This is a genomic window from Snodgrassella alvi (assembly GCF_002777745.1).
GTDB lineage: Bacteria > Pseudomonadota > Gammaproteobacteria > Burkholderiales > Neisseriaceae > Snodgrassella > Snodgrassella alvi_D.
Map to the genome: position 1 here is coordinate 57,672 of NZ_MEIO01000025.1, position 57,671 is coordinate 115,342.

A 57,671-nucleotide genomic window follows, 5' to 3' on the forward strand; every position below is an offset into this window, starting at 1 on the left:
ATTTGCCGGATTGCCTTTTACCAGAGCCAGATGGGTTTCACCTGATAATTGATCTACGTATACATGCTGGGTGAAATCACCCCAGGTTGTGTGGATATTATTAACACCCAGTTCTTCGATCAGGCTTTCATGACGGCTGCGGTATTCAATCAAATCGGCAATGGTACCGATTTTTATGTTGTGTTTTTCTGCAAAAACCATTAGTTCAGGCATACGAGCCATTGTGCCATCATCATTAATAATTTCACAGATAACTGCCGCTGGAATTAAGCCAGCCATTTTGGCCAAGTCAACACTTGCTTCTGTATGTCCAGTACGTACCAGAACTCCGCCTTTTTGTGCCCGTAAGGGAAAAATATGACCCGGCTGAACGATATCTTCTGCTCTGGCAGTAGGGGAAACTGCTGCCTGTACGGTATGGGCACGGTCTGCTGCGGAGATACCAGTAGTTATTCCTTGTGCGGCTTCAATGGAAACAGTAAAGTTAGTACCATACTGGGCGCCATTATTTTGAGTCATCAGGGGTAAACGCAGCCGATCAACAATCTCTTCTTCCAGAGGCAAACACACCAGTCCGCGGGCGTGTTTAATCATGAAATTTATTGCTTCTGGTGTGACAAACTGTGCGGCCATAGTTAAATCGCCTTCGTTTTCACGGTTTTCCGCATCTGTAAGAATAACCATTTTGCCGGCTTTTATATCGGCAATGATTTCTGGAATAGTGGCAATACTCATGATAGTAAACACCGATCTCTTGGCAAAATGAGGACTATTTTACTCTCGATTAGCGGCTGTAGCTAATTTTTATCCTCGTATTTTATCAATGCTTGCCATAAGACCATTCTGTTTTGTTTACTATTTATAGGATTGAAATGAAATCCATGGATTTGGGTGCTGAAACTTTTAAGCATAGCTATCATTAAATTGGGTTATCAACTTCATCTAATATGTTGAACGGTATAAGGCGAAGTTGTCTCAAGATTAGCTAGGTAGTGGCCAGTTTATTAAATTAGGTTTGTTGTGAGAAATGTATTAATTGGATAGGGAAAGCTATTCAACTTATATCAGGCTTTTATTTTCAGGATAATGCGTGGCTTTGGATGCATTGGATAATCTCCTCCGCCTTTAAGATACCAATGTGTGAGATATACTGCCAGAATTGCTGCTGGTAATATCAGAAAGCCGCCGCCGATAAATAGTATCAGGGATATGATTGTATTGGGGATGCCGCAAATGCAGCCAATTATAACCAGTATTTTTAGAAACAAATTAGATGAAATATTAAAAATCCAACCTGTTATCATAATTAAAAGTATTAATATGGCAAAAAAAGCCATTATGAATATAATATCATTTATATTAAGTGTTATATTATCGGTAAATACTTTAACCAGCTTTAAAATTGGCATTTTTCCGCCGTCGGCAAAGAGTGCCAGCAACATAGGCCATGCACTGATGATTAAAGTGGACAAAGAGCATATTACGCGCCGTAAGAATGCTGCGCCAGTATATTCTTTTACCATGCTTATTCTCTCTTAATTATAGATATATCTAATCAAAATCTGATGATTCAGTAATCAAAAAAGTAAGATTTAACATTGTGTTTAATATCACAAGTTTTTTTTATTATAATTAAGTTTTCTTAAAATTACAAAAATTAATATTTTATATGTAGTAATATAAATTTGGTAGACAACTAAATGCTTATAAATCATGGTACACAGTTAATTGCTGACAGTTTGATGTTGCTATATATATCGCTATAGATAAAAGGTAATTTTTGCAATATGTGTCTGATATAATTGTTATTTGGTTGTTTAAGTTTAATTTTTACTGTTTAGAAGTATTAATTTTTTAATGATAAAATTATACTAAAATTGATATTGATAATTTTAATTAACATAAATATAATATGTTATACAATGTAAAATTGTGTATATAACTGAAAATTTATGGGGTGATGTGAGTTATTTTAAATCACAAGATTTTTTCTCTCGTTTAGGTTTTTCATTCGGTGCGTTAATTATTCCTGTAGCACCGTTTTGGATTAGTTTGTATTTTATTTTCCTCTGTATCCCATTTGGTGGGTATAAATCCACAGAATATGAATACTATATTATGTTGGTTTTAATCGTCACAGCCTGTTTTATCTTGGTTGTGCTTATATTAATGATTCTTGGATGGATCTTGAACTGTAAATCAAATTCTGTAATTAACACTATAGTGGTTACCGCGACATTTTGTGCCATTCCTCACGTGATAATTAGTTTTGTTCTTATGGCTGGTATTTTTATTTTGCCTTTGTATATATTAGCTGGTTATTTGGTTTACTGGTATTTAAAAGGAGGAGCAAAATATCAACCTAAAGTTAAACCTACATTGAAAATGAAGATTAAGTTAAGCTAATTAGACTTTGTAATTGATGCAGATAAAGCTTATATTTGAAGTTATTACTTTTTTAAATTCTAAAAGTCTTTAATAGTATGAGGTGTAACTAGAATTATTTTATATAAAAGTTATCTGAAGCTATGTTTAGTTTATGTATTATCTTTGATAAACGGTTCTTTAAGTTAACATAGATACTGGAATAAATATGGAAAAAGAATATACCGGTGCCACATTTGTAAAACGTTTTTTGATATCTCTAGGTTCCTTGATTATCGGTTCGCCATGTTTCTTTATCGGGATTGTAGGCGATGGAAAAGCTTTTCCAATTTTACGTTTTTTGCGCATTCTTCCGATGCCTGAATACATGGATGGTAGAGATATTTTTAATTTTACACTGGGTGTAATGGCTTTCTTTGCAACAGTAATATTATTAATCATGATGTTTGGGTGGGTATTTAATATTTCTTCTAATCGCTTTCTAAAAGTTCTTGTTGTTATTGGTTGTTGCTGTGGTTTACCTAATGCTTTTGTATGCCTGACAATTGGCAGTATGCTTATGGGAGTTGGTTTATTAATTTTGCCGGCAACTTGGTTAGCTTGTCATCTGACTACCTGGTATTTTGGGGACAGTCCTGGTGAAGCAATCAATCTTGATAGGTAGTTAATTAGTTTGTCTTTGCATGAAAATACTATTGAAAGTGTAAGTTAAAATATACATACAGAATTTCAATAAATAAAAATATTATTTTCTTGATGTGAAAAATATAAACTATTGAAAATAATGGGAGGCATGATGAAATACTTTATATCGTCAACATTTTTTTCTCGTTTAGCTATTTCAATTAGCGCAATGGTTAGCACCGCTGCTCCGATTTGGATTGTTTTCTATTTTAGTGGGTTGAATCTTATTTCTGATAAGACAAAGATTTCCCGTTTATTATGGTGTTGGTCAGGATATCTTGCTTCAATCATTATTGTTTTAATGATAATTGGGTGGGTAATTAATATTAAACCAAATTTATTTGTTAAAGGCATTGTTGTTATAGGAACATGTTGTGCAATTCCTCATGTTGTGTACAGTTTTATTATTTTAGCTGGATTTGTAATTTTACCTCTGGATATATTAGCTTGTTATTTAGTATATTGGTATATGAAAGGCTGGCAGACAGAACAATCTAAACCGAAGCCAGCTTTGAAAATGAAGATTAAGCTTAGTTAGTTCGAATTGCCACTTGGAGCGAGCAGATATTCCGTTGTAAAATGATAAATATTTAAATAATAAAAAGTTTTAATAATTAAGAGATGTAATTTTTATTATTGGGTTAATAAGAAAATATTTGAGGCCGTATTAGATTTGAAAATTTTATCGATATACAGGATTTTGAATTAATATAAATGTATAAAGGGAATAGGCATGGAAAAAGAATATACCGCAGAGGCATTTATATGGCGTTTTTTGTTCTCTTTAAATGCTTTTTTTATAGGTTTTCCTTGTTTTGTTATAGGAATTGTAGGTGTAGATAATAACGGGAGTTTTCCTATTCTCAGATTGCTCCATGTTCTGCCTATGCCACAAAACATGGATTCCGATGCTGCTATTTGTTTTTCACTCGGAGTAATGGCTTTTGTTGCAACAATAATATTTTTGATCATGATTTATGGGTGGCTTTTTAATGTATGTTCAAGTAAGTATCTAAAAATCTTGGTTGTTATTGGCTGTTGCTGTGGTATACCTAATGCTGTTTTATGTTTGTCGGTTGGAACTATGAGCTTTGGCATAGGAATGTTAATTTTGCCAGCTGTGATATTGTCTGTATATCTGACTATCTGGTATTTTAAAAACAGGTCTGGTGATGGGATGAGTCAGTCTTGATAGGTGGTACATATTTTGCAATAAATCCTACTTTTATTTTTTGCAATTTGCAAGATGACTGTAAGAAATTAATTTATGTAACGTTTTCTGAGCTTAAATATATTATGTTAATTACATTATCTAAAGATGGATTAGTCTTTAGTATTACAACTAACACTCGTGTACACTATATATTTTCCAGATACATATGAGCTGGTCAAGGATATACTTCTAGAGCAAATTTTTTTATTTTATGATTGTAGAAATGTGATTTATTTGTAAAATATAATTTTTACCACGGTAATATTTACCGTGGTAAACGTGTCACTGATATTAATAAATATTTGATTTATCTGCATACTGCTGCATGTATTTTTGCACAGTATCAACTATTGCTTGTGTTTGTGCGTCTATTTCCAGATTAATGCAATCATTTATCTGACAGGTTCCAAACAGTGTTCGGTTCATGGTTTCAGGAATCAGGTGTACATTAAATTCTGTTTCGGTTACATCTCCGATAGTAAGACTGCAACCGTTTAGGCCAATAAAGCCTTTGGTAAGAATATAGGGTGTGGCATTGTTTGGCAGTTTAAACCAGACAGTGCGATTATGCATGGTATCTTCAATTCTGGTGATGGTGGTGGTGGTGTAAATATGGCCGCTCATGATATGACCGCCAATTTCATCACCATAACGTGCCGCACGTTCAATGTTGATTTTATCTCCTACTCGTAGTTGCCCCAGATTGGTTCTTGCCAGACTTTCTGCCATAACATCGAAGCATACTTCGTCGCCGTTGATGGCGGTGATAGTAAGGCAACAACCATTATTGGCGATGGATGCGCCAATAGACAGGTTGTCATTGGTTCCTTGAGGCAGGCGTACCTGTAGGGTTCGTAGCTGGTGGTGTTCATGAATGGCGGTAACAATACCTAAACCTTGAACGATGCCTGTAAACATTTATTTAAACTTTCAATAATAATCAGATGTGTTGTTTATGTTTGGTTTGCGCAGCTTTTAAGCGTGCTTCTTTGCGAATGACACCCTCCTGAAAGCGGCGTGCCTGTTCTTCACTGCCAATACATAGTGGTGGTACTACATAGGCTTGCTGTTTTTATCAACAGCTACCATGCTGAAATCGCAGCTATTGGTATGGCGGGCACTGCGGTTCTGGATGTCCTCTGCTTCTACTCGGATTCCTACTTCCATGGAGGTATGTCCTACATGATTGACTGAGGCATAAAAAGTAACGAGTTCACCCACGTGAATGGGTTCTTTGAATATTACCTGATCTACAGATAATGTTACTACGTATTCGCCGGAATAACGACTGGCACAAGCATAGGCTACCTGATCCAACAGCTTGAGTAAATCGCCGCCGTGTACGTTACCATGAAAGTTTGCTAGTGCCGGAGTCATCAGTACGGACATGGAGAGTTGATGCTGTGTGCCTTGCGGTGGTAATGGTGTTGGTATCATGGAGTTACCTTTGATATGTGTTTATATGTTAATTATTGTATTTATGTGAAAAATTTTTTTATTATAGAGGTCATCAAAGGTTATAACCAGTGGCGTCTATGAAAATATGTTAACAGGGTAATGATGATGGTGACCATGAGGCCAAGTACTACGTAATAACTATAGTGCCAGTGCAGTTCAGGCATGTTGTCAAAGTTCATACCATATATGCCGGTCAGGACATTCAGTGGCATTACGATAATGGTAAATACGGTGAGCATGCGCATTTGTTCATTAAGGTGATTGGACTGATAGGATAAATGTACGTCCATCATGCCCATTACGGTATCGCGCGCGCTGTCAAGAGTTTCCATTAGTTGCTGGGTATGGTCGTAAACATCGAGTAAATAGACATGGATGTCTTTGCTGAACAGGGAGAATTCATTATGTACGATACGGCCAACAATATCTCGGATAGGCGATAGGGTACGCCGGAGGTTGATTGCATCGCGTTTTAGTTGGTGAATGGAAACCAGCAGGTTTTTATTGTTGTTACTAAATAGCTGTTTGTCTAATCCTTCAACGCGATTATCAAACTCATCTACTGTAACGAAGTAATCATCGACAATTCGATCCAGTAATGAATAAGCAAGAAAATCAATGCCTTTTTTATAGATATCTCTGTAATTGTGCTGGATGTATTCACGAATCACTTCCAGCAACCCCAGCGGTTCAAACTGAAAGGTGATGATGTAATTTTGTCCGATGATGATGTAAATCTGATTATATTGCAGTTTCAGTTTTTTGTAGGTAAAAACACGTGCAGCCACAAACAGGTAATGTCCGTAATTTTCGATTTTCGGGCGTTGTTTGCGACTCAGTATGTCTTCCATGGCCAATTCGTGGATGTTGAATGTTTCTAATAAGTGATGTAACTGTTCATTATCGGTGATTCCGATCAGATGAATCCAGGTAAGGCTGTCTTTTGAGGGAGTTGGTATGTTTTCAGTGCGTATATTGGTGCCGGTATAGCAGTGGTTATACAGTTCTCTGGATTTGATCTGGATGATAGTGAGTGACTGTGCCGGCATTTTGCTGACATTACTGCGATGTGCCAAACTGGGAAGGTTATGTATCTGAGGCAGTTTGTTACTGGAAACAGGTGGCGGTGTACTCATGGGGCATCCTTGATTAATCTGGGAATCAGATAGCCTTGATTTCTAGCTGTAACCCAATTTTGTGCCATAAAGTGGATTCTTGCAATAAGGCACTTGCGGTAAGCGGATTGTGTTTTAACCATTCTGCACCGATGTTAATAACCAGTTGTTTGGCGCTCTTGTGGTAGTGGATGTCACAATGGTTTACCGGTATCTGAATATCCTGCCGTGCCCGGCAGAATAATGCAGCTAGCCGGAGTGAAAGTATCCCTAGCCACAGCATTTCCTGTTGGCTGAATTCTACAATTTTACGCAGATCTCCACGTTGCCCCAGAACCATGGCGGCCAGAATGTGCTGTTCTTTGCGGGAAAAACCGGGCATATCTGCCTGATCAAGAATGTAGGCAGCGTGCTTGTGAAAGCCGGTATGGGAAATGTCTAGACCGATTTCGTGTAGTAAGGCTGCCCAGTGTACGTATTGTTGCCACTGTTCTGGATGATCTGGGGTAATGGATGCGGTTAGATGGCTGAATATCATTTGTGTCTGACTGGCCACTCTTTCTGCCTGAATGACATCAACATGATAGCGCTTTTGAAAGTCGGCAATAGTTTGATTGCGCATGTCGTCACCCAGTTGCCTTCCGATCATGTCGTAAAATACGCCATCGCGTAATGCCGCATCGGTTACAGTCATTTCGCTGATGTTCAGCTCGGCAAAAGCAGCAATCATGACAGCTAGTCCTCCGGCAAAAACTTCCATCCGATCTGATTTTAATCCTTCCAGTTTGGCTTTTTTAGTACTTCCTGCAGTGATAATGCGGTTGGCAATTTTATGCATTTGTGCGGCGGTGATGGCATCAATGGATTCGTCGCCAGCAGCAATAACATCGCGAATGGAACGTGCTGAGCCAGATGTGCCGATGGCGTAATTCCAGCCAATGCTTTTTAGTGCTACTGAAATACGCTGGATTTCGGCACGGGCATTGTTGACGGCAGCCTGAAAATTCTTGCTATTTATTTTACCGCGTGGAAAGAAACGCATACTGTAGGAAACGCAGCCGAGGCTGAGGCTTTCGGTAATAGCCGGCTGTAATTGATGTCCGATAACAAATTCAGTTGAGCCGCCACCAATATCGATAACCAGCATATTTTCACCTTTGGGCGGCAGGGTATGGACGACGCCAGTATAAATCAGACGTGCTTCTTCTCGTCCGGCAATAATATTGATGGGAAAGCCCAGTTTTGCTTCAGCCTGCGGTATAAACTGGCTGATATTTTTGGCCACGCGGAAGGTATTGGTGGCGACAGCTCGTACCTGATCCGGGTCAAAACCACGCAGCCGCTCTCCGAATCTGGCCAGACAGTTTAATGCGCGTTGCTGGGAGGCCTGATCAAGGTTTTTTTGTTCATCCAGACCGGCGGCCAGTCGTACCATTTCTTTTATGGAATCTACTACTTGCAGATTGCCGTTCTGGTTGTGACAAATCTGGAGACGAAAGCTATTGGAACCAAGGTCTACGGTGGCGAGCATGTCTTGCGCGGTCATAATGAAAATGTTTTAGCTTCAGATAAGTATAATGTTACCGTATAGCTGTCATCACTGCTATTAATGGCTGTGCTGCAATATGCTGATAGTAAAAATGATGCATAATTAACAGATTGTTTTTAATATGGTATGTGTTATTGTTGTGTTAAGAAGAAAGTGCCAGAACCGGGGAAATATGATTTTTCTGTATACCCGTGCTGAAAGATTTTAGCCGAAGGTAAGTTGTTTCAAGTTTATTTCACTGGTTACTAAGTAAGCAAATATGAATAAGACCGTTACACTTGCAGGATAATTGTGCTGCTTTGACTTTTATCCTGAAATGAACGGTCTGATGAATTAAGGCTGATAATATATCTGATTACAGGCTGTAATACATTTCAAATTCAAGCGGGTGTGGTGCCATGCGGATGCATTTTACATCTTCGCTCTTGAATGCGATGTAGCTGTCAATCCAGTCCTGACTGAATACTCCGCCACGGGTAAGGAATTCGTGGTCAGCCTTCAGGGCTTCCAGTGCTTCTTCCAGTGATGCACATACGGTTGGTACTAATGCATCTTCTTCTGGTGGCAGGTCGTACAGGTTTTTATCTGATGGATCACCTGGGTGAATTTTGTTTTGAATACCATCCAGACCAGCCATTAATAGTGCGGCAAAGGCTAAATAAGGGTTAGCGGTAGGATCCGGGAAGCGTGCTTCGATACGACGTGCTTTGGCACTGGCTACATACGGAATGCGGATAGAAGCTGAACGGTTTTTGGCAGAGTAGGCCAGTTTGGTTGGTGCTTCAAAATGTGGTACCAGACGTTTGTAGGAGTTGGTTGACGGATTGGTTAATGCATTCAGTGCTTTGGCATGTTTAATGATGCCGCCGATATAATACAATGCTAAGTCAGACAGACCGGCATAGCCATCACCGGAAAACAGGTTTTGACCATCTTTCCAGATAGACTGGTGTACGTGCATACCGGAACCATTGTCTCCCAGAATCGGTTTGGGCATAAAGGTGGCAGTTTTGCCAAAGTTGTGCGCAACATTCTGAATCACATATTTCATGTCTTGTGTCCAGTCTGCACGACGAACTAGGGTATTAAAACGGGTACCGATTTCCATCTGGCCAGCAGTAGCTACTTCGTGGTGATGTACTTCAACTGGGATACCAATAGCTTCCAGAGTCTGGGTGCAGGCTGAACGTAAATCCTGACCAGAATCTACTGGCGCAACCGGGAAATAGCCGCCTTTAACGCCCGGGCGGTGACCGGTATTTTGGCCATCATAAGATTCGCCGCTAGACCATGCTGCTTCTTCTGAATGAATTTTGTAGCGGGTGCCGCTCATATCGGTTTGCCATTCTACTCCATCAAACACGAAGAATTCTGGTTCTGGACCAAAGAAAGCGGTATCACCGATGCCGGTGGATTTCAGATAAGCTTCAGCACGTTTGGCGATGGAGCGTGGATCGCGATCATATCCCTGTCCATTGGCTGGATCGATTACATCACAGGTTAAAACCACGGTGGTGTCATCGTAAAATGGGTCAATAAATGCTGTAGATGCATCTGGTTTCAGAGTCATATCGGAAGCCTGAATGCCTTTCCAGCCAGCAATGGATGAACCATCAAAAGCCTGTCCGTTTTCAAACCATTCTTCCGGATCTTCCAGTACAATTCGGGCTGGTACGGATACGTGCTGCTGTTTGCCTTTTGTATCGGTAAAACGTAAATCAATGAACTTGGCTTCGCTTTCTTCAATCAGGCTAACTACTTCTTTTATTGACATTTTAAAGCTCCCATTAAGGTCTGGAGAGTGACGCACTCTCTTATAAGTTAGTCTGATTCTGCCACAATCGCTTTGTAAAAAAAATGCGCTGATGTAAAAAAACGCCGGCTTTGCAATGGTGGTTAATTTTATTCTTTTAAAAACATTGTGTTGTGGATATTCACTCTGGTTTATATCAGAATTTGAGAACTATGTGCCAATGTTGTCAGAAAGATGGTTCTGTGCCAATTCCAATTATGAGGCTAAGTATTTTTAAATGATTGGGTTTCTAGAGTGAATCTGGATCTGATGCGAGCTGTTGCTGTTGTTCAGTAGACCTAGGTTTTGCCGTTTAACGGGTAAAAATAATTTATGTTATTAATAGGCTGACTATTAATAATATCAGGAAAGTAAAGTGATTGCCTGATGTTTACCGGAGAGTTGTACCTAGGCCGTTGCTGTGCATTAAGCTGAAATTATCCAGTCAGTAGACAATGGTGGATTCTATAACTACCATCTAAATTATACTGGCCAGCAAAAACGGCTTGTCTCTGGATAAGATTGTGGTTATGCCGGTGTGGGCAATAGGGAAATCTAAACCGCTATAATTATCTGGCGTGGTGCTGTAGCCGCCATCAATATCATAGACTTCAGTGGGTGACCTTGTTTTTGCTGGTAACACCTGTTAATGCAATGTTTGATTAGTATACTTGTCTATTTATAGTTTTATTGTTAGGTCGACTTTGTAATTATAGTTATAACAGTTGTTTGAAATCGCTGGTAGTGTAGGATTGTTGCTCTTTTTTTGCTTGTAAGGCTGCAAGTAATGCCTGATAGCGGCTGCGGGTTAAGGGGTAGCCAATGGCAAAAAGTGCTGCCAGCAATCCTACCAGAGCATGAATCGAGGTATTTAGCTCCAGAATGGCGTGCAGGGCTTGTGGTGGCTGGGTGATAGTTTGCTGCCCGCTGGAAGAAATATAACCATGTCTGTCCATATAAAAACCGATAAACCAGATGGCTAGTGCGCTACCAAATTTTTGTAGAAACGACATTAAGGCAGTAATGGCACCTTCCCGCCGCTTGTCGTTGATAAAATCATCCAGTTCACATATGTCATACATCATTGAATAATAGACTGTCCAGAAATAGCTGTTGCCAAGCTGTAGTAATATTAAATACATAATCAGCATGTTTCTGTTTGGGAAACCATAAAAGTAGAATAACCCTGTGCCTATCGAACTGATGAACATAGAAAGATAATAGACGGTTTTCTTATCAAATTTTTGTGCGGTGTAATTCACTATAGGTAGCCAGACCAGAGCCAGCAGGCTATAAATTAAAAAGTTAAGTGCCGCATCTTGTTCACTATAGGCCATATTATTCAGGAATAAATAATAAAGTGCTCCGGTACTGAGGGTGTAGGCTGCTGACCAGAAAAAAACCGAAGCACCAAGAAATTTACTGGATGAAAGATGGCCAATTTCGAACATGTTGCTTAAAACTTCACCGATAAAAGCCACAGGGTGGTATTTGCCATCTACTCTGGGCTTTCTTTCACGGATAGGCAGTTCATAACCTCGGGTCAGATACCAGCAGGTAAGACCGCTTATCAGGGTTAAAATGGCAAATATTAAACTGACGCCGCGCCAGCTGCTGCTCACACTAAAGCCGGCATCAACAATCCATTTAACAATTAATGGCGGAGCGGAAGATGAAACAAGTACGGCCAAATTCAGGGCATAACCAGCCCATACACGAAGAGAAGTTCGTTCATCAAAGTTATTAGTCATTTCTGCGCCAAGGCTGTAGAAAGGAATCACATAGATTTTGTAAGCAGACCAGAACAGAATGGCCAGTATGGTGAAATATACAGTTTGTTGATTTACATTAAATGTTGAGATGTTTGTATATAAAAGCAGCATTAACAGGGCGTATGGCAGGATAGCTGCCAGCATCAGAGGTCTGCGTCGTCCCCAGTGTGAATTGATAGTGTCGGAAAACTGACCTACCAGCGGGTCTGCAATTGCATCCCAGATAACAGCAATCAGGACAATTGTGCCCGCCCGCCCAGCAGGAATACTGGCAACATTAGTCAGAAAAAACAGATAAAAAACATAAAAGAGATTATAAGCCAGCGAGTCTGCCATCTGTCCAATGGCATATCCCAGTTTAACATGTAATGGTAATTTATCTGATGCTTGAAGAATGGCAATCTGGTGAGTATGCATGATTCATCCCGAATAAATACTATATCAATTGTTTTGCACAGTGTTTGCGCAGAAACTAATAAATTTGCAGTTCAGATGCTGGCCAGTTATCAGATTGTTTTTTGAACTAGTGAGTTGATTAAAGCCAGCTGATTGATAAGTAGTTATGTGTTTACCTGGATGTAATCAGGCTGTAATTAGAATTAGTAGATAATACAAAAGTAAAATAGTTAATAATTTATAGATGATATAGTAAATTGAGGTTAATTATAAAGATTTTTTTTAATTGTTGCTAATTTGGTTCTTTATACGGGATAAATGCCAGTAGGTTATGGTCTGTAGAATATGGTTAGATTTTTGATGCAGAGTAAATTCTTGGTTGATGTGTTAGTTTGTGATTAGTAAATACATTAAATAATAGGATTTTTCGGGTAGTGCTGGTGCTGACATTAAGAAGGCAAATAGGGCAATATATTGTTTCCTGAATGTGGTTACCGTTTTGCTATTCATGCGTATAGTCTGGATAATAGTGACAATTATTTACACAGTAGAGTTGAGGTAAAGGGTGTGTTTGCAGTTTTTGGTAATCCAATAGCACATAGCCGTTCTCCGCAAATACATCAGGCTTTTGCAGCTCAGGAGAGGCGTAAGTTAATCTATGAACGACATTTGGTTTTAATTGATGATTTTGCGAGAGCTGCAAGGGAGTTTTTTGCTACAGGTGGGGTAGGAGCTAATGTTACTGTACCTTTTAAATACGAGGCTTTTAGACTGGCTGATGTGTTAACTGAGAGGGCAAAGGCAGCAAAAGCAGTCAATACCTTGTTCTGGCGCGATGGTTATTTGCTGGGGGACAATACTGATGGTATTGGGCTGGTGCACGCAATTGAGGAATTACTGTCTTTTTCATTGCATAACAGTCATATATTATTACTGGGCGCAGGTGGCGCCGCCTGTGGTGTGATTCAACCTCTTTTGCAGCAACAGCCGGCTTCATTAACGATTGCCAATCGCACTGTAGAAAAAGCACGAGTATTAGCACGGGAACATGCGGTGAACTGGTGTGAGCTAATTCAGATTGAACCGCATTATGATGTAATCATCAATGCGACTTCTGGCAGTCTGCATGGGCAGGAAGTACCTGTGGCGCCAATTGTGCTGGCACGGGCACAACTGGTATACGATATGATGTATGCGCGGGAGTTGACTCCTTTTTTGCTTCAGGCGCAGGCGGCTGGATGCACAAAATTGGCAGATGGTCTCAGTATGCTGGTGGCTCAAGCTGCGGCATCGTATGAAATATGGCATGGATTCAGGCCGGATATTAGGTCAGTAACCAGACAAATGCGCGAGGAAATGGAACAGTCATGAATATAGTGCGCAATTTGTTAATCGTTTTGGTGACAATATTTTTGTTGTTTAATGCTTATGTATATGGCAGCCTGTTAACATATCGGGCTGTAGCACCACACCGTACCATGTTTATGCTATTGCGTATGCATGAGCTAGCTACAACTCATCCTGATATCCAGTTAAATTATAAATGGATAGCTTACAACCGGATCTCGCCCAATCTGAAAAAAGCCCTGATTGCTTCGGAAGATGCCCGCTTTACTGAACATGACGGTTTTGACTGGAATGGTATTCGTACGGCAATTAAAAGAAATGAACATCAGGGCAAAATAGAGGCGGGTGGTTCAACTATCAGCCAACAATTGGCCAAAAATCTGTTTTTGTCTGAAAGTCGCCACTACTGGCGCAAGGCTGAAGAAGCGGTGATTACTTCTTTGCTCGAAGCAACTACCAATAAAGACCGGATCTTTACTTTATATCTGAATGTAATTGAATGGGGCTATGGTGTATTCGGGGCGGAAGCGGCAAGTGAAACAATATATGGGCGTACAGCGATGCAGTTGTCTGCGCAACAGGCAGCGAAGCTGGCTGCACGTGTACCCAGACCCCTTTATTACATCGACCATCCGCACGATAAAGAAATCCGCCGTAAAGCCAACGTGATTTTACGGCGCATGGGTTCGGCACAATTGCCGGATAACGACCAGTAACGGTGCAGGGTAATTAATAATAATTTAAACCACACTAGCTGCGCCGGCGCAGCTCTTCTACCTCATCAAGTAATTGCAAAATAAGAGCTGTTGCACTGGCACTGGCATCGAAATCGCGATGTATGCGCCATGCACGGCGGGCTATAGCCATGTGATAACCGGTATAACGCGCCAATTGTGGTTCCTGTTCAATGGGAATAACGCTTTCGGCAATTAAACTTAATATCCAGTTACTTTGATTGCCGCAGGCGCGAACTAGATCATCAAAGCTTAATTCTACATCTTGTTGATTATTATTCATTTTGCGCTCCTGCTGTCAAATATCAAATGTGGTTCTGAGGCTGAAAAGCGGCATAATGCGAGGCAAGTGCTTGCCATGCGGCACGATCGGTTTCGGTATTGGTTTGAGGCAACACAATATTGATTAACAGATATAAATCGCCAGCCTCTTTTGCGGGTATACCCTTACCTTTCAAACGCATTTTCTGACCGTTGTGACTATTGGCCGGAATATTGACACTTAATAATCCGGCTGGGGTGATGATATCGGTTTTACCACCTAATGCGGCTGTCCATGGCGCAACATTGATGCGTTGGTAAACATCTTTGCGATTTTGAACATACAGATTTTCCTGATTACGGAAGCTGATTTTTAAGTATAAATCTCCAGCTGCGCCACCATTAAAGCCCGGTAATCCCTGACCACTAAGCCGAATCTGTTGCCCTTCGGTAATACCTGCTGGAATTTTTACATTCAGAGTTTTCCGTTCGTATGTCATTTGTCTCTGAGTATTCAGGGTGGGCATATTTAATGACAGGTTGCGCTGAGCACCCTGATAGGCAGCGGAAATGTCAATCACTAACTCGGCATGCTGATCTTCACCACCCATCGGGCCAGTGCGATTCTGTTGAAAGCCATGCTGGCCACTGCTGCCAAAAGCAGAGAAGAAATCATCAAAGCGAAAGTCGCCGCTACCAAAAGCTCCGTTCTGACCAAAATGGCTGGGGTCAAACTCATATTGCTGATAGTTATAGCCATGATGGCTGCCATCATTTTGCTGACCGCCATGTCGGAAAGGGTTGTCCAACATTTCATCGTACTCGGCGCGTTTTTCCTTGTTGTGCAGAGTTTCGTAGGCGATGTTGATTTCACTGGTTTTGGCTACTGCATCAGGGTCTTTGCTGATATCTGGATGATATTTGCGTACCAATTTGCGATAGGCTTTTTTTATATCGTCTTCGCTGGCTTTGCGGTCTACACCCAGAATTTCATAAAAATTGCGTTCAGCCATGTTCTGTCCTTTGCGGGAATTTCTTTAGATTTTTCAAATTACTATTGTATTTTAATTGAGGGCGTACGGCTAAATTTTAAAGAGGGTAAGTTATATCGGTAGAAGATGTTTTATGTATTTTGAGTTGATATCTATTAATATTTGTTAATATATAACTGAATTTATTGACTAATACTTTTAGAGATTATTCATCGCAGTACATTCTGATTGAATCTGAATAAAATAAAATCAGTATGTTATGAAAAAAGTAGTAAGCTATACACGTACACCAAAGTAAAAGTTAAATTTTCAGCATTGGGCTAATCAAAAGCAAAATGATAAATTTTTGAGTAAATAAATAGGGGTGTTGTGAAAACATGATTTGAAAACGATACTATATGAATAGTTAAGTATTTACAGTTTAAGTTTTTATTATTAAAAATATAAAAATTATTTTGTCGGAATCATGCAGCTTGCAATTTTTGCAATTTCTGCGGTGAACAAGCTTGGTTATCCATAGCTAAAATGTCTGTATAGATAATGTTTATTTACGGTTATTGCATGTGAATCATTGTATTGATGTTCAGAACAGATTTTTTTTCTGGGAAATATCAAAATAAATAGAAAACGTTAATGATAAATGCATATTATTAAGATTATAATTGATTCTATTTACTTTTATTTTATTTAATTACCTAAAATTGTTATTTGGAAGGATAGTTAAATGTCTGAATTATATTAATTTGTGATGATTCGTTTGTTTGTTTTAAATCAGAAAATTGGTGTAAAAAGACATTGCTGTTTATGCATTACACTGGTACGATTTGGGCGAAAATACAGTATGTTGCACCACAATAATATATGCTTTTCTGAATTCAGATTATGCAGATTTATTGTAAGTTGTTTGAATTTATATGTATTTTTTTAATCAGTTTGGTAAAGAAATTGGTTAAAAAAAGAAAATAATAGATGAAATAGCAACAACATAAAGTGTTTTGTTCATGACTCAATCCCATATGAAAGAGGATATTGCTATGTCTGCTGACTTCCATGATCAAGATATCGATCCGATTGAAACCCAGGAATGGCTGGATTCGTTAAGTTCGGTGCTGAAAGAAGAGGGACCCGAACGCGCTCATTATTTGATGGAAAGCTTGGTGCGCTATATTCGCCGCCGAGGCATCTATATGCCATTCAGTGCCACTACAGCCTATCTGAATACTATTCCTGTTGGTAAAGAAAAAAAATCACCGGGTAATCATGAATTAGAGCATCGCATTCGTTCATTGGTGCGCTGGAATGCAGCAGCACTGGTGTTAAATGCAAGCAAGAAGAATCTTGAGCTTGGTGGCCATATTGCCAGCTTTCAGTCATGCGCCACTTTATACGATGTTGGCTTTAATCATTTCTGGCACGGTAAAACAGAAAATCAGGAAGGCGATTTAATATTCTTCCAAGGACATAGTGCGCCTGGTTTCTATGCCCGTGCTTTCGTTGAAGGTCGTCTGACTGAAGAACAGATGCGTAATTTCCGTCAGGAAGTGGATGGTAATGGTCTGTCTTCCTACCCTCATCCGTGGCTGATGCCTGATTTTTGGCAGTTCCCGACCGTATCTATGGGGCTGGGCGCAATACAGGGCATTTATCAGGCACGCTTGCTGAAATATCTAGAATCTCGAGGTCTGGCCAAGACTCAGGGTCGTAAGGTATGGGTATTCTGTGGCGACGGTGAAATGGACGAACCGGAAAGTCAGGGTGCTATTGCGCTGGCTGCCCGTGATGGTCTGGACAATTTGATTTTTGTTGTGAACTGTAATTTGCAGCGTCTAGATGGTCCGGTACGTGGTAACGGAAAAATCATTCAGGAATTGGAAGGTAACTTCCGTGGTGCGGGCTGGAATGTACTGAAAGTAATCTGGGGCAGCAAATGGGATGCACTGCTGGCACAAGATAAAGATAATCTACTGAAAAAACGCATGGAAGAGTGTGTTGACGGTGATTATCAGATGTATAAATCACAAAATGGTGCCTATGTCCGTGAACACTTCTTCAATACGCCTGAACTAAAAGCCATGGTGGCAAATATGTCAGACGATGAAATCTGGTCACTGAATCGTGGTGGTCATGATCCACACAAAGTTTATGCGGCATATTACGAAGCAGTGAATAATCCGGATGGTCGTCCGACAGTGATTCTGGCTAAAACCATTAAGGGCTATGGTATGGGCGCTTCCGGTGAAGCACAAAACACTGCCCATCAGGCCAAGAAAATGGATATGAAATCTTTGAAACAGTTCCGTGATCGCTTCCAGATTCCGGTAACTGATGAAGAGATGGAACACACTCTCCCGTTCTTCCGTCTGCCTGAAGACAGCGAAGAAATGAAATATATGAAAGAGCGCCGTGCCGAGCTCGGCGGCTTCCTGCCATATCGTCATCCAGATTCTGAACAACTGACTATTCCTGCACTGAGCGAGTTTGCTCCGCAGTTGCAGGACAGTGGTGACCGTGAGTTCTCTACCACTATGGCGTTTGTACGTATTCTGAGTACATTACTTAAAGATAAGAATATCGGTAAACGTGTGGTTCCGATTGTGCCAGATGAAAGCCGTACTTTTGGGATGGAGGGTCTGTTCCGTCAGTATGGTATCTGGAATCCAAAAGGCCAGATTTATACGCCTCAGGATCATGACCAGTTGATGTTCTATAAAGAATCCAAAAACGGTCAGATTTTCCAGGAAGGTATTAACGAACCGGGTGCCATGAGCTCGTGGATTGCAGCAGCCACCAGCTATTCCAATAACGATTATCCGCTGATTCCATTCTATATTTATTATTCAATGTTTGGTTTCCAACGTATTGGTGACTTGGCTTGGGCTGCTGGTGATCAGCGTGCTCGTGGCTTTATGCTGGGCGGTACCTCTGGCCGTACGACACTAAATGGTGAAGGTTTGCAGCATCAGGACGGTCACAGCCATATTCAGGCTGAGTTGATTCCAAATTGTATCTCTTATGATCCGTCCTTCTCTTATGAAGTGGCTGTGATTATTCAGAATGGTATGCACCGTATGTATGTAGAACGTGAGGATGTGTTCTATTACATTACTTTGATGAACCAGAATTACAAACATCCGGCCATGCCACAGCGTGAAGGTATTGAGCAGCAGATTCTAAAAGGTATGTATCTGTTGCAGGAAGGAACTGGCGGCAAGCAAAAAGTACAGTTGATGGGTTCCGGTGTGATTTTGCAGGAAGTAATTGCTGCTGCAGAACTGCTGAAACAGGATTTTGATGTAGATGCGAATATCTGGAGTGTTACTTCATTTAATGAACTGTATCGCGATGGTATTGATATTGAGCGTTACAATCGTCTGCACCCGACTGATACACAGAAAGTACCTTATGTAACCCAGTTGCTATCTGGTCACGAAGGCCCAGTTGTAGCTTCAACTGATTATGTACGTCACTTTGCTGACCGAATCCGCGCCTATGTTCCGCAGGATATCTTTACTGTGCTGGGTACTGATGGCTTTGGTCGCAGTGATTCCCGTGACAATTTGCGTGAATTCTTTGAAGTCAACCGTTACCACGTTGCGGTGGCCGCTCTTAACGGTCTGGCTGATGAAGGTAAGATCAGCAAACAGGTTGTACAGGATGCCATCAGTAAATATGGTATCAAGGCTGATGTTGAACCAAGCTGGACACGCTAATGAACCGACTGCCTGAATGTGTATCACTTTCAGGCAGGTTGTGTTGGCTGTAGAGGCTAACGATTGTCGGACGCAGGTGTATCCTGCTGTCACCAAAGGACATAATGATGAGTCAGATTGTAGAAATAAAAGTGCCAGATATCGGTAATTATACTGGTGTCGATGTTATTGATGTGGCAGTCAAGGTTGGCGATAGTATTGCGGTAGACGATACCTTGATTACGCTCGAAACCGATAAGGCCACTATGGATGTACCTGCTGATCATGCTGGTGTAGTTAAAGAAGTGCTGGTTAAAGTAGGCGATAAAGTTTCTGAAGGCAGTGTAATTGTAAAAGTGGAAGCTACCGATGCTGTGGCAGCTCCTTCAGTAGCTGAAGCACCAGCTAAAGCGGAAGCCACTACTAAAAGTGCCGCTGGTGCTGCTGTACAGTCAGTTGCGGTAAATGTACCTGATATCGGCAACTTCTCGAATGTAGATGTGATAGAGGTGGATATTAAGGTAGGTGATGAAGTGGCTGTTGACCAGACGCTGGTTACCCTCGAAACTGATAAAGCCACCATGGATGTACCGTCTACAGTTGCCGGCAAGGTAACTGCTGTACATGTAAAAGTAGGTGACAAGGTTTCGGAAGGCAGTGCCCTGATTGAAGTAGCTGCTGCATCAGCCAGTGCTGACGCAAATATACCAGCAACATCAGCGCAAAAAGAAGCCGCAGAAATTAAAAAACAGGTTGCTGCAACTCCATCGGCTGAAAACAATGATTTACGTGCCGAAATTAAAAGTCATGTTCCACAAGCTTTTGGTAGCTCGGATATTGATGAAAAAGGCTTTGAAAAAGCTCATGCCAGCCCATCTGTTCGCAAACTTGCTCGTGAGCTGGGTGTAGATCTGGGACGTGTAACTGGCAGTGGCCGTAAAGGACGTATTACACCAGTAGACTTGCGTGGCTTTGTTAAGTCTGTGATGCAGAAAATTGAACAGGGTGGTGCAGGTGCTTCTCTTGGTGGTGGGCTGGATTTATTGCCATGGCCAAAAGTAGATTTCAGCAAATTTGGTGAAATCGAAGTTAAAGAACTGTCACGCATCAAGAAAATATCCGGTCAGAATCTGGCGCGTAATTGGGTAATGATTCCTCATGTTACTTTGCATGAAGATGCAGACATGACTGATCTGGAAGCATTCCGCAAACAATTGAATAAAGAATGGGAACGAGCTGGTATTAAAGTATCTCCGCTAGCTTTCATCATTCTGGCCTGCGTGAAAGCTTTACAGGAGTTTCCAGAATTCAATTCTTCGCTTGATGGCGATAACTTGATTCTGAAAAAATACATCCATATCGGCTTTGCTGCAGATACACCGAATGGTCTGGTAGTGCCGGTTATCAAGAATGCCGACCAGAAAGGCCTGAAGGAAATCACGCAAGAACTAGCCGACATGAGTAAACGTGCACGTGAAGGCAAGCTCAAACCGCAGGAAATGCAAGGCGCTTCCTTTACTATTTCTTCTTTGGGTGGTATTGGCGGCACAGGATTTACGCCGATTGTTAATGCTCCGGAAGTAGCCATTCTAGGTGTATGTAAATCCCAAATTAAACCAAGCTGGAATGGCAAGGAATTTGAACCACGCTTACAATGCCCGCTGTCGCTTTCTTTCGATCACCGTGTGATTGATGGTGCAGCCGGTATGCGTTTTCTGGTATTTATCAGCCAGTTGCTGGCTGATTTCCGCCGCGTATCTCTGTAAGTCTTTAATCAGAGGCTGCCCGAAAACAGATTGGTTTCTGGCAGCCTGTGTACATGAAATACAGGTAAATTCTGTTGTGATAATCGCAACAGTCAAGCAAAGGTTAGACCATGAGCTTAATTGAACTAAAAGTACCAGATATTGGCAATTATCAAAATGTTGATATTATTGCGGTAGAAATCAAACCGGGCGATTCTGTTGCGGTAGATGATACGCTGATCACGCTGGAAACTGACAAAGCCACCATGGATGTACCGGCAGAGACTGCCGGTGTGGTGAAGGAAGTTAAAGTTAAAGTTGGCGACAAAATTTCTGAAGGCGGTGTAATTGCAGTAATAGAAGCTGCTGCCAAAGCAGAAACAGCAGCCTCTGTGCCAACAGAAAGCGCACCGGCAACCGCACCGCAAGCAGCCAGTTACAGTGGCAGCAGTGATGCCGAATACGATGTAGTAGTACTTGGTGGTGGCCCCGGTGGCTATTCAGCTGCTTTTGCTGCTGCCGATGAAGGGTTGAAAGTTGCCATCGTTGAACGTTATGCTACTTTGGGAGGCGTGTGTCTAAATGTAGGCTGTATTCCTTCCAAGGCTTTGTTGCACAATGCAGCGGTTATTGATGAAGTTAAAGAGCTCAAAGCTAATGGCATTGAGTATCCGGCACCAAAAATTGATATTGACCAGTTGCGTAGCTACAAAGAAAAAGTAGTAGCTAGGATGACCGGTGGTTTGGCTGGTATGGCCAAAACCCGTAAAGTGGACATTATCCGTGGTAATGGCCGTTATATTGATCCACATCACATTGAAGTAAAATTAACTTCAGGTGAAGGCAGGGTTGAAACTGGTGAGACGACAACACTGACCTTCAAAAACACCATTATTGCCGCTGGTAGCCGTGTAGTTAATTTACCGTTTATCCCTGAAGATCCTCGTATCGTCGATTCAACCGGTGCACTGGCACTGAAATTTGTGCCTGAAAAAATGCTGATTATCGGTGGTGGCATCATCGGTTTGGAAATGGGTACAGTGTACAGCACACTGGGCGCACGTCTAGATGTAGTTGAAATGATGGACGGCCTAATGCAGGGTGCTGACCGAGATATGGTAAGAATCTGGCAGAAGAAAAACGAGCACCGCTTCGATAATATTATGCTGAATACCAAAACCACGGCTGTTGAAGCCAGAGAAGATGGTATTTATGTAACGTTTGAAGGAGCGAAAGCGCCTACAGAACCTCAACGCTATGATCTGGTATTGGTGGCTGCTGGTCGTGCACCTAATGGTAAGTTAATTGGTGCTGAGAATGCCGGTGTAGCTGTAACCGATCGTGGTTTTATTAATGTTGATAAGCAAATGCGCACTAATGTGCCACATATTTTTGCAATTGGCGATATTGTTGGCCAGCCGATGCTAGCGCATAAGGCCGTACATGAAGCTCATGTAGCCGCAGAAAACTGTGCTGGTCATCAGGCTTACTTTGATGCACGAGTGATTCCGGGCGTAGCTTACACCAACCCAGAAGTAGCATGGGTTGGCATGACAGAAGACCAAGCGAAAAAAGAAGGTGTGAAAATCAACAAGGCAGTATTCCCATGGGCAGCTTCCGGTCGTGCTGTAGCTAACGGTTGCAGCGAAGGAGCTACCAAGCTGATTTTTGATGCAGATAGTGGTTTGATTATTGGTGGTGCGATTGTTGGCCCAAGTGCCGGCGATATGATTGGTGAAATCTGTCTGGCTATTGAAATGGGTTGTGATGCAGACGACATCGGTCGGACAATCCACCCACATCCGACACTGGGTGAATCAATAGGCATGGCTGCTGAAGTGGCAATGGGTACTTGTACCGATTTACCGCCTCAGCGTAAAAAATAAGTAGTAAAAAGTTTTTATTGCAGGCTGTTCGAATATATTCGAACAGCTTTTTTTATTGGTTGGAAATAACTATTGCTGGATATTAACTTTTGTTTGCTAGAATTTAACTTTTAATACAAAGAATATAGACATTTAATCAGCAAGCCATATTTAATCGTTCCAGCACGGTATTTATTCAGTTATTATCAGGATTAATATGCAGCTGAATCATTATCTGCATGTTGCTGTAAGCTTATATTTTTATTAATCAGTCTGAGTACAAATTTAATGAATATGAACAGCAAAAAGCATTCTAATATTACTCCATGGATTATTGGCGGACTAGTAATACTGGTAACAATCACCCTGTTTATCGGGCTAAAACCAATTTTGATGCCGTTTGCGGCAGCCGGCGTATTAGCTTACATTTTGAATCCATTGGTACAAAAACTGCATCGTTTGAAAATCTCGCGCTCAGTAGCAGCCATGCTAGTAATGTTGCTTGGGCTGAGTGTAATTGTGATTTTGTTACTGATTGTTGTGCCGATGCTGATTAATCTGATCGACAACATTTATGCTAAATTGCCTGATTTTCTCAACTGGGTTCATTATAAGCTTGTTCCTTGGTTGAATCAGACTTTTCACATACGCATTCGCTGGGATATGGATTATATATCCAGATACGTAGCTCAATGGATTCAAACACATAATGCCAGTATTAAGGATGCTGCTTCAAAGGTATTGCCTATGGTGTGGCAGCATGGCAGTGGTATGGTGGAATGGATTACCAATCTGCTGTTATTGCCTTTTCTACTATACTATTTTCTACTGGACTGGAATCGCTGGACATCAGGTATCCGCCATTTGATTCCTCGTCGTGCTTTACCTACTTACAATCGCATAGCCACCAATATGGACACAGTACTGGGCGCATTCCTGCGTGGTGAATTGCTGGTTATGGTAATCATGGGAATGGTTTATGGGCTGGGGCTTGCTCTGGTAGGACTGGAATCTGGTTTTGCGATTGGTATGGTTGCCGGTTTACTGGTGTTTATACCTTATCTGGGAGCCTTTACCGGCCTGCTACTGGCAACACTTGCTGCTTTATTGCAGTTTGATGGCTGGACGGGATTGTTAATGGTGTGGGGAGTTTTTGCAGTTGGTCAGTTTCTGGAAAGCTTCTTTGTTACCCCGAAAATTGTGGGTGACAGGATTGGTTTGTCGCCATTCTGGGTGATTTTTTCGTTAATGGCATTCGGGCAGCTACTTGGTTTTGTTGGCATGTTGCTGGCACTGCCGTTGGCAGCGGTATGTCTGGTGCTGATTCAGGAAGGGACGCAGGCATATTGGCGCAGTGATTACTTTCGTCAGCTACCGGAAAATGCCATCATTAAGGACGAAAAAACAGACTAAGACAAGTAATCTTAATTACTTGTCTGTATCGGTTGCCAGCTAAAAAACAACAGGGGCACTTGCATTTATGCTGCGAAGTCATTAAAATTCTGCGTTTCATGATTTGTATATGTATGTTAGGAGATATTGATGGCCAATAGTGCACAATCTCGTAAGCGCGCTCGTCAGGCACTGAAACAACGTGCTCACAACGCAAGCTTGCGTACCGCTTTTCGCACTGCGGTTAAAAAAGTATTGAAAGCCGTTGAAGCAGGTGACAAAGCTGCCGCTCAGGTTACTTACAGCGAAAGCGTTAAAGTGATTGATCGCATTGCTGATAAAGGTGTTTTTCATAAAAACAAAGCAGCACGCCATAAAAGCCGCTTGGCTGCCAAAATCAAGGCTATGGCTGCCTAAGCAAATTTCTGTCATCGCATGAGACGATTCTCGTGATTGCAATTATTACAAGGCTGTTCCCATTGTGGGCAGCCTTATGTTCTATTTTTGCCTATTATAACCCTGCCGTTTTTATTCCACTAAAACCTTATATTTCTGAAATGTTAATGCTGGTGATGCTATCTATGGGCATGACATTGAAAATTGAGGATTTCACCCGAGTACTGAAACGGCCAGCTCCTATAGTAGCTGGTATTGGTCTGCATTACCTGATTATGCCTCTGGCAGCATGGCTGATTGCCAAGATGCTGAATATGTCAGCAGAATTACAGGCAGGTATGGTGCTGGTAGGGTGTGTAGCCAGCGGTACTGCTTCCAATGTAATGGTATTTTTATCCAAGGGCGATGTGGCACTATCGGTAACTATTAGTGCTTTATCTACCATAGTAGGTATCTTTGCAACGCCCTTACTGGCAAAACTATATATTGCTGCATCTATTGCTGTGCCAGTTATGAATATGTTGAAGGAAATCTTCCTGATTGTGGCTTTACCTATTGCCATAGGGGTAAGTATTAATTATTTTGTGCCGCAACTGGTAAAAAAGGTTGTGCCTTCACTGCCGTTGATAACCATGTGCTTGATTATCGTAGTCTTATCTACAGTGGTATCACTAAGCAGTAATAAAATTGGAATTGAAACAGCAATAGTTGTTATAGGTGTAATTCTGCATAATGCTCTGGGGCTGATTGGTGGTTACTGGGGTGGACGTTTGTTTGGTTTTGATAAATCCATCTGCCGTACGCTGGCACTGGAGGTAGGTATGCAGAATTCTGGTCTGGCTGCTGTATTGGGTTCTAACTTTTTTGGACCGATGGCTGCTTTACCGGGTGCAATATTCTCTCTGTGGCATAATATTTCTGGCTCGTTTCTGGCCAGCTACTGGTCTGGAAAGCCTACAGGCACCAGTAATGACCATCTGAAGCGTGGGGATGTCAGTTTGCATTGATAGTAGCATTAGAAAAAGCCCGATTATTTAATCGAGCTTTTTTATTAAATAATTATTTGCTGAGTATGTGACACACAATACTGTCAACGCGTAAGACTAAGATATTCTGATATTCATACTTTAGTTATTACCAGTATTCATCTTCATCGGGCAGGGAAGTGTGTGCCCATGCTTGCTGCATAGCAGAGTGAATAATATCCATACCAAAGCCGCGATAGGCCAGAAAATGCATATATCTATGTTTTTCTTTTAAATCAGCTGGCGGCTTACGGTATTTTTTTTGTAACACAGTCACAGCATTGGTTATCTGTTCATCTTTATTGGGTAAATAATCTGCAATCAGATCTGCATTAACTCCTTTTTGCTTCAGACTTTGCTGTAGACGCAGATTGCCATGCATCCTGCTTTTACTATTGACATAAGTTTCAGTATAACGCGCATCCGATTGCCAGTGTCGCTGTTCTAGCTCATCGAGCAGGGCTTCTAGATTGTCGTCCTCACCAACATGCGGGCGTAGTTTACGTGCCAGCTCGGCTCTGCTGATCTCTTGCCGTGCCAGTATGGTAATCGCGCGGGCTCGTAAACTGATTTTTTGCTTCATGCGCGGATATCGCTGTCACCATGATGACGCATACCATCATCAATCTGTGGCAGATTATCGATAATAATGTCGGGTTTGGTTTCGGCATTTTGTGCCAGCTGTCCCATGTCGGCATAGCCCCAAGTTACTCCACAGCTTAATGCACCGGCGGCCTTAGCTGCCAGAATATCATTGGCTGAGTCGCCTACCATCAATAAATTTCCGATTGGCACACCTAATACTTCCGCCGTGTGTAGTAAAGGCATGGGAGAAGGTTTTTTTTCAGCAAGTGTATCGCCGCCCACAACCAGACTAAATGCATCAGCCAGCCCGAGCTGGCACAATAACTCCACGGCCAGAATTTCATTTTTATTGGTGATTATTGCTAAAGGTAAACCTCGGGTACGGAATAGAGCCAGTGCAGTTTCTACTTCTGGATAAGGACGGGTGTGGACACTTAAATGAGTGCGGTAATAGGCAATAAAAGCAGTAAAGCCCTGAGTCCAGCTTGCTTCATCCGCCTGTCCATCCCTTCTGCCGCTGAGTGCCCGATGTACTAGACTAGACAAACCATCACCTACATAGGTGGTTAGTTCAGCGGCTGGTAATGGCGGCAGGTTTAATTCAGCGCGCATATGATTGGCAGCAGCACATAAATCGGCAATTGAATCGACCAGAGTACCATCTAGATCGAATGCTATAGCATGAATATCATTCCATTTCATGATAATAAGCCGTATTGTTTGAGTGAAAGGAGCACCCATTTTATCATGTTCAAACCGTAGATATGGCTACTAGTCTTGATACATTTACCCTGTTTAGCAGTCATTTTTATTTGGCATTGAAACTGGTCTGGCAAAAATAGTTAGTGCTTGCTTTAAATACTGTTAACTGATAATGGGCTGGATAGGGTCGCGGCTGAATATATAAGTAATATGCTGTTTAAATTCAGTACCGGCACGCAGGATATTATTAGGAAAAGCTGGTTGGTTAGGAGCATCTGTATAACCCTGAGGTTCGAAGCAGATAGCCGCAAATGGTCGGAGAGATTTACGTTGTGGTACCTGCTGCTCGGGCAGATTCTGAGCGTTATAAACTACCATTACTGGTGCATCGGTTTTAACATCCATAGATAAACCAGTGTCTGGTGCGCTTAAACGAGCAATAATATTATTGGCTGAATGCGGGGGTAATACATAGGCCGTATCAATAATACTATTGGCAATTGGACGTGCAGAATGAAAATCAAGTGCTGCCGATGCTTTGGCAATGGTGCCGGTTGGCATCATATCCTTATCAGTAACGATAACTTCCTGCGGTAACAGCCACAATTGATGCTCGCTAACCGTATTTTCATGCAAGGCCAGATTAAAATAACTGTGTTGGGTAAGATTAATAAAGGTGTCCTGATCTGATTGAGCACTAAAATCAACATTCAATTCATTATTTGCGGTCAGGGTATAACATACCTGTACATTCAGGTTGCCCGGGTAGCCTTCCTCACCATCGGCACTGAATAATTGCAATGTAACGGAAGCTGCATGTTCATCAGCACAAGTAGCACTGACAGACCACCATTTCTGATCAAATCCGGTATAACCACCATGCATATGATGTTCACCTAGATTAGGTGTCAGCTGAAAAACTTTCTGATTGAGCTGGGTTCGGGCATAGCTGATACGTCCGGCATGGCGGCCGATGACCGCACCCAAGTGCGGGTTGTTTGTACGATAGCAGGTACTGGCATAGTCTTCAGCACTATCAAAGCCCAGAACACATTCAACAGGCTTGTTGTCTCTGTCGAGTATTACAATTGAAGTAATAATCGCACCAAAATCCATAATCGACACTTGCATACCATCACGGTTTGCCAGTGTCCATAAGGTAGCACTTTCACCATCTATCAAGCCGAAGGATTGAGTGTCAATCGTACATAATGATTGTTTATTTTGTTTCATTCTGGCCGGCCTCCTCATCAAGATTATGTAAAAACGCCAGTTTTTCCGCGATTTTAATTTCTAATCCGCGAGTTACTGGCTGATAGAATGCTGGTTCATCCATACCTTCCGGCATGTAGGTTTCACCGGCCGCATAAGCATGCGGTTCATCATGGGCATAACGGTATTCATGGCCGTAACCCAGTTCTTCCATCAGTTTAGTAGGTGCATTGCGCAAATGTACCGGCACTTCACTGGAAGAGTGTTTTTTGACAAATGCCCGCGCCTCATTATAAGCCACATAACCTGCATTACTTTTAGCAGCACAGGCCAGATACAACACTGCCTGTGCCAGAGCCAGTTCACCTTCAGGGCTGCCAAGCCGTTCAAAGGTTAGGGCAGCATCATTGGCTATCTGCATTGCCCGCGGATCAGCCAGACCAATATCTTCCCAAGCCATGCGGATAATCCGCCGTGCCAGATAGCGTGGATCCGCACCGCCATCCAGCATACGGCTAAACCAGTATAGGGCAGCATTGGGGTGGGAGCCACGCACGGATTTATGTAGTGCCGAAATCTGCTCGTAAAAGCTGTCACCACCTTTATCAAAGCGACGTAACTGGGTACCCAGACTACTGGCCGTTAAGGCCGCACTGATTTCAGTTTGCTGTTGTGACTGTGTGGTATGAATAAGTTGTTCAAGTAAATTCAGAAAGCGCCGTCCGTCACCATCGGCACTATGGAGCACTAATGTCTGCGCATCAGTATCAATGCTGAGTGATTTGAATTCAGGTAAGCTGAAAACTTTTTGCTGTAGCTGTAGCAGTTCTTCGATACTAAGTGAATGGAGAGTATAAACCTGCGACCGGCTTAAAAGTGCCGGATTAACTTCGAAAGAAGGATTTTCTGTAGTGGCACCAATAAAGGTAAACAGACCGTTTTCTACATAAGGTAAAAACGCATCCTGTTGTGATTTATTAAAGCGATGTACTTCATCTACAAACAGAATAGTACGCTGGTCATGTTGCAAAGCCAGTTGGGCTTTTTCCACCGCAGAGCGAATTTCTTTTACTCCAGAAAAAACCGCAGACAGCGGAATAAACTGAGCATTAAAGCTCTGTGCCAGAATTCTTGCCAGCGTGGTTTTACCTACTCCGGGCGGTCCCCAAAGGAGCATTGAGTGTAAATGTCCGCTTTCTACAGCAACTCGTAATGGCTTACCGGTACCAATCAGATGTTGCTGGCCAATGACTTCGTCCAGATTCTGCGGACGTAGCTGTTCTGCCAGTGGGGGTAAAGGTTTCTGATTAAATAAATCCATATCGTGGCATTCAATACACGGTAGTTCGTGTAATATATTGTACCTGATTGTATAAATTTTGCCCGGCATGTAACTAGGGCATTATGTGTATAATCAGCATGGTCACATATCTTATAAAAGGACAATTATATTCTAGTCTTTTTTTAATCAGTTGAAAAATAATGATTAAAGTATTGTTTTTTATAGTATTGGTAACAAATGTTTATGTTAAATATGGCCAAAATTCAGGGTACGGACTGGTCTCTGGTATTGCCGGATTATAATTAATCAGGAGTGTTAGTTTAGTCAGTTGGTGCGTGCAGGATTATTTGACGCATTAAGAGTGGATAAACAATATTGTAACTGTGTTGCAGAACATCCCAGACGCAAGCTCAGTATGAAAGAGGTTGTAAAGATGGTTGATCTTCAGGTTCGCCTGCAAAGAGTAGCAGGATTCTCTGCATCACAGGCTAGAGTATGCAGGTTAAAATTACAGCATTATTAACTATAGTTCAGATATGATTAGCTAATCATACAGGAGAAAAGATGAAATATATTAGTACCAGAGGGCAGACAGCACCGAAAAATTTCAGTCAGGCATTAATGGCCGGTCTGGCCGATGATGGCGGTTTATTATTGCCAGAAAGCTATCCGCATGTAGATGCCATTACCCTGCATGACTGGCGCTCATTAAGCTATGCCGAACTGGCTATGCAGATTATTAGTCTGTTCGTAACCGATATTCCTAAAGCGGATTTACAGACAATCATTAATAAAACTTACACCGCAGAAGTGTTTGGCAGTCACGAAATCACTCCTCTGAGAATATTGCATGATGGTATCTGTATTGAAGCACTCTCGAATGGATCAACACTGGCATTTAAAGACATGGCCATGCAGTTGCTGGGTAATCTGTTTGAATACGTGCTGGAGCGCGAAAACCGTTATCTGAATATTATTGGTGCTACCAGTGGCGATACTGGTTCTGCTGCTGAATATGCTTTGCGTGGCAAGGAACGGGTAAATGTATTCATGTTATCGCCATTTGGCAAAATGAGCGATTTTCAGCGTGCGCAGATGTATAGTTTGCAGGACAGTAATATCTTCAATATTGCCATTAAGGGCATGTTTGACGATTGTCAGGATATTGTGAAAGCATTGCAAAATGATCATGCCTTCAAAGCTCATTATCACCTGAGTACAGTGAACTCCATCAATTGGGGAAGGATTGTGGCACAGGTAGTGTACTACTTTAAAGGCTATTTTGCCGCTACAAGTACTAATGAGCAGAAAGTATCATTTTGTGTACCCAGTGGTAATTTTGGCAATGTACTGGCCGGACATATTGCCCGTAGTATGGGCTTGCCTGTTCATCGTCTGCTTGTGGCTACTAATGAAAACGATGTATTGAACGAATTTTTCAATACTGGTCATTACCGTCCTCGCGATGCAGCGCATACTTTTGTCACTTCCAGCCCATCAATGGACATCTCCAAAGCATCCAATTTCGAACGCTTTGTTTACGACTTACTCGACCATGATGGCGCACAGGTTCAGCAGCTATGGCAGCAGGTTGCTTCTGGTAATGGATTTGATTTAAGCCATCTGCTGGATAAAATTCAGCATCAGTATGGCTTTGCTGCCGGTAAAAGTACCCATGCTGACCGCCTGCAAACCATTGCGCAAGTGTATGCACAAGATAATCAACTAATTGATCCACATACTGCGGATGGGGTAAAGGTAGCGAGGCAGTTGCGCGAAGCAGGCGAAATCATGATCTGTCTGGAAACTGCGCAGGCCGCCAAATTTGCCCAAACCATTCATGAGGCAGTGGGGGAGGGAGTGGTGATTCCACGCCCTGATAATCTTGCCGGATTAGAGGATTTACCTCAACATGTTACTGTGATGGACAATGATACTGCTGCGGTTAAACAATTTGTAGAAGCTCAGTTGGGGTAAGTAAACCAGCCAATCGGAATTTGTTTTTGCAATTGTGTATCATAAAGAAAGGCCAGCATGTTTATGCTGGCCTTTGCTGATTTCATTTAAAAATTATCTGGATTTTCCAGTTTGTCTACTTTCTGTTTTAACTCTTCTGGAGTCAGTGCAATTTCCTCACTCGGATCAGCGGCCGCTGTAGCCACAGCTATCGGATTATATACGGAAATGTACTCTGAACCATCGGAGCGTTCCTCAATGGTATACATAACACCACTGCGGTTAAAGCGGTGACACTGGCGCTGGTACCAGCCGCGAAAACCAGCTTTCGGCTCATTTGGGTTGTGATAAAACGCATTGAGCACTTCGGGTAAACCAAGACCACATACTACACCGGAAAGCAGTACACAGATAAAGGTGTATCCAACCAGAATATCACTGTATTTGGCCAGTGCCGGCATATTGGCTACAGCCAGAATCAAAGCCAGTGAAATACCACCGCGTACCCCGCCCCATGACAAAATGGTCAGGCTGCCATGATAGCTTTTCTTGTACACTTTCGGAAACAGCATAAATGCCAGTATATTGCCAATGAAACGGCTCAAATGCAGCAATACGAACGCTACAATACCACCGATAACCAACGTTTTGCTCATGTCAACGATAAAGAGTTCCAAACCAATCAGGGTAAACAAGAACGAATTAATAATACCCTCTACCGCATGCCAGAAATTATTAACGTCATCAATTTCTTTCTTCTGTAGTACTTCCTGCCATTTGTTGCCGACAATCAGGCCGCCTACCACACAGGCAATCGGGCCGGATGCATGAGCAAAATAAGCTACTAGATACGAACCGGAAGCCAGCAGTGCTGTTGCCAGAATCAGTGACTCATTTTCATGTTTACCACGCAGGAGGCGCAGTGCACCAATACCGAAAATAAATCCGATAATCACCGCGACCACAATTTCATAGAAAAAATTCTCTACCACACCAATTGGTGAAACATGCTGTCCGCTAATCAGGGTAAGAATAGTCATGAATACCACAATACACATGGCATCATTGAATAATGATTCACCTTCCAGCTTTACCATCAAGTGGCGAGGAGTGCGCACTGAGCTTAATACACCCTTAATGCCGATAGGGTCTGTAGCCCCAAGAGCTGAGCCTAACAATAGCAACACCAGCAGGGGTACATGATCACCAACCAGAAACTGGAATGCATAAAGCAGGCTGCCAAAGAGTGCCGCACATAACAATAAGCCCAATGTAGCCAGAATCAGAATCTGGCGCCAGTAGCGTTTTAAATCAGAAATTTTGAATTTTAGGGCAGAGGAGGTCAGGATGAAACAGATTACTCCGTTTACCAGAAAATCATAAAAATTAATATGACTAACAGCGGCTTTTAACGCCATGATATCCACATGGATAAAATGATTGCGTCCGAACTGATTCATACCCCATTGCAGAGCAAATACCAGAATTGCGGAAACAATTGGCACACCGATGGCCGGAGGCATATCAAATAAACGTTTATTTAACAGTGTGGTGACAATAGACAGCGAAAAAATAACCGTGATTGCCTGTAAAAAAAGTACACTACCCATGCAAATAGTTTTCCTTTATTTAAATGTTGTAATAGATCATTATTGATTCAAATTTATTGTAGTCTGTAGCAAGTTCCCCTTGAATAAAAACATACAATAGTAACTTACGAATCAAACTCATCCAGCAAATCGGGTGCTGGAATAAAATACAGGCTGCCGCTAACAGGAGTGCTGAAATCCAGTAGGCGGTCTACATGCCCTTCAGCATTACCAGTAAACATATTTTGCAGCATCTGATGTGTGATAGCGAAAGAGCGTGCATAACCAATAAAGAATGTGCCATACTCATTTTTCGATGGGCAGGCAAATGCTACATTGGCGCGAACGATTTTCAGCTCATTGCCTTCAGCATCATAAGCTTTACTTACATTGTTATGTGCCGTTTGCGGCTTTTCTTCATCAGAAAGTTCAATATCATTATAGCGGCGGCGGCCAATAACTTTTTCCTGTTCTTCAACAGACAATTGTCGCCAAGCCTGCATATTATGCAGATATTTCTGCGTAAATGCATAGCTTCCATTGCAGAACAATGGGTCTTCATCGCCTACCAATGCATAGTCAGTTCTAGTTATGTCTTCCGGATTCTCCGTACCATCAACAAAACCAATGATGGCGCGTCCATCAAGATAACGAAAGCCACTTACTTCATCAATAGAATAAGTAGCGTCTGCCAGCAATTCATGAATCATTGCCGCCATTTCATAACAGATATCCTGACGATCTGCGCGAATATGAAAAAATAGATCGCCTGGCGTGGCTACGGCTGTATGTCTGGCACCTTTGATGGCGGTAAAGGGCGCCAATTCTTTTGGTTTAGGCTTACCAGGACGCAGCTTGTCCCACGCATCGGAACCGATTCCTATCAATGCATTGAAATTTTCATTGTGAAAACGACCATGCATACTGCGTACTAATGCTGAAAAACCGGTGATGAATTCAAGCACTCTGGCAATAGCTGCATTATTATCCTGAATGCCAAGAGTAATAAATAATGCGCTTTTACCCGGATAGGCTACAACCGGTGGTATTCTGTCCATTGTCATTAATAAATACTTCCCTAAACCAATATTATAGTGAAATTAACAAGTGTTATTAAGTACAAGACTGGCGTAAAAATTAAATATTTTTAACCATACCACGAAAAAAACTTAATATAACCCCCCTTTCAATGTGGCAGCCTGAACCTAGTAGCAAATCTGGCCATCCTCCGCTATCTCTTTCAGTAATGCGGTAAATAAATAGGGATATTAAAGCGTAAAATACGCAAAATATGGATAAGAAACAGTAATTATACCCTAAAAGATCATAAAAGCTTTTATTTGTAGAGAATTTTTCGTTAGTATAGGTTACTTACTGTTACTAACTATTACTCAGAGAGAGCAATGCATCACTCATTTCCACTGGTTGAAACCATCGTTGGTGGTTTATTTTTTGCCTTCGTACTTGGCTACATAGCGCACAAACTGCGTATGCCCCCATTAGTCGGTTACTTGCTGGCAGGTATAATTGTTGGTCCTTATACCAAAGGTTTTACAGCAGATATGCATCTGTCGCAGCAGTTAGCTGAGTTGGGCGTGATTTTGCTGATGTTTGGAGTGGGGCTGCATTTCTCTATCCGTGATTTACTGGCTGTAAAACGAGTAGCGCTACCGGGTGCGCTGATTCAGATAGCGCTGGCTACACTGCTGGGCTGGCTACTTGCTTGGCTGGCAGGCTGGAGTACTGGTGCTGGTGTAGTGTTTGGACTGGCACTATCATGTGCTTCTACCGTTGTGCTGATAGCAGCTTTGCAGCGCTGGCATCTGGGCGATTCTACTCAGGGACGAATTGCTACAGGCTGGCTGATTGTCGAAGACATTGCCATGGTATTTGTGCTGGTGATGATTCCGGCAATGGCACCGGTTTTATCTGGGCAGGGAAGTGTTTCCAGTGCTAATCTGCTTTATTTGCTTGGCAAAACCAGTATACAGATTATTGCCTTTGTACTAGTAATGCTGTTTCTTGGACGCAGGCTGATTCCATGGTCTTTACAGCGGGTAGTTGGCACAGGTAGCCCGGAGCTTTTCCGGCTGGCCGTGATTGCTGTTGCTCTGGGTTGTGCCATACTGGCAAACTATCTTTTTGGCGTATCATTTGCACTGGGCGCTTTTTTTGCTGGTGCCATTATCAGTGAAACCAGCATGAATCATACTGCGGAGGATGCCTCCAATGGTTTGCGCGAGTTTTTTACTGTATTGTTTTTCGTTTCAGTAGGCATGTTGTTTGATCCCAGTATTATTATTCGTGAACCACTACTGCTATTAGCAACCTTGCTGGTAGTGGTGGTAGGCAAAAGTCTGGGAGCATTTTTGATTGTACGGGTATTAAGATATCCGCCACAGACTGCGCTGACAATTGCAGTGGCATTGGCACAGATTGGTGAATTCTCCTTTATGATTGCCAGTCTTGGGTCGGTATACAAAATTCTGCCACCATTAGCTAGTGATCTGATTTTGGGCAGTGCCCTGATTTCAATTATCTGTAATCCATTTTTATTTGTTTGGCTGAATCGTTATCTGGAAAAACAGTGTCAGCAGAAAGCAGTAACAACAGCCAGTGTGACAGATAGCGGTATGTTGTCGGATAAGCCGCATGCGAAGGTAGCTGCACCAATTAAACCGGTATCAATTTATTTTGTTGATGAAGATATGGCGGTAGCGCCTCCTGTAAGTGATCATACTGTACTTGTGGGCGCAGGTCCGATTGGTCAGGAGATAATTAAGCATTTGCAGGCACAGAATGAAACAGTGTATGTACAGGAAAATCGCCTTGAAGTAGTTACCAAATTGCGGGCACGCCAGATACCTGTAGCTTATGGGCATGCATTATCAGATGGCATGCTGGACGCGGTATTTGTAGGTCAGGCCAAAAATCTGATCATTACTATTCAGAATAAAACCGAGATAGTATCGATTATCAAGGCTGCAATAGCGCTCAATCCGCAGCTGCAAATTGTAACTTTCAGCAGATATGAACAAGACAAACAGTTATTTATTCAGGCTGGTGCAACAAAAGTTGTCGATAGCCAGATTGTATTAGCTAATGAAATTATGAACGCATTCGTGCAAGCATAAATCTAGCTGGACTTATAGATGAATCGGGCAAGATTAACAAGATAATCAGAGAACTTAGCTGCAATTTGCTTTATAACTAATTTAAATAGACGGGCATAAACCGGTAAGCGGGTTTATGCCCGTTTCTATCTAACTTGTAATACCATTGATAAACATTTCCAACTGGTTTCGACTAGTAATTTTACTATCGATTTTAATATAGATACTGTGCTCTTCCGGTACGATCAAAACCTGATGTACTCCAGCCTGTTGCAGTAATTGTTGTTGGGCATTATCAGGTAAAATCTGCTTGCTATCCAGAGTTAAACGCAGGCTGGCTACATAGGGCGGTTCATGCATAGTAAAACTAAGCAACAGCCATGCAATAGTTAATCCAATACCGAATAAGAATACTGCATGTGCGCCAGCATGAGCTGCCACCCAGCCACCAAATGTGCCACCGCAGGCTACGCCCAAAAACTGACTGGTAGCATAGATACCCATCGCTGTACCTTTATAACCCGCTGGAGCTTCTTTACTGACCCATGAGGGGAGGAGGGCTTCCATTAGATTAAAGGTAATAAAAAACAATAAAACACCTATAACCAGTGGCCAGAAAGAAATATTAGCTAGCCATAATACAGTTTCAGCGATTAGCAATCCGGCAACACAAAAAATAAACACCTGTCGCATTTTGCGTTTGCTTTCAGCATAAATAATTGGTGGCAGAACAGTAATAAAAGCAATCAACATTGTATATAGATAAATCTGCCAGTGTCTCGCAGCCGGAAAACCTGAGAGTTCGAGTTGTACAGGCAGGGCAATAAAAGTTGACATCAACAGGAAATGCATACAAAAAATACCGATGTTCAGCTTAAATAGCGAATAATTACGCAATACGATACCAAAGCTGCCACGTACCATACCTGAATCACGGTTAAGAACATGAATGCTATTGTCAGGAACAAAAAACAGAGTAAGCACAATAGCGGCTAGTGCCAATGCTGCAATTATCCAGAATAAGCCATGCAACCCTATCGCATGCGTGATTATTGGCCCGCATACCATAGCAATCGCAAATGTAATGCCGAAGCTGATGCCAATGAAAGCCATGGCTTTGGTACGATTCTGCTCACGGGTCAAATCGGATAACAAAGCCATTACGGCAGCCGCAATTGCTCCGCTGCCTTGTAAGGCGCGCCCCAGAATTATTCCCCATATAGAAGTTGTTAACGCAGCAATGATGCTGCCCAGAGTAAAAATCAATAAGCCACCAACAATTAAAGGCTTGCGGCCAAAACGGTCAGACCACAAGCCAAATGGAATCTGTAAAATTGCCTGCATCAGACCATAAATTCCGATTGCCAGTCCAATCAGGCTTTCGCTGGCGCCCTGTAAGGTCATGCCATAGGTAGTTAAAACCGGCAGTACCATAAACATACCCAGCATACGCAGCGAAAAAACTGCCCCTAGTCCCCAGGTTGCACGCCTTTCGGCGAAATTCATTTGTGTATCGTTGTTCTTGGAATTCATTTTGAATACAGCATAAAAGAAAAACCTGCCTATTGTAAAAGAAACAAAGGCAGGTTGGGTGGTTTGCGTATTGTTATGTATTCATGTTCACAATATCAGTCAGCTAGACTTAATACAGTTTGTGACGCCGGAGTCATAAAGTCTACCGACATCATTATGCTTAAGGTAGTGATAGCAATAATCGAAAACACAAACAGTTTGCGTGCCCATATACGGTCATTATTCTGGGCCTTATAGCCAGATAATGCCATGCACAGCCACCACATGCTGACAGCTGCAGCGACCACCAGATATTTGTATCCGGCGTAGCCACCAATAGACAGCATCAATGTTGCAAACATAAAGGCAATGATATAAAACGTGATATGGTGTTTTGCTACCGCAATGCCTTTTACTACCGGTAAAACCGGAATATTAGCAGCCTGATAATCCTTAAAGCGATAAATCGCAATTGCATAAGAGTGTGGCATTTGCCAAAGACTGAAAATTGCCAGCAGAATAAGTGCACCTGCATCAAAATTATTACTTACAGCGCAATAACCGATAACTGGTGGTGCAGCACCCGACAGACTGCCAATTAATGTTCCATAAACAGAATGCCGTTTCATATAGAGACTGTAAATCCCTACATAAACCACAAAGCCCATAACAGATAACCACATGGCCAGTGGATTTGCCCCAAAGTAAAGCACAACAAACCCGGCAATACCCAGTACCGTAGCCAGTGCAAAGGTGACACGCGCAGATGCCAGTCCTCGCGCCAGAACACGATTCTTAGTGCGTTCCATTTTTGGATCAATATCGCGGTCTATGAGGTTATTGAATGCACAGCCAGAGGCTACAACCAAAGACACGCCCAGCAGGGTAAGAATAAGCAGGTAGCCGTTTATGCTGCCTTTGGAAGCCAGCAAAAACCCGCCGACAACCGAAATAAGGTTGCCGACGATAATACCTGGTTTTGTTACTTGCAGGTATGGCTTAATCATGAACTGCCTTTAACCTAACACCATGTTTGCATTAAGGCTCCACATAATCCAGATGGAAAGACCTACCAGCAACACAATTACAATCGCAGTGAAGATAAATGAAATCAGATTCCAACGTTCTTCAGGATCACTGCCCAGATGGAGGAAACATACCAGCTGAACAATAAGCTGCAAAACAGCAGTAATCACAATCACAGCAAACAAAGTTGTTTTATCTGCGGATTGATTCATTACCATCAGAAACGGGATCAGAGTTAATACCACCGACAGGATAAAACCAATGATGTAGTTTTTAGCACTGCCATGTTGTGGGATATGGTCTTGATGGTTTGACTGACTCATAACGCTACCCCCATCAGATATACAATTGAGAACACGCAAATCCACACGATGTCCAGAAAGTGCCAGAACAGGCTTAGGCAGTTGACACGCATACGGTTAACACTGGTCAGACCACGTGAGGCCACCTGAATCATCATAACGGCCATCCAGATCAGGCCAGCAGTAACGTGTAAACCGTGGGTACCCACAAGCGCAAAGAAGCCAGAAAGATAACCACTGCGATCAGGTCCCATACCGTGTGTAATCAGATGATGGAATTCATATAATTCCATTCCGATGAAGCAAGCACCGAATACAAAGGTAACAACCAGCCATAATAAAACCTGACTCTGATTATTGCGGTTCATTGCCAGTACGGCAAAACCGTAGGTAATAGAACTCAATAAAAGAGCAAAAGTTTCTACTAGCACAAAAGGAAGCTCGAAAATGTCCTTACCGCCCGGGCCACCAGCCGTGCCCGGGAGGAGCACGATATAGGTGGCAAACAGACAAGAGAACAAAATCAAGTCACTCATCAGGTAAATCCAGAACCCGAATACCTTCAGTGAACCGTTGTCGTGGTGAGCGTGTTCTGACGTCTTACCGTGAATCAAGGTTTCAGTTGACATTATTTCAGTCCTGCTTTAGTTAATTCATTAAAACGTTTGCTTTCAATAGCTTCAATTTCTGCAACCGGAACATAGTAATCCACGTCCTGATCAAAGCTCTTGGCAATGAGACTAATAATCATGCCAGCGAAGCCAACGATAGCCATCCACCAGATATGCCAGATCATGGCAAAACCGAAAATCAGAGAGAACCCGCTGATAACCAAACCGGCAGCAGTGTTTTTCGGCATATGAATTTCTTCATATTTAGCTGGTTTCTTGTAAGCAATACCTTTTTCTTTTTCGTCCCAGAATGCATCACGATTTTCAACCAGTGGCTGCACTGCGAAGTTGTAGAAAGGTACTGGAGAAGAAGTTGACCATTCCAGTGTGCGGCCGTCCCATGGATCACCAGTAACATCAAGGTTTTCCTTGCGGTGCAGGCAGGAAACAACAACCTGAATCACCATGCAGGCTACACCTAAAGCAATGATGGCGGCACCAGCAGCAGCTACACAAAGTAAATTATGGAAGGCTGGATCAATATGCTGGCTTAGACGGCGGGTCATACCCATGAAGCCCAGTGCATATAATGGCATGAATGCTACAAAGAAGCCGATAAACCAGCACCAGAAAGCACGTTTACCCCATTTTTCATCCAGCTTGAAGCCAAATGCTTTCGGAAACCAGTAATTGAAAGCAGCAAACAAGCCAAATACCACGCCACCGATAATAGTGTTATGGAAGTGGGCAACAAGGAATAAACTGCCATGCAGTACAAAGTCTGCACCCGGTACGGCCAATAGCACACCTGTCATACCACCGACAGAGAAAGTGATAATAAAGCCTACAGTCCACAGCATTGGTACATGGAAAGAAATACGGCCTTCATACATGGTAAACAACCAGTTGAATATTTTCACCCCAGTAGGAATGGAAATAATCATGGTGGCGATACCGAAGAACGCATTGACATTGGCACCTGAACCCATGGTAAAAAAGTGGTGCAGCCATACGATGAATGACAGTATGGTAATACACACAGTTGCCCAAACCATAGAGGTGTAACCAAACATGGTTTTGCGTGAGAAAGTAGCAGTAACTTCTGAATACACACCAAATATCGGCAATATCAGAATATATACTTCCGGGTGACCCCATGCCCAGATCAGATTGATGTACATCATCATGTTACCGCCCAGCTCATTAGTAAAGAAGTGGGTACCGAGGTAACGATCCAATGTCAGCATTGCTACAGATGCAGTCAGAATAGGGAAAGAAGTCAGAATCAGAATATTGCTACAGAAAGATGCCCAGCAGAAGATAGGCATTTTCATCAAGGTCATGCCAGGAGCACGCATTTTCAGGATGGTAGCAATAAAGTTAACCGCACTTACTGTTGTTCCGATCCCCGATATCTGCAAGCTCCAGATCCAGTAATCAACACCTACACCCGGACTGAATTCTAGACCAGACAAAGGCGGATAGGCCAACCAGCCGGTTTGGGCAAACTCACCCAGACCCAGAGAAAGGTTAACCAGTACTACGCTAACAACAGTAAACCAGAAACCTAGATTATTCAGGAATGGATAAGCCACATCACGCGCACCCAGCTGTAGCGGAATGATAAAGTTCATCAAGCCGATAACAAAAGGCATCGCAACAAAGAAAATCATGATTACACCGTGGGCGGTGAAAATCTGATCATAGTGGTGAGGCGGCAAAAAACCGTCACTGGTACCAGAAGAGGCAAGTACCTGCTGGCCACGCATCATAACTGCATCGGCAAAACCACGTACCAGCATCACTATAGCGACGATGATATACATGATACCAATACGTTTATGGTCAACTGTGGTAAACCATTCTTTCCACAGATAGCCCCATTTGTGAAAATACGTAATTGCACCTACCAGCGCCAAACCAATGACGATGATAGCTGTAATCGTTACCATGACAATAGGTTCATGGAACGGTATCGCATCTAAAGATAATTTTCCGAACATTGTTTATTTCCTCGCAAGCTTACTCAGCACTGCTGGCAGCACTGGCCTGTAGAGCTGCCGGCATATTGTGATTGGCAAATTTAGCAATCACATTACCGTACAAACTCGGATTTGCGCTGGAGAAATATTCCACTTTGTGGAATTGACTTGGCGCAGCCAGTTTGTTGAATGAAGCCATGTCATTAAGTGTATTGGGTGACTGTTTCACCTTATCCACCCACTGATTGAAGCTGGCTTCATCCGGTGTAGCAATGGCAGTAAATTTCATGCCAGAGAAACCGGCACCGCTGTAGCTTGATGAAATACCTTTATATTCACCGGCGGTATCGGCAACCAGATGCAGCTTGGTTTGCATACCAGCCATAGCATAAATCTGACTGCCCAGCTGGGGAATGAAGAATGAATTCATCACTGTATTAGAAGTGATTTTGAATTCCACCGGGGTATCTTTCGGGAAAGCAATTTCATTAACTGTGGCAATACCCTGTTCTGGGTAGATAAACAGCCATTTCCAGTCTAATGAAATTACTTCAATTACTACCGGTTTCTTATCACTTTCCAGCGGACGGTAAGGATCCAGAGAGTGAGTGGTTTTCCAAGTGATTGTTCCCAAAATGAGAATAATCAGGATAGGAATACCCCAAACTATGGCCTCAAGTTTATTGGAATGCGCCCATTTCGGTGAATACTTGGCATTGCTACCCTCTTTATATTTCAGAGAGAATAGAATTGCCATAATGATCACCGGAATAACGACTATCAACATCAAGCCTAAGGCTGTCAGTATCAGCGTGCGTTCTTCCTGACCTATATGGCCTTTAGGGTTTAGCAGAGCCGCATCACAGCCGCTTAAAAGAAGCGAACCAATCAGCATCGTCAATACTATCCCTGAGAGCTTACTTAATTTCATGTAACGACCTCAACATTACGGGAAACACGATTAACGTTTGTAAAAAACGGGAGTTACTATTTTAAGACAATGTTGCCAAACTGTATATTGTCTAAAGCTATATGATATTTAATGTATAGCAAATAAAACTAAGGATAATTTAATTTTACGACAATATTAAATATATAAATCAAATGTTTATTTTTGCGAGTAATAAATATTTAGAGATGATAGAACTGGAGAAGGTAATTAAGTTAATATACTAATACAATAATTAACATATAATTTTTGTAATTTGATTACACAGATGTTGTAAAAATATCAACTTCTTGAAAATAAATATTTGATATATAATATAAATGCTTATTACGGATAAAATGATTAACTGTACTATATTTACATTATGCCAATGCATGTAAATAATAAAAATTTTAATCTATATCAAAATTTTTATTATTTTTAAAGCAGAATGTTGTTTTTAAATATTTTTTTAAATGACTAAAACTCTGAATCAACTGGTTTTGAATTTATATATTTGTTTTTAAATTAAATTTAATGGATATGTATTGATTTAAACAATAGGCAATGTGTTGTAAATATATCTGCGATATTCTATCAGTAACTATCTGTATTGATGAAAATGCATAATGAAAGCATGCTACAGGGTTACTATTAGGTTATTATTTTTTCTTATATTTTTTAAGAGTTCACTTTTCATACTGCAGTAGCTTATGCAGGCATAAAGCAATTGTCATGCCATTTTAGTGGCAGATAAGTGAAGAATCAGTTTTTATTGTCATAATACAAACTAATGAATTATGTGGTTAAACTAATGCGTAAGATTTAATGTAAAGGATATAAATATATTCAGCCTCTTTTAAAGTCTACATCGATAAAAATTAGACAAATAAAGAGTAGGTGAAGAATGTTTCAATATATGGTTGCATTCGTCTTAAGCCAGTCAGTATAAAAACTGACCGTATAACTGAAGCGGCTGAACGCAACCATAGCACTATAATATATCCATAAATGAAAATGGCACTATTGACGTAAACGCTGTGCAGCATCCAGAGCAAAATAGGTGAGAATACCATCAGCCCCCGCACGTTTAAATGCCAGCAGACTTTCCAGAATTACCTTATCTGCATCAAGCCAGCCATTTTGAATAGCTGCCTGTAGCATTGCATATTCTCCTGATACCTGATACGCATAAGTAGGTACTGCAAATTCATCTTTAACCCGTCTTATCACATCCAGATAGGGCATGCCCGGCTTAATCATTACCATATCCGCACCCTCAGCAATATCCAGTGCTACTTCATGCAGTGCCTCATTACTGTTTGCCGGATCCATCTGGTAAGTATATTTATTACCCTTGCCCAGATTACCAGCACTGCCTACTGCGTTGCGAAATGGTCCATAGAAAGCAGAAGCATATTTGGCCGCGTAAGACATTATTCGTGTATGGATAAAACCATTTGTTTCCAATGCTTCGCGAACAGCCCCAATACGGCCATCCATCATATCGCTTGGAGAAAGGATATCGGCACCGGCGTCAGCGTGTGACAGTGATTGTTTAATAATCGCTTCAATGGTTTCATCATTCTTAATATAACCATTTTCGTCTGGTAAACCATCCTGTCCATGAGTAGTGTATGGATCCAGAGCCTGATCGGCCATCACCCCCAATTCTGGAAAGCGTGCTTTCAAGGCTCGGATAGCTTTCTGAATAATGCCATTTTCATCCCATGCAGCACGTCCGTCTGCGGTTTTACTGTCTGGATTGGGTACACCAAATAAATCCAGTACCGGTATACCTAGCTCCAGTGCCCGTTCTGCTACCTTTAATAGTTCATCAATTGATAAACGTTCGACTCCTGGCATACACGCAACAGGTATGCGTCCAGTTTCCTCATGCACAAATAAAGGCAAAATAAAATCATTGGCTGTTAATACAGTTTCACGCATCATGCGGCGTGAAAAGTCATCATGCCGCATACGACGCATACGTGTATTAGGCATGATTCGCGGAGGGAAATTCATAATAGCAATCCTGATATTTTTATGGAAAAGGGCACAGCTAACATAATAAGTTGGCTGAAATCCCAAGCCTGTAAGGCTTTTGAAATTCATATTACTATTTTAAACCCTTTTAAACAGGAGTTCTAATAACACATCAGAATGCTAATTTATACAGCTACTAAAATTTTACACTGGAGTTAAAATTATATTCATAGAATATAGCTGATAAAAATTAACAATAAAATTATGTTTTTAATAAAAAAATAGATGATTTGGCTGAAATAAATGTTTTATTTTATTGCTAATAATTTCGAATCTTTCCATTTGGATGGATATGCTGACCAGCATATATCTGCATAAAATCTTTCTGATAAGTAGGAACAGTTTTTGAGATTCTATTTGGATAAAAATCAGGTTGATTGTGTTTTTAATTAACTGTTTGGTTTTAATATTATAATTTTAAAAAAATTAAACCATAGCTTATACTCCACATGATAATCCCCATAATGAAATCCAGTATTTGCCAGGAAATCTTTTTATTAAATAATGGCGATAAAAATCTGGCGCCGTAGCCCAATGCAAAGAAAAATAGCCACGAAGCAAACATCACTCCGAGTGTAAATGAATGCAGATTTTCTTTGAATGAAATAGATATAGAACCAATTAAAATAACTGTATCCAGATAAACATGTGGATTTAGCCATGTTAGTGCCAAACAAACTCCAACAACATTCATCAATGAGCTTTTATCAATTAGACTTGGTCTTAGTACTGAATTTTGAGTCAATGCAGAATAAAAATTTTGTGCGCCATAAATAAACAGAAATGCAGAACCAAAATATTTTGAATAAACAATAATATCTGGATAACTATTAAGTATTTTTGAGAATCCAGTCACCCCTAAATAAATCAGAATGGTATCTGATAGTGAACAAATCAGGCATACCCAGAAAACATATTGCTGCTTTAATCCTTGCTTTAAAATAAAAGCATTTTGGGCGCCAATGGCCATAATTAAAGAAAAACCAAGCCCTAATCCAGATAATAAAGCAGACATTTATTTTTTTATCCAAATATATTTTGAGTAAATAAAGTAATTGTACGTGAATATTGCTTCTATCGACTTAAGTGTATTGTATAGCTTGCTGATACTAAAATTAAGTTGGATGCTTTATTGTATTCTCGGGAGCAATGATTGCATATAAGGGGAGATGATCAGAAAGTTTTTGCCACGGTTGGCCACTTAAAGGTTTGGCTTCAAGTACACTTAAATGGCGAGTAAAAATCCTGTCCAGACTCAAAATGGGTAGGCGTGCCGGGAAAGTTTTTGGAGCATTGCGGTAGCTACAGAATGCGTTATACAGATTCAGCTTCAAGCCCAAACTATCATGTGAGCGCTGGCGCCAGTCGTTAAAATCACCAGCCAGAATTAAGGGGTTAGCCGGATTTATCTCGCTTTGAATATACTCATAAATGGTTTGGTACTGTTTGATACGGTCTGGTTCGCGCAGATTAAGATGAGCACATAGACACACTAAAGGCTGTGACCAGTGGGGCGGCTGAATTTCGCAGTGTAACAGGCCACGCTGCTCCATGTTGTTTACACTGATATCCAGATTGTGACAGGTAACAATAGGATACCGGCTTAAAATGGCATTGCCGTGGTCGCGATATTTATAGCGTGCATTACGACCATAACTAACATGATAGTCTAGTTGTTCACTGAGAATCTGATAGTGTGGTTGTCGGGGAAAATCAGGAATATTTTCTGCTCGCTTACTATTGTAGCCCTGTACTTCCTGTAAAAACAGAATATCCGGAGCAAGTCGCTGTAAGGCAGAAGCCATTTGGGAAAGCTGCACTTTCTGATTAAGTGCAGACATGCCTTTATGAATATTGTAGGTGGCAATGGTAATGGTGTTCATGAAAATGGCCGGTGAATTAAATTACCAATGTTGGGGTAATTGTAATAGTGCAGCACGGTTAGAGGGAGAAAATACCTGTTCGATTGCTTGTTCTAGAGAACACCACATATAGCGCAAATGCTCCTCTGGCGCCAGAATAACAGAAGTATCCGCGGCAATACATAAAGAAAAGATATGTTCGGTGTTGTGAGTAATACCGGGAGCATAGCGATGGCGCCAGTGCGGGTAAATTTCAAATATACTCGACTGATGCCAGTTATTAATCGTATTACTGTGAATGCCGGTTTCTTCAGCCAGCTCTCGTATTGCAGTCTGTTCTACAGTCTCACCCGGCTCCTGACTGCCTGTTACGGATTGCCAGTAACCGGGTTTATCTGCGCGTTCCAATAACAGTATCTGCTGGTTGTTATTGTAAACAACAACCAGTACAGATATTGGCTGTTTATACTGTTTACTGTTGATCATGATGCGTTTGTTGTCCAGAATAGTTGGAAGGCGAAATACTTAATGCAGTGGGTAATGACTCAGGGTAGGCAGGTCTTGTTTCCGTATTATTTACCGGTTTGGGTATTGTATTGTAGATAATCGGATCTCCTGCATCATTCAGAATGCGTATTTCGTGCTGTGGATAGGGAAACTCAATGCCAACTTCTTTAAAACGGTTCCAGATTTCCAGCAAAATAGCAGAATTGATACTCAGAAAGCCGTTTTCTGGATCATGAATCCAGTAATTGACGTACAGATTAATTCCAGAGTCACAAAAACCTGTAACAAAGCTGTTGGGTTTAGGATCATCACACACCCGTGCTTGTTTAGCAGCCGCTTCCTTTAGTATTTCTAAAGCCTGCGGTAAGTTGGTATTGTAGGCTACCTTTATAGTCAGGTTGTTAGACATGATTTTACTGGAATAAGAATCATTGATAACAGTATTGGAAACAAAAGTGTCGTTCGGAATCAGGGCTTCAGAACCGTCACTGCTGCGTAATACCACAAAACGTGCGGTTATTTTAGTTACATAACCAGTAAAGTTATTAATATTCAGGCGATCTCCCGGACGCACAGAATGATCGGCCAGAATAATAAAGCCAGATACATAATTGCTGGCGATTTTCTGTAAGCCCAGTCCGAGACCAACACCCAGAGCACCGCCAAACACCGAAAGAATGGTCAGATTGATGCCAACCATGGGTAGGGCAATCAGCACAGCAATAACTACCAGCAGGCTTTTAACTATTTTTACCAGAACATAGCGAAGATTAACATCAAGCTTTTCTGCTTTGAGAATACGCTGTTCAGTGATGCGTGACAGCCACATAGCAATAATGATGGCAATCCCGACAATAATGCTACCTGTAATAACGGTGTAGAGGCTCAGACTGGTTGAACCCACAGGCAGTGCCAGTGATTTCAGCAGGTGGATAATAAAGGTATCCAGGCTGGTGAGCCACAATATAAAGCATATCCACAGAAATGTGGACAGTGAACGTTCGTAATTCTCATTAAATAAGTTGTTGGGGATAGCGTTGTGCAATGTGGCCATAATGATGCGAATCATCAGTAACCAGCGTGCAGTAAAGGCCGCGATCTGTAGCCATAATACTGATTCACCAGTACTGTCACGCCAGATAATCATGGCAATGATAGTACAAATAAACATCAATAATGGCCATAACAGGCGTGAAAACAGGTGATGTAGCAGAGGAAATTTAATGTTTTCCTGCTGCTGAGTATATTTGGATATAACTGAAAGGATTTTCTGGCTAAGCCAGTAGGTGCCAAGCATAATCATGGCCGCACATGCCAGCTCCAGCCAGCCTGAAGTCGTTTGTAAGCTATGAACTATCAGTCGTGCCAGAAATTCTTTGCGGGCAAACATGGAGTCGAAATAGTTATTCATGATGAGGCAAAGAAAAAGGATTCGAAATTAGCCTTAATCTTAGGCGTTTTAATAGAACTCTGTAAACTGCCGTTGTTAAATTTAGCAATTATTGACGAGGCTTATAGCCGGATATGGATAAATACTATGCCGGTTAATAATGTTTAATGGCTAATATAAAATTAGTGACCAGAATAGATATTTGATGTGATTTTATAAAATCAGCCTGATATTATGGGCTATCATTTGATTCTGAATGCAAAGATGCTTATAATAGCCCGTTTTCCAACCTTGCCCTTTGCACTTTCGCATGGTAAAGGGATCGATTAGCCACAAGGAGTACACATGCGTCATTATGAAATCGTGTTCATTGTCCATCCGGATCAAAGCGAACAGGTCGGTGCCATGGTTGAGCGTTACAAAACTATGATTACCGAAGCCAATGGTAAAATTCACCGTCTGGAAGACTGGGGTCGCCGCCAGCTGGCTTATCCGATCAACAAAATTCACAAAGCACACTATGTGCTGATGAATGTTGAAACCACACCTGAAGTGATTGACGAAATTGAAACTGCTTTCCGCTTCAATGATGCCGTATTGCGTCATCTGACTGTGAAGATGGAAGCAGCAGTAACTGAAGCTTCTCCGATGATGAAAGATGAAAAATCTAAGAATCTGTTAGCAGGTAACAGCACTGAAACTGCTTCAGAAGAAGCTGAAGCCTGATAATTATTGAGGCTGGTTTGCTGAATCAATTATGCCTGTGTGCACAGATTAAAAGTCTGGATGATTTGCGCTATACCCCCGCCGGTTTGCCAGTATTAACTATGTGGCTTACACATGAATCATGGCAGATTGAGCTACAACAGCGGTATCTGGCAAAAATGGAAATTCAGGCGAAAGCACTGGGTGATTTGGCTAAAAACTGGTCGTATCAGCCGGGAACTATGGTGGAAATCAGTGGGTTTCTCAGCCAAAAAGGTATTTACCACTCCCGTCCGGTACTGCATATCCAACAAATTCGTGAATATAAAGGTTAAACGACATGGCTCGTCAATCATTCAAACGTAGAAAATTCTGCCGCTTTACTGCGGAAGGCATCAAACAAGTTGACTACAAAGCAGTTGATTTGTTAAAAGACTTTATTACCGAAAATGGTAAAATCATCCCAGCGCGCATTACTGGAACCAAAGCACATTATCAGCGTCAGCTGTCTACTGCGGTAAAACGTGCCCGCTTTCTGGCTTTGCTGCCTTACACCGATCAACATAAATAATAAGGAAGATTTATTATGCAAATTATTTTGTTAGAAAAAGTCGGTGGCCTGGGTAATCTGGGTGATCTGGTTAATGTAAAAAACGGCTATGCGCGTAACTTCTTGATTCCTCAGGGTAAAGCGCAGCGTGCTAATGCGGCTAATCTGGCTGCATTTGAAGAAAAACGTGCTGAATATGAAGCACATCAGGCTGCAGTGCTGGCGGATGCTGAAGCACGCAAACTGAAATTGGATGGCCAGAATATCAGTGTTGCTCAAAAAGCTGGTGTAGATGGTCGTTTGTTTGGCTCTGTAACCACTCACGATATCGCAGAAGCTATTAAGGCTGCGATGGGTGTGGAAGTGGTTAAGGCAAATGTACGTTTGCCTAATGGCCCGCTGAAAGCCATTGGCGAATATGAAATCGAAGTGGCTTTGCACAGCGATGCTGTTGCTGCTATTACGGTTACCGTTGTGGCTGCTGCTGAATAAGAAGTATAACTGACCACACATCAGGAATGCGTAAGCTGTCTGGAATAATCCAGACAGCTTTTTTGTTATTAATGATAAAAATGGCTTAAAATGTGCATTAAGCATATGCCAGGAATCATAATAATGAAATTAGCTCGGATAATAAGTACAGCTCTATTGCTGGCTGCATGTGAAAGTACACAGCCTGTACAGGAAAAACTGGTTCAACCTGTTGCCACAGCAAGTGTGCCTTCGTCTGCGGATGAAAAGATATTTGCTTTGACCGATAGTGGAACAGATCTATTAAGTCGTAGCGATGTTAACCGTTTTATTGATAATGAGGTTAAGCGTGGACATTACAGCCGGTCGCAGCTGGAGAATTTTTTCGGGCAAGTGCACTACAAACCAAGTATTATTCGTGGAATGGATAAACCGGGTACATCGTTACCGTGGTATATCTTTGTACAGAATAATGCCAATAGTAAACGCATCAACACAGGAAATATTTTCTGGCAAAATAATGCTGAAATAATTCAGGCAGTATCGAAACATTATGGAGTAGCGCCGCAATTGTTAGTAGCTATAGTGGGTATTGAAACCAATTATGGTACCACTATGGGTTCGTATCGGGTAGCGGATGCGCTGACTACACTAGGCTATCATTATCCGCGCCGGGCAGAATATTTCCAGCGGGAACTAGCTGCGTTTCTGCAATTAGCCTATGAAGAAAAGCAGGATCCGTTCAGTTTTAAAGGTAGTTTTGCCGGAGCGATGGGAATGCCGCAGTTTATGCCATCCAGCTTCCTTCAGTATGCTGTAGACTGGGATGGTGATGGCCACCGGGATATCTGGCGTAATTCTGGTGACACACTAGCTTCAGTAGCCAATTATATGAAACAGCATGGCTGGCAATCAGGTGCACCGATTGCCGTACCAGTAGCGATGCAGCCGACACCACGATTGCAGCAAATCATTGATGAACCTACTGCGCTGAAGTACAGCGCTGGAGAGTTGCGCCAACTAGGTGTGGTTATTCCAGCGCAAATCGGGAATCAGGAAAAAGGGGTTTTGTATCGTCTAGAAAAATCTTCCGGAGAGTACGATTACTGGTTTGGTCTGAATAACTTCTATACCATCTGGCAATATAATCACAGTCGGCATTATGTAGCTGCGGTGCGTCAGATTTCCAATAATCTGGCGGGTGCAAACTCCAGCTTATAAATGGTTAGATTGCTATTGAGTCATTAGCCACCTGTTGTAATGGGTGGTTTTTTATTGTGTCTGTATATTGCATAGATAATCTGAATGATTGAAAGTAGTAGTCAGGTATGATGTATCAAAGTAAAGCATTTTCATACAGTACATAATATATACTTAAGATTAGATATGTAACTAATTGGTTTCTGTTTAAGCGGGTAGCTTTTGCCAGCGTAGAGATAGTGGCATGTACGGTTTTGCTTTTCTTGCGGAATAAAATGATATACATCTTTTTAAAAAGCGGTTTTTACTATGCAGGCTATCTGATTTTATATTTAATAAAAACAAAACAACCATTTTAAAATAAGCATAGAATTGTTATAACTACGCCTAAGGGTGTTTTATTGATTGAGGTTGAATTCTGCATTTCAGTCCTTATTAATAAAGCCTATTTAGGATTGTTTCTTCTCGTTTGCTGCATTTCATTCATGTCTTTTATCCTAACCATTAACACTGGTTTTTGGTTACAATGTGGTGCTTGTTTGGAATTTATGCTGGACGAAGTTTAAATTAATGGTTTAAGTTTTGCTGTGGCAGGCAGTTGTGGATGGTTATGACTTATCAAGTATTAGCCCGTAAATGGCGACCGAAAAAGTTTGCTGATTTAGTGGGACAGGAGCATGTAGTTAAGGCATTAGTAAATGCGCTTGATAAGGGACGCCTGCATCATGCGTATATGCTTACAGGCACGCGCGGGGTCGGCAAAACCACAATTGCCCGTATTCTGGCCAAGAGCCTGAATTGTTTACATGCAGAACATGGCGAACCGTGCAATCAGTGTGATTCATGTCGTCAGATTGATGCCGGTCGCTTTGTAGATGTGCTGGAGATCGATGCTGCTTCCAATACCGGAATTGATAACATCCGTGAAGTATTGGAAAACGCACAATATGCGCCAACAATGGGGCGCTATAAAGTCTATATCATAGACGAAGTGCATATGCTATCGAAAAGTGCATTCAATGCCATGCTCAAAACGCTGGAAGAACCACCGGAGCATGTCAAATTCATTCTGGCGACAACAGATCCACAAAAAGTACCGATTACAGTTTTGAGCCGGTGTCTACAGTTTGTACTACGTAATTTGAATAGCACTCAGGTACATGATCATCTAGTTTATGTATTGCAGCAGGAGCAAATTGCTTATGAGGATGCTGCACTGCTGCTGTTAGGACGCGCTGCCGCCGGTTCAATGCGCGATGCGCTCAGTCTGCTTGATCAGGCGATTGCTATTGGTTCAGGCAAGGTTACAGAGTCTGATGTACGCAATATGATTGGTGCAGTGGATAAAAGCTATCTTTATGCTTTACTTGAAGCTCTCGCTGCACGTGATGGGCAGGCTTTGTTATCTAAAGCAGAAGAAATGGATAGTTGTGCAGTGGGTTTTGACAGTGCATTAACTGAGCTGGCATTGTTGCTACAGCGTTTGAGTATATTGCAATCTGTGCCTGCAGCAATTGGCACAAATGAGCCTGAATATGAAGCTTTAACCCGCTTTGCCAGTCTGTTTTCCGGTGAACAGATTCAGCTTTATTATCAGTGTGCCTTACGTGGTAAAGCTGATTTACCTTTAGCTCCAGATGAAAAAGCCGGGTTTGTGATGACGTTGCTGCGGATGCTTGCATTTGCACCGCTTGCTGCGATGAGTGCACAGCGTTTGCATGGGCAGATTGACGGCACACAACTGCAAGAAGTACCAGTGTCAAACAATCAGGCAGCGTTTAAACCATCTGTTATTGAGCAAACTATGCCTGCTTCGGTTTCAGTATCTCAATCAGAGGAAGTTCCCCAGACAGATGCTGTACCACCGACACTGGCAGAATTGGAAACAGATATTGAGCCAACACCGGCAATGGCCGTTGGTAGCACAACAGAAAATATATCGCCATCAATTATGCACGCACCCCAGTCCGTAGTGGTCGGAGATGAATTACCGCCACCATGGGAAAGTAGCGGTGATGATATGTCCCATGAATTGGTTAGCAATCTTGTTGCACCAGAATCGATGCATACAGAAGAAGCAGGTGAGCATAAGGAGATATCTGCCAGAGAGCAGGATGAATATGGCGATACTTTGATACCGGCGCAGATTGATGCTACGGAAATAATTACAGCCAAGGATAACTTTCCACCATTAACAGCAGAGAATTGGCCGGAAATTTTAAGTTTGCTGGCACACCGGTTAGGAGCAGTGCAGTTATTTAGCCAACATACAGCAATTGCTGCTTATGATGAAAGTAATGGCGATTTGACTATTGCTCTGGCAGAGCAGGGTGAACCGACTGCCAATCGCGAGTTACTGAACCGGCTGGCTGAAACTCTTTCAGAAGTTTATGCTCGACCGATCCGGTTACATACCTGTAGCTGGCATGGGCAGAATGCGCTGGAAACGCCGCAAATGCGTCAACAACGATTACATACTGAACAGCAACAACAGGCGCAGTCCATACTGGAGGCGCAGCCTGCGGTGCAAATGCTGATGGAAACATTTAATGCAAGCTGGGTGCCGGAAAGCTTGCGTTTGCATAAAGAATAATTGCAATATTTTATTTGATTTTTTCCCTTAAATTCGAAGTATAAGGAAGTTATTATGTTTGGAAAAGCAGGTTTGAGTGGTTTGATGAAGCAGGCGCAGCAAATGCAGGAACGCATGAAAAAAGCGCAGGCAGAATTAGCTAATGTGGAAGTGGAAGGCGAATCTGGTGCCGGTATGGTTAAAGTAACTATGAACTGCCATTATGGGGTGAAGCGTATTCATATTGATGATAACCTGTTAGCTGATGCTGCTGATGACAAAGAGATGCTGGAAGATTTGATTGCTGCTGCTGTTAATGATGCTGTGCGTAAAGCAGAAGCGACTTCTTCTGAACGGATGGGACAATTTACTCAGGGTATGAATCTGCCGGCAGGCATGGGTGATTTTTTTAAATAATACATTGTGATAATGGGAGAGTAATCTTGGGATGATTATTCTCCATAGAAGCGGTAGGATTTCCCACTAATTAATTTTTGCAGGTAAAAATAAAATTAATTTGCCTGTTGTTAATTACGCTTGATGCGGGTTTACTAATATATTGAATCGGCACCGATTCATTGGTGAGTAACAGAATGAGAACCAAATCTACTGATGCATTGAGTCGTTTAACAAACGCATTGAAGGTTTTACCGAATGTTGGTCCTAAAACAGCGCAGCGCATGGCCTATGAATTGTTACAGCATAAACGTGCCGGTGCTGAAGAATTAGTGGCCGCTATTCAGGCGGCCTTGTTGCAGGTACATCATTGTCGTTTGTGTAATACTTTTTGCGAGGGTGAATTGTGCAATATCTGTGCGGATGAACAGCGCGATTCTAAACGGTTGATGATTGTGCATATGCCGGTAGATGTGGCCAGTATGGAGGCTGCCAATTGTCATGATGGCCTGTATTTTGTGCTGATGGGGCAGGTTAGCCCAGCTCAAGGTGCGGATTTACAGGCGATTGCACTGGATAAGCTGATTACCCGTCTGCAGGAGCATGAAGTAGATGAAATTATCATTGCCACCAGTTTCACAGCAGATGGGGATGCAACAGCTTATATTCTGTCTCAGTTATTAGCAGATTTTCCGGCTAAAATCACCAGACTGGCACGCGGAATGCCTTTAGGTGGGGAACTGGAATATGTAGATGCCGGTACGTTAGCACAGGCTGTTTATGAGCGACGCAACATTAAATGAGTTTCGGTCACCTAATATATTATTTGTATAATATATCATCAGTATGATTAACCTGACTGCATACGATTTGAAGATTAATTTAATCTTTTCAAAACCGATGTGTAGCTTTATAACAGTGACAGTCTTGATATTTTAGCTTTAGACAGCTGCAAAATCATACTCGTTTGCTAATTCTCTTCAATATTTTAATGAACTAATAAAGGCGCTGCGTTTTTGCTGAAATACTCTATAAAAATATTTATATTTATGGGATTTCGCTAAAAAAATAATAATATGCTATTTGTTTGTTAATTTACTTACTGTTAATGGTGTTAATCGGTTTATTAATTGTTATTAATAAACCGATTGATGTGGTTATTAGTTATGTTATTACCTGTCTTTAGGATGCTTCAGGGAAATAATGTTAATGTTTAGCTGATGGTTCGCTCAGAAATAGCTGATAGGCAGTGTTGTGGGTTTGTTCCTGATATGTGTAGCCAAGATTATTAAGAAATGTATGAAATTTTTGTGCGTCGGCAGGAGGGATGTCTAAGCCTACTAATACGCGGCCGAAGTCGGCACCATGATTGCGATAGTGAAACAGGGTGATATTCCAGTCTGATTGCATATGGATTAAGAAGCGTCTTAATGCGCCCGGCCGTTCTGGGAATTCAAAGCTGATGAGGTGTTCGTTGGCTACTTTGTTGGTGCGTCCACCCACCATATAGCGGATGTGCAGTTTGGCCATTTCGTTATGGGTTAGATCCAGTGTGGGTAGGCCGTTGTTATTCAGTTCTTGTGTAATGCGCTGTAAGTCGGCGGTATCATTACTCTGGATGCCGACAAAGATATGAGCTTGCTGGTTGTCTCCATAGCGATAATTAAATTCGGTAATACTTCTGTTGCCAATTAGGTCGATGAAGTGACGGAAACTGCCCGGTTTTTCTGGGATGGTAACGGCAAAAATGCCTTCGTGACCTTCTGTTAGTTCACAGCGTTCAGATACATGGCGTAGTTGGTGAAAATTCATGTTTGCGCCACTGGTTACTGCAATCAGGTTTTGATGCTGGCATTGATTACGGGCAATATAGGCTTTCATGCCAGCCAGTGCTAGGGCTCCGGATGTTTCGGTTATACTGCGGGTATCATCAAATATGTCTTTTATTGCGGCGCAGATGCTATCGGTGTCTACTGTTATGATGTCATCAAGCAGGTCACGGCATAGGGCGAATGTTTCTTCACCCACCAGTTTTACGGCTGTACCATCGGCAAATAGGCCAACTTCTCTTAATTCTATGCGTTTGCCTGCGGCGATGGATTGTTTCATAGCACAGGCGTCTTCGGTTTCTACGCCTATAATTTTGATTTCAGGACGTACATTTTTTATGTAGGCTGCTACACCGGCTGCAAGGCCGCCTCCGCCAATAGCTACGAAAATGGCATCTATTGGTTTGGGGTGCTGTCGTAGTATTTCCATGCCGATGGTGCCTTGTCCCGCAATTACATCTGGGTCATCAAAGGGGGGGATGTAGGTAAGGCCGCTTTGGGCAACTAGCTGCATGGCATGGTTGTAGGCGTCGTTGTAAGATTCTCCTGCCAGTACTACTTTGCCACCGCGTTTTTTGACGGCGTCTATTTTGATTTGTGGTGTGGTTTGGGGCATGACGATGGTGGCTTTACAACCTAGTTTTTGTGCTGAAAGTGCAACTCCTTGGGCGTGGTTGCCAGCGGAGGCGGTAATTACGCCTTTTTTCAGGGCACTGCTATGCAGTTTGGCCATTTTGTTATAGGCACCGCGGATTTTAAAAGAAAATACGGGTTGTAAATCTTCCCGTTTCAGCCAGATGTGGTTGTTCAGGCGGTCGGACAGGTTGGCAGCATAATCCAGTGGGGTTTCGATGGCTACGTCGTAAACAGCGGCGGTAAGGATACGGGTAAGGTAGTTTGTGTGATTGTTCATGATTTGTAGTAAGGGTATGCCTGATTTGGTTATGTGGTTTATCTGCTTAACTTAATTCATCCAAAATTAACGATAACGCGGCTGTTTTTTTTATGCAAGTAAATTTGTCAGTATGGCTTATTTTGTGCAGACATCTGTTTATAATAATGGGTTCGGGATGGGATAAATGTCAGTTAATTCGGATTTGAATGTGATAATAGGTATCATGAGAAATTTTTTTTGTTGGCTATGTGCGGCTATGCTGATGGCTGTGCTGCCATTGGCTCAGGCGGTGACTTTGCCTGAAATCAATGCTGCTGCCTATGCTGTGGCTGATGTGCAAAGCGGTATGATTCTGGCCAGCCGAGATAAGGATGCACGGATTGAGCCGGCAGCACTGACAAAACTGATGACTGCCTATTTGGTTTTTGATGCTTTGCACAGTGGCAAGCTGAAAGCCCGGCAACCGTTGAAGATTTCGGCTGCCGGATGGCAGACAGACGGTAGCCGTATGTTTTTACAGCAAGGTATGCCGGTAAATGCAGAAACGGTGGTACAGGGTATGCTGGTGGTTTCTGCCAATGATGCGGCGATTACGTTGGCTGAAGCGGTTAGCGGTGGGGAGAAGGCGTTTGTACGGC

Annotated in this window: 49 protein-coding genes and 2 pseudogenes (2 of these 51 cut by a window edge); 23 read left to right on the top strand and 28 right to left on the bottom strand. The window is 42.0% G+C overall.

Annotated features, from left to right (window positions below):
* A pseudogene (gene ribBA / locus BHC51_RS01420) lies at positions 1-729 on the bottom strand (bifunctional 3,4-dihydroxy-2-butanone-4-phosphate synthase/GTP cyclohydrolase II); its annotated part reaches 354 nt to the left of the window's first position; the annotation flags it as partial.
* Positions 730-1,064: 335 nt separating this feature from the next.
* Positions 1,065-1,523 (bottom strand): hypothetical protein, encoded by a 459-nt coding sequence (locus BHC51_RS12370; RefSeq protein WP_100098764.1) that lies wholly within the window; start codon positions 1,521-1,523, stop codon positions 1,065-1,067.
* A 439-nt stretch (positions 1,524-1,962) separates the two neighbouring features.
* Between BHC51_RS12370 and BHC51_RS12375 the strand changes: the two genes are divergently transcribed.
* The 4 genes from BHC51_RS12375 to BHC51_RS01445 all read left to right on the top strand — a co-directional run bounded on the left by BHC51_RS12375 (position 1,963) and on the right by BHC51_RS01445 (position 4,261).
* Complete coding sequence (locus tag BHC51_RS12375; protein WP_143558727.1) at positions 1,963-2,406, top strand: hypothetical protein; 444 nt, start codon at positions 1,963-1,965, stop codon at positions 2,404-2,406.
* Positions 2,407-2,593: 187 nt separating this feature from the next.
* Positions 2,594-3,049, top strand: coding sequence for a hypothetical protein (locus tag BHC51_RS01435; RefSeq protein ID WP_100098766.1), 456 nt, complete (start codon positions 2,594-2,596; stop codon positions 3,047-3,049).
* A gap of 129 nt (positions 3,050-3,178) precedes the next feature.
* Positions 3,179-3,607, top strand: coding sequence for a hypothetical protein (locus BHC51_RS01440; protein WP_180296399.1), 429 nt, complete (start codon positions 3,179-3,181; stop codon positions 3,605-3,607).
* Between the two features lie 195 nt (positions 3,608-3,802).
* Positions 3,803-4,261: a hypothetical protein gene (locus tag BHC51_RS01445; protein WP_100098768.1), complete on the top strand. Its 459-nt coding sequence runs from the start codon at positions 3,803-3,805 to the stop codon at positions 4,259-4,261.
* 312 nt (positions 4,262-4,573) lie between these two features.
* Here the strand turns inward: BHC51_RS01445 and BHC51_RS01450 are convergent, their stop codons facing one another.
* From BHC51_RS01450 to BHC51_RS01475, 6 genes and pseudogenes are all read right to left on the bottom strand, one after another.
* Complete coding sequence (locus tag BHC51_RS01450) at positions 4,574-5,200, bottom strand: riboflavin synthase subunit alpha (protein WP_100098769.1); 627 nt, start codon at positions 5,198-5,200, stop codon at positions 4,574-4,576.
* Positions 5,201-5,222: 22 nt separating this feature from the next.
* Positions 5,223-5,719, bottom strand: a pseudogene (locus BHC51_RS01455) (acyl-CoA thioesterase).
* A gap of 80 nt (positions 5,720-5,799) precedes the next feature.
* Positions 5,800-6,876: a magnesium/cobalt transporter CorA gene (corA, locus tag BHC51_RS01460; RefSeq protein ID WP_100098770.1), complete on the bottom strand. Its 1,077-nt coding sequence runs from the start codon at positions 6,874-6,876 to the stop codon at positions 5,800-5,802.
* A 25-nt stretch (positions 6,877-6,901) separates the two neighbouring features.
* Positions 6,902-8,401, bottom strand: coding sequence for an exopolyphosphatase (ppx, locus tag BHC51_RS01465; protein ID WP_100153151.1), 1,500 nt, complete (start codon positions 8,399-8,401; stop codon positions 6,902-6,904).
* 358 nt (positions 8,402-8,759) lie between these two features.
* Positions 8,760-10,178, bottom strand: a complete 1,419-nt coding sequence (gene glnA / locus BHC51_RS01470; protein WP_100098772.1) for a type I glutamate--ammonia ligase — start codon at positions 10,176-10,178, stop codon at positions 8,760-8,762.
* A gap of 734 nt (positions 10,179-10,912) precedes the next feature.
* Positions 10,913-12,385: an MFS transporter gene (locus tag BHC51_RS01475; protein WP_100153152.1), complete on the bottom strand. Its 1,473-nt coding sequence runs from the start codon at positions 12,383-12,385 to the stop codon at positions 10,913-10,915.
* Between the two features lie 546 nt (positions 12,386-12,931).
* Here BHC51_RS01475 and aroE point away from each other — a divergent pair.
* Together aroE and mtgA are read left to right on the top strand one after the other, a co-directional pair.
* Entirely contained in the window at positions 12,932-13,735 is an 804-nt protein-coding gene (aroE, locus tag BHC51_RS01480) for a shikimate dehydrogenase (RefSeq protein WP_100153201.1), read from the top strand.
* Complete coding sequence (mtgA, locus tag BHC51_RS01485; protein ID WP_100098775.1) at positions 13,732-14,427, top strand: monofunctional biosynthetic peptidoglycan transglycosylase; 696 nt, start codon at positions 13,732-13,734, stop codon at positions 14,425-14,427. The genes aroE and mtgA overlap by 4 nt, the downstream gene beginning before the upstream one ends.
* 34 nt (positions 14,428-14,461) lie before the next feature.
* Here the strand turns inward: mtgA and BHC51_RS01490 are convergent, their stop codons facing one another.
* Positions 14,462-14,728 carry a chaperone modulator CbpM gene (locus tag BHC51_RS01490; protein WP_100098776.1) on the bottom strand — a complete coding sequence of 89 codons (267 nt, stop codon included), beginning with the start codon at positions 14,726-14,728 and terminating at the stop codon, positions 14,462-14,464.
* Positions 14,729-14,750: 22 nt separating this feature from the next.
* The gene (locus tag BHC51_RS01495; protein WP_100153153.1) at positions 14,751-15,719 is read right to left on the bottom strand and encodes a DnaJ C-terminal domain-containing protein; all 969 of its coding nucleotides are present in this window, start codon (positions 15,717-15,719) and stop codon (positions 14,751-14,753) included.
* A gap of 980 nt (positions 15,720-16,699) precedes the next feature.
* Here BHC51_RS01495 and aceE point away from each other — a divergent pair.
* The 6 genes from aceE to panS all read left to right on the top strand — a co-directional run bounded on the left by aceE (position 16,700) and on the right by panS (position 25,792).
* On the top strand, positions 16,700-19,408 hold the full coding sequence (gene aceE, locus BHC51_RS01500; RefSeq protein ID WP_373885643.1) for a pyruvate dehydrogenase (acetyl-transferring), homodimeric type: 2,709 nt from the start codon (positions 16,700-16,702) through the stop codon (positions 19,406-19,408).
* Between the two features lie 107 nt (positions 19,409-19,515).
* The gene (aceF, locus tag BHC51_RS01505) at positions 19,516-21,153 is read left to right on the top strand and encodes a dihydrolipoyllysine-residue acetyltransferase (protein WP_100123692.1); all 1,638 of its coding nucleotides are present in this window, start codon (positions 19,516-19,518) and stop codon (positions 21,151-21,153) included.
* A 110-nt stretch (positions 21,154-21,263) separates the two neighbouring features.
* Complete coding sequence (gene lpdA / locus BHC51_RS01510; RefSeq protein ID WP_100153154.1) at positions 21,264-23,018, top strand: dihydrolipoyl dehydrogenase; 1,755 nt, start codon at positions 21,264-21,266, stop codon at positions 23,016-23,018.
* A gap of 273 nt (positions 23,019-23,291) precedes the next feature.
* The gene (locus tag BHC51_RS01515) at positions 23,292-24,410 is read left to right on the top strand and encodes an AI-2E family transporter (RefSeq protein ID WP_100098917.1); all 1,119 of its coding nucleotides are present in this window, start codon (positions 23,292-23,294) and stop codon (positions 24,408-24,410) included.
* Positions 24,411-24,539: 129 nt separating this feature from the next.
* Positions 24,540-24,806 carry a 30S ribosomal protein S20 gene (gene rpsT, locus BHC51_RS01520; RefSeq protein ID WP_025330392.1) on the top strand — a complete coding sequence of 89 codons (267 nt, stop codon included), beginning with the start codon at positions 24,540-24,542 and terminating at the stop codon, positions 24,804-24,806.
* Positions 24,807-24,838: 32 nt separating this feature from the next.
* Positions 24,839-25,792, top strand: coding sequence for a ketopantoate/pantoate/pantothenate transporter PanS (gene panS / locus BHC51_RS01525; protein ID WP_100153155.1), 954 nt, complete (start codon positions 24,839-24,841; stop codon positions 25,790-25,792).
* Between the two features lie 127 nt (positions 25,793-25,919).
* On the opposite strand, the gene recX is transcribed toward panS, so the two are convergent.
* The 4 genes from recX to BHC51_RS01545 all read right to left on the bottom strand — a co-directional run bounded on the left by recX (position 25,920) and on the right by BHC51_RS01545 (position 29,630).
* Positions 25,920-26,393, bottom strand: a complete 474-nt coding sequence (recX, locus tag BHC51_RS01530; protein WP_100098782.1) for a recombination regulator RecX — start codon at positions 26,391-26,393, stop codon at positions 25,920-25,922.
* Entirely contained in the window at positions 26,390-27,097 is a 708-nt protein-coding gene (locus tag BHC51_RS01535) for a phosphoglycolate phosphatase (RefSeq protein ID WP_100153156.1), read from the bottom strand. Before BHC51_RS01535 ends, recX begins: the two co-directional genes overlap by 4 nt.
* A 162-nt stretch (positions 27,098-27,259) precedes the next feature.
* A complete protein-coding gene (locus BHC51_RS01540; RefSeq protein WP_180296400.1) occupies positions 27,260-28,330 on the bottom strand; it encodes an aldose epimerase family protein in 1,071 nt (356 codons plus the stop codon).
* Complete coding sequence (locus BHC51_RS01545) at positions 28,317-29,630, bottom strand: replication-associated recombination protein A (RefSeq protein ID WP_100135461.1); 1,314 nt, start codon at positions 29,628-29,630, stop codon at positions 28,317-28,319. Before BHC51_RS01545 ends, BHC51_RS01540 begins: the two co-directional genes overlap by 14 nt.
* A gap of 525 nt (positions 29,631-30,155) precedes the next feature.
* On the opposite strand from BHC51_RS01545, the gene thrC reads away from it, so the two are divergent.
* The gene (thrC, locus tag BHC51_RS01550; RefSeq protein ID WP_100153158.1) at positions 30,156-31,568 is read left to right on the top strand and encodes a threonine synthase; all 1,413 of its coding nucleotides are present in this window, start codon (positions 30,156-30,158) and stop codon (positions 31,566-31,568) included.
* Positions 31,569-31,654: 86 nt separating this feature from the next.
* Here the strand turns inward: thrC and BHC51_RS01555 are convergent, their stop codons facing one another.
* Positions 31,655-33,157 carry a cation:proton antiporter gene (locus BHC51_RS01555; protein ID WP_100098787.1) on the bottom strand — a complete coding sequence of 501 codons (1,503 nt, stop codon included), beginning with the start codon at positions 33,155-33,157 and terminating at the stop codon, positions 31,655-31,657.
* Between the two features lie 104 nt (positions 33,158-33,261).
* The gene (locus tag BHC51_RS01560; protein WP_100153159.1) at positions 33,262-34,200 is read right to left on the bottom strand and encodes a Dyp-type peroxidase; all 939 of its coding nucleotides are present in this window, start codon (positions 34,198-34,200) and stop codon (positions 33,262-33,264) included.
* 339 nt (positions 34,201-34,539) lie between these two features.
* Here BHC51_RS01560 and BHC51_RS01565 point away from each other — a divergent pair, with 339 nt between their 5' ends.
* Entirely contained in the window at positions 34,540-36,270 is a 1,731-nt protein-coding gene (locus BHC51_RS01565) for a cation:proton antiporter domain-containing protein (RefSeq protein ID WP_100153160.1), read from the top strand.
* Between the two features lie 129 nt (positions 36,271-36,399).
* Here BHC51_RS01565 and BHC51_RS01570 read toward each other — a convergent pair whose 3' ends face one another.
* The 11 genes from BHC51_RS01570 to BHC51_RS01620 all read right to left on the bottom strand — a co-directional run bounded on the left by BHC51_RS01570 (position 36,400) and on the right by BHC51_RS01620 (position 48,436).
* The gene (locus BHC51_RS01570; RefSeq protein WP_100153202.1) at positions 36,400-37,755 is read right to left on the bottom strand and encodes an MFS transporter; all 1,356 of its coding nucleotides are present in this window, start codon (positions 37,753-37,755) and stop codon (positions 36,400-36,402) included.
* A gap of 122 nt (positions 37,756-37,877) precedes the next feature.
* On the bottom strand, positions 37,878-38,768 hold the full coding sequence (gene cyoE / locus BHC51_RS01575) for a heme o synthase (protein ID WP_100098790.1): 891 nt from the start codon (positions 38,766-38,768) through the stop codon (positions 37,878-37,880).
* A 9-nt stretch (positions 38,769-38,777) separates the two neighbouring features.
* A complete protein-coding gene (gene cyoD, locus BHC51_RS01580) occupies positions 38,778-39,110 on the bottom strand; it encodes a cytochrome o ubiquinol oxidase subunit IV (protein WP_100098791.1) in 333 nt (110 codons plus the stop codon).
* Positions 39,107-39,718 (bottom strand): cytochrome o ubiquinol oxidase subunit III, encoded by a 612-nt coding sequence (locus tag BHC51_RS01585; RefSeq protein ID WP_100153161.1) that lies wholly within the window; start codon positions 39,716-39,718, stop codon positions 39,107-39,109. Before BHC51_RS01585 ends, cyoD begins: the two co-directional genes overlap by 4 nt.
* A complete protein-coding gene (gene cyoB, locus BHC51_RS01590) occupies positions 39,718-41,703 on the bottom strand; it encodes a cytochrome o ubiquinol oxidase subunit I (protein ID WP_100123701.1) in 1,986 nt (661 codons plus the stop codon). The genes BHC51_RS01585 and cyoB overlap by 1 nt, the downstream gene beginning before the upstream one ends.
* 19 nt (positions 41,704-41,722) lie before the next feature.
* Positions 41,723-42,613, bottom strand: a complete 891-nt coding sequence (cyoA, locus tag BHC51_RS01595) for a ubiquinol oxidase subunit II (protein ID WP_100098794.1) — start codon at positions 42,611-42,613, stop codon at positions 41,723-41,725.
* A gap of 1,020 nt (positions 42,614-43,633) precedes the next feature.
* Complete coding sequence (gene hemB, locus BHC51_RS01600; RefSeq protein WP_100153162.1) at positions 43,634-44,635, bottom strand: porphobilinogen synthase; 1,002 nt, start codon at positions 44,633-44,635, stop codon at positions 43,634-43,636.
* 430 nt (positions 44,636-45,065) lie between these two features.
* On the bottom strand, positions 45,066-45,671 hold the full coding sequence (locus BHC51_RS01605; RefSeq protein WP_100098796.1) for a LysE/ArgO family amino acid transporter: 606 nt from the start codon (positions 45,669-45,671) through the stop codon (positions 45,066-45,068).
* Between the two features lie 100 nt (positions 45,672-45,771).
* Entirely contained in the window at positions 45,772-46,539 is a 768-nt protein-coding gene (locus BHC51_RS01610; RefSeq protein WP_100098797.1) for an endonuclease/exonuclease/phosphatase family protein, read from the bottom strand.
* 21 nt (positions 46,540-46,560) lie between these two features.
* Positions 46,561-47,004 carry a dihydroneopterin triphosphate diphosphatase gene (gene nudB / locus BHC51_RS01615; RefSeq protein ID WP_100098798.1) on the bottom strand — a complete coding sequence of 148 codons (444 nt, stop codon included), beginning with the start codon at positions 47,002-47,004 and terminating at the stop codon, positions 46,561-46,563.
* Positions 46,991-48,436, bottom strand: coding sequence for a mechanosensitive ion channel family protein (locus BHC51_RS01620; RefSeq protein WP_100123703.1), 1,446 nt, complete (start codon positions 48,434-48,436; stop codon positions 46,991-46,993). The genes nudB and BHC51_RS01620 overlap by 14 nt, the downstream gene beginning before the upstream one ends.
* Positions 48,437-48,760: 324 nt before the next feature.
* Between BHC51_RS01620 and rpsF the strand changes: the two genes are divergently transcribed.
* From rpsF to recR, 8 genes are all read left to right on the top strand, one after another.
* A complete protein-coding gene (gene rpsF, locus BHC51_RS01625; RefSeq protein WP_100098800.1) occupies positions 48,761-49,141 on the top strand; it encodes a 30S ribosomal protein S6 in 381 nt (126 codons plus the stop codon).
* Positions 49,142-49,158: 17 nt separating this feature from the next.
* Entirely contained in the window at positions 49,159-49,455 is a 297-nt protein-coding gene (gene priB, locus BHC51_RS01630) for a primosomal replication protein N (RefSeq protein WP_100098801.1), read from the top strand.
* 5 nt (positions 49,456-49,460) lie between these two features.
* Entirely contained in the window at positions 49,461-49,691 is a 231-nt protein-coding gene (rpsR, locus tag BHC51_RS01635) for a 30S ribosomal protein S18 (RefSeq protein WP_025330416.1), read from the top strand.
* Between the two features lie 15 nt (positions 49,692-49,706).
* Positions 49,707-50,162 (top strand): 50S ribosomal protein L9, encoded by a 456-nt coding sequence (rplI, locus tag BHC51_RS01640; RefSeq protein ID WP_100098802.1) that lies wholly within the window; start codon positions 49,707-49,709, stop codon positions 50,160-50,162.
* A gap of 123 nt (positions 50,163-50,285) precedes the next feature.
* On the top strand, positions 50,286-51,362 hold the full coding sequence (gene mltB / locus BHC51_RS01645) for a lytic murein transglycosylase B (protein ID WP_100098803.1): 1,077 nt from the start codon (positions 50,286-50,288) through the stop codon (positions 51,360-51,362).
* A gap of 589 nt (positions 51,363-51,951) precedes the next feature.
* Positions 51,952-53,934, top strand: coding sequence for a DNA polymerase III subunit gamma/tau (gene dnaX / locus BHC51_RS01650; protein ID WP_100123902.1), 1,983 nt, complete (start codon positions 51,952-51,954; stop codon positions 53,932-53,934).
* A 54-nt stretch (positions 53,935-53,988) separates the two neighbouring features.
* Positions 53,989-54,330 carry a YbaB/EbfC family nucleoid-associated protein gene (locus BHC51_RS01655; protein WP_100098804.1) on the top strand — a complete coding sequence of 114 codons (342 nt, stop codon included), beginning with the start codon at positions 53,989-53,991 and terminating at the stop codon, positions 54,328-54,330.
* Positions 54,331-54,506: 176 nt separating this feature from the next.
* Positions 54,507-55,112 (top strand): recombination mediator RecR, encoded by a 606-nt coding sequence (gene recR, locus BHC51_RS01660; protein ID WP_100123706.1) that lies wholly within the window; start codon positions 54,507-54,509, stop codon positions 55,110-55,112.
* Between the two features lie 403 nt (positions 55,113-55,515).
* On the opposite strand, the gene ilvA is transcribed toward recR, so the two are convergent.
* Complete coding sequence (gene ilvA, locus BHC51_RS01665; protein WP_100098806.1) at positions 55,516-57,051, bottom strand: threonine ammonia-lyase, biosynthetic; 1,536 nt, start codon at positions 57,049-57,051, stop codon at positions 55,516-55,518.
* 205 nt (positions 57,052-57,256) lie between these two features.
* Between ilvA and BHC51_RS01670 the strand changes: the two genes are divergently transcribed.
* Positions 57,257-57,671 carry the 5' portion of a D-alanyl-D-alanine carboxypeptidase family protein gene (locus BHC51_RS01670; protein ID WP_180296401.1) on the top strand. Its footprint extends 725 nt past the window's final position, so the window shows 415 of its 1,140 coding nt (coding positions 1-415); it begins with the start codon at positions 57,257-57,259; the stop codon falls past the right edge of the window.

Coding starts and splice junctions, on each gene's coding strand:
- BHC51_RS12370 (WP_100098764.1), bottom strand. CDS start 1,523: ATGGTAAAAGAATATACTGGCGCAGCATTCTTACGGCGCGTAATATGC.
- BHC51_RS01435 (WP_100098766.1), top strand. CDS start 2,594: ATGGAAAAAGAATATACCGGTGCCACATTTGTAAAACGTTTTTTGATA.
- BHC51_RS01440 (WP_180296399.1), top strand. CDS start 3,179: ATGATGAAATACTTTATATCGTCAACATTTTTTTCTCGTTTAGCTATT.
- BHC51_RS01445 (WP_100098768.1), top strand. CDS start 3,803: ATGGAAAAAGAATATACCGCAGAGGCATTTATATGGCGTTTTTTGTTC.
- BHC51_RS01450 (WP_100098769.1), bottom strand. CDS start 5,200: ATGTTTACAGGCATCGTTCAAGGTTTAGGTATTGTTACCGCCATTCAT.
- corA (WP_100098770.1), bottom strand. CDS start 6,876: ATGAGTACACCGCCACCTGTTTCCAGTAACAAACTGCCTCAGATACAT.
- ppx (WP_100153151.1), bottom strand. CDS start 8,401: ATGACCGCGCAAGACATGCTCGCCACCGTAGACCTTGGTTCCAATAGC.
- glnA (WP_100098772.1), bottom strand. CDS start 10,178: ATGTCAATAAAAGAAGTAGTTAGCCTGATTGAAGAAAGCGAAGCCAAG.
- BHC51_RS01475 (WP_100153152.1), bottom strand. CDS start 12,385: ATGCATACTCACCAGATTGCCATTCTTCAAGCATCAGATAAATTACCA.
- mtgA (WP_100098775.1), top strand. CDS start 13,732: ATGAATATAGTGCGCAATTTGTTAATCGTTTTGGTGACAATATTTTTG.
- BHC51_RS01490 (WP_100098776.1), bottom strand. CDS start 14,728: ATGAATAATAATCAACAAGATGTAGAATTAAGCTTTGATGATCTAGTT.
- BHC51_RS01495 (WP_100153153.1), bottom strand. CDS start 15,719: ATGGCTGAACGCAATTTTTATGAAATTCTGGGTGTAGACCGCAAAGCC.
- aceE (WP_373885643.1), top strand. CDS start 16,700: ATGACTCAATCCCATATGAAAGAGGATATTGCTATGTCTGCTGACTTC.
- aceF (WP_100123692.1), top strand. CDS start 19,516: ATGAGTCAGATTGTAGAAATAAAAGTGCCAGATATCGGTAATTATACT.
- lpdA (WP_100153154.1), top strand. CDS start 21,264: ATGAGCTTAATTGAACTAAAAGTACCAGATATTGGCAATTATCAAAAT.
- BHC51_RS01515 (WP_100098917.1), top strand. CDS start 23,292: ATGAACAGCAAAAAGCATTCTAATATTACTCCATGGATTATTGGCGGA.
- rpsT (WP_025330392.1), top strand. CDS start 24,540: ATGGCCAATAGTGCACAATCTCGTAAGCGCGCTCGTCAGGCACTGAAA.
- recX (WP_100098782.1), bottom strand. CDS start 26,393: ATGAAGCAAAAAATCAGTTTACGAGCCCGCGCGATTACCATACTGGCA.
- BHC51_RS01535 (WP_100153156.1), bottom strand. CDS start 27,097: ATGAAATGGAATGATATTCATGCTATAGCATTCGATCTAGATGGTACT.
- BHC51_RS01540 (WP_180296400.1), bottom strand. CDS start 28,330: ATGAAACAAAATAAACAATCATTATGTACGATTGACACTCAATCCTTC.
- BHC51_RS01545 (WP_100135461.1), bottom strand. CDS start 29,630: ATGGATTTATTTAATCAGAAACCTTTACCCCCACTGGCAGAACAGCTA.
- thrC (WP_100153158.1), top strand. CDS start 30,156: ATGAAATATATTAGTACCAGAGGGCAGACAGCACCGAAAAATTTCAGT.
- BHC51_RS01555 (WP_100098787.1), bottom strand. CDS start 33,157: ATGGGTAGTGTACTTTTTTTACAGGCAATCACGGTTATTTTTTCGCTG.
- BHC51_RS01560 (WP_100153159.1), bottom strand. CDS start 34,200: ATGACAATGGACAGAATACCACCGGTTGTAGCCTATCCGGGTAAAAGC.
- BHC51_RS01565 (WP_100153160.1), top strand. CDS start 34,540: ATGCATCACTCATTTCCACTGGTTGAAACCATCGTTGGTGGTTTATTT.
- BHC51_RS01570 (WP_100153202.1), bottom strand. CDS start 37,755: ATGAATTTCGCCGAAAGGCGTGCAACCTGGGGACTAGGGGCAGTTTTT.
- cyoE (WP_100098790.1), bottom strand. CDS start 38,768: ATGATTAAGCCATACCTGCAAGTAACAAAACCAGGTATTATCGTCGGC.
- cyoD (WP_100098791.1), bottom strand. CDS start 39,110: ATGAGTCAGTCAAACCATCAAGACCATATCCCACAACATGGCAGTGCT.
- BHC51_RS01585 (WP_100153161.1), bottom strand. CDS start 39,718: ATGTCAACTGAAACCTTGATTCACGGTAAGACGTCAGAACACGCTCAC.
- cyoB (WP_100123701.1), bottom strand. CDS start 41,703: ATGTTCGGAAAATTATCTTTAGATGCGATACCGTTCCATGAACCTATT.
- cyoA (WP_100098794.1), bottom strand. CDS start 42,613: ATGAAATTAAGTAAGCTCTCAGGGATAGTATTGACGATGCTGATTGGT.
- hemB (WP_100153162.1), bottom strand. CDS start 44,635: ATGAATTTCCCTCCGCGAATCATGCCTAATACACGTATGCGTCGTATG.
- BHC51_RS01605 (WP_100098796.1), bottom strand. CDS start 45,671: ATGTCTGCTTTATTATCTGGATTAGGGCTTGGTTTTTCTTTAATTATG.
- BHC51_RS01610 (WP_100098797.1), bottom strand. CDS start 46,539: ATGAACACCATTACCATTGCCACCTACAATATTCATAAAGGCATGTCT.
- nudB (WP_100098798.1), bottom strand. CDS start 47,004: ATGATCAACAGTAAACAGTATAAACAGCCAATATCTGTACTGGTTGTT.
- BHC51_RS01620 (WP_100123703.1), bottom strand. CDS start 48,436: ATGAATAACTATTTCGACTCCATGTTTGCCCGCAAAGAATTTCTGGCA.
- rpsF (WP_100098800.1), top strand. CDS start 48,761: ATGCGTCATTATGAAATCGTGTTCATTGTCCATCCGGATCAAAGCGAA.
- rpsR (WP_025330416.1), top strand. CDS start 49,461: ATGGCTCGTCAATCATTCAAACGTAGAAAATTCTGCCGCTTTACTGCG.
- rplI (WP_100098802.1), top strand. CDS start 49,707: ATGCAAATTATTTTGTTAGAAAAAGTCGGTGGCCTGGGTAATCTGGGT.
- mltB (WP_100098803.1), top strand. CDS start 50,286: ATGAAATTAGCTCGGATAATAAGTACAGCTCTATTGCTGGCTGCATGT.
- dnaX (WP_100123902.1), top strand. CDS start 51,952: ATGACTTATCAAGTATTAGCCCGTAAATGGCGACCGAAAAAGTTTGCT.
- BHC51_RS01655 (WP_100098804.1), top strand. CDS start 53,989: ATGTTTGGAAAAGCAGGTTTGAGTGGTTTGATGAAGCAGGCGCAGCAA.
- recR (WP_100123706.1), top strand. CDS start 54,507: ATGAGAACCAAATCTACTGATGCATTGAGTCGTTTAACAAACGCATTG.
- ilvA (WP_100098806.1), bottom strand. CDS start 57,051: ATGAACAATCACACAAACTACCTTACCCGTATCCTTACCGCCGCTGTT.